This window comes from Ponticoccus sp. (in: a-proteobacteria), assembly GCF_048381735.1.
Genome location: NZ_JBLXGL010000009.1, coordinates 109,915 through 166,942, shown reverse-complemented (window position 1 = coordinate 166,942; position 57,028 = coordinate 109,915). Strand labels below are relative to the sequence as shown.

The 57,028-nt window shown below is 67.4% G+C and carries 50 protein-coding genes and 3 pseudogenes (2 of these 53 running past the window's edge); 29 read left to right on the top strand and 24 right to left on the bottom strand.

What is annotated here, in order from left to right:
* Both ACN5KJ_RS15615 and ACN5KJ_RS15610 read right to left on the bottom strand, forming a co-directional pair.
* Positions 1-149: the beginning of a helix-turn-helix domain-containing protein gene (locus ACN5KJ_RS15615; RefSeq protein WP_418594919.1), read on the bottom strand. The gene continues 799 nt to the left of window position 1, outside the view; only the first 149 of its 948 coding nucleotides appear in the window; it begins with the start codon at positions 147-149; its stop codon lies off the left edge, out of view.
* A gap of 42 nt (positions 150-191) precedes the next feature.
* Positions 192-346 (bottom strand): annotated as a pseudogene (locus tag ACN5KJ_RS15610) (IS3 family transposase); the annotation flags it as partial.
* A gap of 179 nt (positions 347-525) precedes the next feature.
* Here ACN5KJ_RS15610 and ACN5KJ_RS15605 point away from each other — a divergent pair.
* From ACN5KJ_RS15605 to ACN5KJ_RS15565, 9 genes and pseudogenes are all read left to right on the top strand, one after another.
* A pseudogene (locus ACN5KJ_RS15605) lies at positions 526-762 on the top strand (transposase); the annotation flags it as partial.
* Positions 763-1,619: 857 nt separating this feature from the next.
* On the top strand, positions 1,620-2,735 hold the full coding sequence (locus ACN5KJ_RS15600; protein WP_418594918.1) for a metallophosphoesterase: 1,116 nt from the start codon (positions 1,620-1,622) through the stop codon (positions 2,733-2,735).
* On the top strand, positions 2,732-2,998 hold the full coding sequence (locus tag ACN5KJ_RS15595) for a hypothetical protein (protein WP_418594917.1): 267 nt from the start codon (positions 2,732-2,734) through the stop codon (positions 2,996-2,998). The genes ACN5KJ_RS15600 and ACN5KJ_RS15595 overlap by 4 nt, the downstream gene beginning before the upstream one ends.
* A 41-nt stretch (positions 2,999-3,039) precedes the next feature.
* Entirely contained in the window at positions 3,040-3,297 is a 258-nt protein-coding gene (locus ACN5KJ_RS15590; protein WP_347166917.1) for a hypothetical protein, read from the top strand.
* Positions 3,294-4,625, top strand: coding sequence for a TniQ family protein (locus ACN5KJ_RS15585; RefSeq protein ID WP_418594916.1), 1,332 nt, complete (start codon positions 3,294-3,296; stop codon positions 4,623-4,625). Before ACN5KJ_RS15590 ends, ACN5KJ_RS15585 begins: the two co-directional genes overlap by 4 nt.
* Positions 4,626-4,748: 123 nt before the next feature.
* Positions 4,749-5,168, top strand: coding sequence for a hypothetical protein (locus tag ACN5KJ_RS15580; RefSeq protein WP_418594915.1), 420 nt, complete (start codon positions 4,749-4,751; stop codon positions 5,166-5,168).
* Positions 5,165-5,518, top strand: coding sequence for a hypothetical protein (locus tag ACN5KJ_RS15575; RefSeq protein WP_347166920.1), 354 nt, complete (start codon positions 5,165-5,167; stop codon positions 5,516-5,518). Before ACN5KJ_RS15580 ends, ACN5KJ_RS15575 begins: the two co-directional genes overlap by 4 nt.
* Before the next feature lie 232 nt (positions 5,519-5,750).
* Positions 5,751-6,125: a hypothetical protein gene (locus tag ACN5KJ_RS15570; RefSeq protein ID WP_347166921.1), complete on the top strand. Its 375-nt coding sequence runs from the start codon at positions 5,751-5,753 to the stop codon at positions 6,123-6,125.
* 388 nt (positions 6,126-6,513) lie between these two features.
* Positions 6,514-7,293, top strand: a complete 780-nt coding sequence (locus tag ACN5KJ_RS15565; protein WP_418594914.1) for a hypothetical protein — start codon at positions 6,514-6,516, stop codon at positions 7,291-7,293.
* A 207-nt stretch (positions 7,294-7,500) separates the two neighbouring features.
* Here ACN5KJ_RS15565 and ACN5KJ_RS15560 read toward each other — a convergent pair whose 3' ends face one another.
* Positions 7,501-7,680 carry a hypothetical protein gene (locus tag ACN5KJ_RS15560; protein ID WP_418594913.1) on the bottom strand — a complete coding sequence of 60 codons (180 nt, stop codon included), beginning with the start codon at positions 7,678-7,680 and terminating at the stop codon, positions 7,501-7,503.
* 99 nt (positions 7,681-7,779) lie between these two features.
* Between ACN5KJ_RS15560 and ACN5KJ_RS15555 the strand changes: the two genes are divergently transcribed.
* Complete coding sequence (locus ACN5KJ_RS15555; RefSeq protein ID WP_418594912.1) at positions 7,780-8,046, top strand: hypothetical protein; 267 nt, start codon at positions 7,780-7,782, stop codon at positions 8,044-8,046.
* A 234-nt stretch (positions 8,047-8,280) separates the two neighbouring features.
* Here the strand turns inward: ACN5KJ_RS15555 and ACN5KJ_RS15550 are convergent.
* Together ACN5KJ_RS15550 and ACN5KJ_RS15545 are read right to left on the bottom strand one after the other, a co-directional pair.
* Positions 8,281-9,665, bottom strand: a pseudogene (locus ACN5KJ_RS15550) (transposase).
* 783 nt (positions 9,666-10,448) lie between these two features.
* A complete protein-coding gene (locus tag ACN5KJ_RS15545) occupies positions 10,449-12,740 on the bottom strand; it encodes an adenosylcobalamin-dependent ribonucleoside-diphosphate reductase (protein ID WP_418594911.1) in 2,292 nt (763 codons plus the stop codon).
* 407 nt (positions 12,741-13,147) lie between these two features.
* Here ACN5KJ_RS15545 and ACN5KJ_RS15540 point away from each other — a divergent pair, with 407 nt between their 5' ends.
* Positions 13,148-13,579 (top strand): DUF1489 family protein, encoded by a 432-nt coding sequence (locus tag ACN5KJ_RS15540; RefSeq protein WP_418594910.1) that lies wholly within the window; start codon positions 13,148-13,150, stop codon positions 13,577-13,579.
* An 83-nt stretch (positions 13,580-13,662) separates the two neighbouring features.
* Complete coding sequence (locus tag ACN5KJ_RS15535; protein WP_347166890.1) at positions 13,663-14,052, top strand: hypothetical protein; 390 nt, start codon at positions 13,663-13,665, stop codon at positions 14,050-14,052.
* 58 nt (positions 14,053-14,110) lie between these two features.
* Here ACN5KJ_RS15535 and ACN5KJ_RS15530 read toward each other — a convergent pair whose 3' ends face one another.
* Complete coding sequence (locus ACN5KJ_RS15530) at positions 14,111-14,608, bottom strand: YdcF family protein (protein WP_418594909.1); 498 nt, start codon at positions 14,606-14,608, stop codon at positions 14,111-14,113.
* A 68-nt stretch (positions 14,609-14,676) separates the two neighbouring features.
* On the opposite strand from ACN5KJ_RS15530, the gene yghU reads away from it, so the two are divergent.
* Complete coding sequence (gene yghU, locus ACN5KJ_RS15525; RefSeq protein WP_418594908.1) at positions 14,677-15,531, top strand: glutathione-dependent disulfide-bond oxidoreductase; 855 nt, start codon at positions 14,677-14,679, stop codon at positions 15,529-15,531.
* Positions 15,532-15,612: 81 nt separating this feature from the next.
* Here yghU and hisG read toward each other — a convergent pair whose 3' ends face one another.
* The 3 genes from hisG to hisS are packed head-to-tail and all read right to left on the bottom strand — an operon-like array spanning position 15,613 to position 18,853.
* Positions 15,613-16,305, bottom strand: a complete 693-nt coding sequence (hisG, locus tag ACN5KJ_RS15520) for an ATP phosphoribosyltransferase (protein ID WP_418594907.1) — start codon at positions 16,303-16,305, stop codon at positions 15,613-15,615.
* Positions 16,302-17,384 (bottom strand): ATP phosphoribosyltransferase regulatory subunit, encoded by a 1,083-nt coding sequence (locus tag ACN5KJ_RS15515; protein ID WP_418594906.1) that lies wholly within the window; start codon positions 17,382-17,384, stop codon positions 16,302-16,304. Before ACN5KJ_RS15515 ends, hisG begins: the two co-directional genes overlap by 4 nt.
* On the bottom strand, positions 17,381-18,853 hold the full coding sequence (gene hisS / locus ACN5KJ_RS15510) for a histidine--tRNA ligase (RefSeq protein WP_418594905.1): 1,473 nt from the start codon (positions 18,851-18,853) through the stop codon (positions 17,381-17,383). The genes ACN5KJ_RS15515 and hisS overlap by 4 nt, the downstream gene beginning before the upstream one ends.
* 79 nt (positions 18,854-18,932) lie before the next feature.
* On the opposite strand from hisS, the gene ACN5KJ_RS15505 reads away from it, so the two are divergent.
* Positions 18,933-19,148, top strand: coding sequence for a SlyX family protein (locus ACN5KJ_RS15505; RefSeq protein WP_347166884.1), 216 nt, complete (start codon positions 18,933-18,935; stop codon positions 19,146-19,148).
* Positions 19,149-19,216: 68 nt separating this feature from the next.
* Here ACN5KJ_RS15505 and ACN5KJ_RS15500 read toward each other — a convergent pair whose 3' ends face one another.
* Together ACN5KJ_RS15500 and dnaE are read right to left on the bottom strand one after the other, a co-directional pair.
* Entirely contained in the window at positions 19,217-19,963 is a 747-nt protein-coding gene (locus ACN5KJ_RS15500) for a hypothetical protein (RefSeq protein WP_347166883.1), read from the bottom strand.
* A 137-nt stretch (positions 19,964-20,100) separates the two neighbouring features.
* Entirely contained in the window at positions 20,101-23,601 is a 3,501-nt protein-coding gene (dnaE, locus tag ACN5KJ_RS15495; RefSeq protein ID WP_418594904.1) for a DNA polymerase III subunit alpha, read from the bottom strand.
* 198 nt (positions 23,602-23,799) lie between these two features.
* Here dnaE and ACN5KJ_RS15490 point away from each other — a divergent pair, with 198 nt between their 5' ends.
* Together ACN5KJ_RS15490 and ACN5KJ_RS15485 are read left to right on the top strand one after the other, a co-directional pair.
* Positions 23,800-24,699 (top strand): alpha/beta hydrolase, encoded by a 900-nt coding sequence (locus ACN5KJ_RS15490; RefSeq protein WP_418594903.1) that lies wholly within the window; start codon positions 23,800-23,802, stop codon positions 24,697-24,699.
* A gap of 60 nt (positions 24,700-24,759) precedes the next feature.
* Positions 24,760-25,677, top strand: coding sequence for a glutaminase (locus ACN5KJ_RS15485; RefSeq protein ID WP_347166881.1), 918 nt, complete (start codon positions 24,760-24,762; stop codon positions 25,675-25,677).
* A gap of 209 nt (positions 25,678-25,886) precedes the next feature.
* Here the strand turns inward: ACN5KJ_RS15485 and ACN5KJ_RS15480 are convergent, their stop codons facing one another.
* Entirely contained in the window at positions 25,887-27,422 is a 1,536-nt protein-coding gene (locus ACN5KJ_RS15480; RefSeq protein WP_418594902.1) for an MDR family MFS transporter, read from the bottom strand.
* A 160-nt stretch (positions 27,423-27,582) separates the two neighbouring features.
* On the opposite strand from ACN5KJ_RS15480, the gene ACN5KJ_RS15475 reads away from it, so the two are divergent.
* The 9 genes from ACN5KJ_RS15475 (at position 27,583) to ACN5KJ_RS15435 (ending at position 40,786) form a co-directional block, all read left to right on the top strand.
* Positions 27,583-28,203, top strand: coding sequence for a MarR family winged helix-turn-helix transcriptional regulator (locus ACN5KJ_RS15475; RefSeq protein WP_347166879.1), 621 nt, complete (start codon positions 27,583-27,585; stop codon positions 28,201-28,203).
* Positions 28,204-28,600: 397 nt separating this feature from the next.
* On the top strand, positions 28,601-30,001 hold the full coding sequence (gene xdhA / locus ACN5KJ_RS15470) for a xanthine dehydrogenase small subunit (RefSeq protein ID WP_418594901.1): 1,401 nt from the start codon (positions 28,601-28,603) through the stop codon (positions 29,999-30,001).
* Positions 30,002-30,290: 289 nt separating this feature from the next.
* A complete protein-coding gene (locus ACN5KJ_RS15465) occupies positions 30,291-32,753 on the top strand; it encodes a xanthine dehydrogenase molybdopterin binding subunit (protein ID WP_418594900.1) in 2,463 nt (820 codons plus the stop codon).
* Positions 32,716-33,678, top strand: coding sequence for a xanthine dehydrogenase accessory protein XdhC (gene xdhC, locus ACN5KJ_RS15460; protein WP_418594899.1), 963 nt, complete (start codon positions 32,716-32,718; stop codon positions 33,676-33,678). Before ACN5KJ_RS15465 ends, xdhC begins: the two co-directional genes overlap by 38 nt.
* A complete protein-coding gene (locus ACN5KJ_RS15455) occupies positions 33,645-35,168 on the top strand; it encodes an ABC transporter ATP-binding protein (RefSeq protein ID WP_418594898.1) in 1,524 nt (507 codons plus the stop codon). Before xdhC ends, ACN5KJ_RS15455 begins: the two co-directional genes overlap by 34 nt.
* A gap of 84 nt (positions 35,169-35,252) precedes the next feature.
* On the top strand, positions 35,253-36,338 hold the full coding sequence (locus ACN5KJ_RS15450; RefSeq protein ID WP_418594897.1) for an ABC transporter permease: 1,086 nt from the start codon (positions 35,253-35,255) through the stop codon (positions 36,336-36,338).
* 187 nt (positions 36,339-36,525) lie between these two features.
* On the top strand, positions 36,526-37,449 hold the full coding sequence (locus tag ACN5KJ_RS15445; RefSeq protein WP_418594896.1) for an ABC transporter permease: 924 nt from the start codon (positions 36,526-36,528) through the stop codon (positions 37,447-37,449).
* A 29-nt stretch (positions 37,450-37,478) separates the two neighbouring features.
* The gene (locus ACN5KJ_RS15440; RefSeq protein ID WP_418594895.1) at positions 37,479-38,555 is read left to right on the top strand and encodes a BMP family ABC transporter substrate-binding protein; all 1,077 of its coding nucleotides are present in this window, start codon (positions 37,479-37,481) and stop codon (positions 38,553-38,555) included.
* 605 nt (positions 38,556-39,160) lie between these two features.
* Entirely contained in the window at positions 39,161-40,786 is a 1,626-nt protein-coding gene (locus ACN5KJ_RS15435) for a BCCT family transporter (RefSeq protein WP_418594894.1), read from the top strand.
* A 308-nt stretch (positions 40,787-41,094) separates the two neighbouring features.
* On the opposite strand, the gene ACN5KJ_RS15430 is transcribed toward ACN5KJ_RS15435, so the two are convergent.
* Entirely contained in the window at positions 41,095-41,835 is a 741-nt protein-coding gene (locus tag ACN5KJ_RS15430) for a vWA domain-containing protein (protein WP_418594893.1), read from the bottom strand.
* Positions 41,836-42,113: 278 nt separating this feature from the next.
* On the opposite strand from ACN5KJ_RS15430, the gene pdeM reads away from it, so the two are divergent.
* Positions 42,114-42,788, top strand: a complete 675-nt coding sequence (gene pdeM / locus ACN5KJ_RS15425; RefSeq protein ID WP_418594892.1) for a ligase-associated DNA damage response endonuclease PdeM — start codon at positions 42,114-42,116, stop codon at positions 42,786-42,788.
* 38 nt (positions 42,789-42,826) lie between these two features.
* On the top strand, positions 42,827-43,258 hold the full coding sequence (locus tag ACN5KJ_RS15420; RefSeq protein WP_347166875.1) for a PaaI family thioesterase: 432 nt from the start codon (positions 42,827-42,829) through the stop codon (positions 43,256-43,258).
* Positions 43,259-43,555: 297 nt separating this feature from the next.
* Here ACN5KJ_RS15420 and ftsH read toward each other — a convergent pair whose 3' ends face one another.
* From ftsH to ACN5KJ_RS15370, 10 genes are all read right to left on the bottom strand, one after another.
* The gene (ftsH, locus tag ACN5KJ_RS15415) at positions 43,556-45,469 is read right to left on the bottom strand and encodes an ATP-dependent zinc metalloprotease FtsH (protein WP_418594891.1); all 1,914 of its coding nucleotides are present in this window, start codon (positions 45,467-45,469) and stop codon (positions 43,556-43,558) included.
* A gap of 79 nt (positions 45,470-45,548) precedes the next feature.
* Positions 45,549-46,790 (bottom strand): tRNA lysidine(34) synthetase TilS, encoded by a 1,242-nt coding sequence (gene tilS, locus ACN5KJ_RS15410; protein WP_418594890.1) that lies wholly within the window; start codon positions 46,788-46,790, stop codon positions 45,549-45,551.
* Positions 46,791-46,914: 124 nt separating this feature from the next.
* Positions 46,915-47,754 (bottom strand): tetratricopeptide repeat protein, encoded by an 840-nt coding sequence (locus tag ACN5KJ_RS15405; protein WP_418594889.1) that lies wholly within the window; start codon positions 47,752-47,754, stop codon positions 46,915-46,917.
* A gap of 4 nt (positions 47,755-47,758) precedes the next feature.
* Positions 47,759-48,286, bottom strand: coding sequence for a peptidoglycan-associated lipoprotein Pal (gene pal, locus ACN5KJ_RS15400; protein ID WP_418594888.1), 528 nt, complete (start codon positions 48,284-48,286; stop codon positions 47,759-47,761).
* Positions 48,287-48,395: 109 nt separating this feature from the next.
* The gene (gene tolB, locus ACN5KJ_RS15395; RefSeq protein WP_347166870.1) at positions 48,396-49,721 is read right to left on the bottom strand and encodes a Tol-Pal system beta propeller repeat protein TolB; all 1,326 of its coding nucleotides are present in this window, start codon (positions 49,719-49,721) and stop codon (positions 48,396-48,398) included.
* 525 nt (positions 49,722-50,246) lie between these two features.
* Positions 50,247-51,488, bottom strand: a complete 1,242-nt coding sequence (locus tag ACN5KJ_RS15390; protein ID WP_418594887.1) for a cell envelope biogenesis protein TolA — start codon at positions 51,486-51,488, stop codon at positions 50,247-50,249.
* Positions 51,489-51,496: 8 nt separating this feature from the next.
* Complete coding sequence (gene tolR / locus ACN5KJ_RS15385) at positions 51,497-51,976, bottom strand: protein TolR (protein WP_347166867.1); 480 nt, start codon at positions 51,974-51,976, stop codon at positions 51,497-51,499.
* A gap of 3 nt (positions 51,977-51,979) precedes the next feature.
* Entirely contained in the window at positions 51,980-52,675 is a 696-nt protein-coding gene (tolQ, locus tag ACN5KJ_RS15380; RefSeq protein WP_206566613.1) for a protein TolQ, read from the bottom strand.
* Between the two features lie 444 nt (positions 52,676-53,119).
* Positions 53,120-53,503, bottom strand: a complete 384-nt coding sequence (gene ybgC, locus ACN5KJ_RS15375) for a tol-pal system-associated acyl-CoA thioesterase (RefSeq protein WP_023850385.1) — start codon at positions 53,501-53,503, stop codon at positions 53,120-53,122.
* Between the two features lie 62 nt (positions 53,504-53,565).
* Positions 53,566-53,871 (bottom strand): HNH endonuclease, encoded by a 306-nt coding sequence (locus tag ACN5KJ_RS15370; RefSeq protein ID WP_418594886.1) that lies wholly within the window; start codon positions 53,869-53,871, stop codon positions 53,566-53,568.
* Between the two features lie 76 nt (positions 53,872-53,947).
* On the opposite strand from ACN5KJ_RS15370, the gene ACN5KJ_RS15365 reads away from it, so the two are divergent.
* Positions 53,948-55,270, top strand: coding sequence for a mechanosensitive ion channel family protein (locus ACN5KJ_RS15365; RefSeq protein WP_418594930.1), 1,323 nt, complete (start codon positions 53,948-53,950; stop codon positions 55,268-55,270).
* Positions 55,267-56,460: a TIGR03862 family flavoprotein gene (locus tag ACN5KJ_RS15360; protein ID WP_418594885.1), complete on the top strand. Its 1,194-nt coding sequence runs from the start codon at positions 55,267-55,269 to the stop codon at positions 56,458-56,460. The genes ACN5KJ_RS15365 and ACN5KJ_RS15360 overlap by 4 nt, the downstream gene beginning before the upstream one ends.
* A 194-nt stretch (positions 56,461-56,654) precedes the next feature.
* Here the strand turns inward: ACN5KJ_RS15360 and ACN5KJ_RS15355 are convergent, their stop codons facing one another.
* Positions 56,655-57,028 carry the final stretch of a D-amino-acid transaminase gene (locus tag ACN5KJ_RS15355; RefSeq protein ID WP_418594884.1) on the bottom strand. 490 nt of this gene lie beyond the right edge of the window, so 374 of the gene's 864 nt are visible here — the last part of the coding sequence; the start codon falls outside the window, past its right edge; it ends in the stop codon at positions 56,655-56,657.

Genomic DNA, 57,028 nt, shown 5'->3' with positions numbered 1-57,028 from the left:
GACAGGCTCCAACTTACACCGCTTCGATCCGGCGCGGGGTTCGTCTGCCACGACATCTCTACGCCGCTCAGTGTTTGGCTGACGGCCTTGCGACCTCCACCCAGACGGATTTCGACCGGGGATGACGTGCGGCGGCTAGAAGATGTCATCGTCTCGCTCTGTGGATTTGCTTCTGACCTGCCACTGAACTTTCATCTTGCTGCGACTTGAGCCCGGTTGATGTTTACGCCGATCGACGTGGGTTGAGCAATCGCCCGACGCGCGGAGCTTTCATCTCGCGCGAGCCGAGGCGGGCGATTGCGATGGGCAGGGCCCGCGCGCAGTCAGCCGATGTCTGATAGTTCAAGGGGTGTTGTCACGTTACCCGCTTATCCACGAGAAAAAGCACCGACTGAGCGAAGCGCCTGAAGAGGCGTAGGTTTTCCTTGGTATCGTCGCATTTCGCGCTTTTTCCTCAGGCTCGCCCTTCGTAAATCGAACTCCCGGCCAACTTTGCCCGGTTGGTAGCAGGCATGGAGGATTCCGATGATCACTGAACTCAAGTCGATCCCGGACATCTGGAAGCGCATGCCCAGCGAGATGCACGCTCGGCGCTCCTTGGAGGGTATCATCTGGTCGACTGGCAGGCACCGTCCGCATTGCGGCTCAGCGGCCTCCTCGACACTGCGCGGTCGGACCTGCCGGCCAGGTCTCTATCAATGCCGGGACTGCCGTCTCCAGTTCAGGGTCACCACGCGCACCCCGATGCATGGCTTCAGCTTAATACACTCGATCTGAGACATAGTTCGGTTGCCGGCTGGCAGGACGATGAACGGCCGCTTTCGCATATCCAAGGGCGCGCCATGCTGCACTGTCGTCAGGCAGGTCTCGGATGCTGAGCCTGCTTGAGCCCGTGCAAAGAGGGCGAGGCTGGGGGTGCAGCGAATGACCGGAAGGTCCGCATTGCGGACCTCGGCGCCACGGACGTTGCTAAGCGTTGCCATGAAGGTCAGGTATGGTAAAGCCGCGCTGCGGCAATGGTGATCCTAGTCAATGGCCGGTGTGGGCCGGTCCCACCTGCCTGACCTCGATGAGGTTGAGGTAGCCTCCGCCCTGGCACACCCCGCATCCTTGGCGGCGTGGCTATCCCACGGCGATCCAAGCTGCTGGTGATCGAGGATATCTCCGAATGCCGTCTGGTCACGCTTTTCACCGATGCCTGCTGAAGCCCCGTCGTAGGCCCTGGTGCTATACCGGATACGAACTGCCGAGTTGCGGCGGCCTGCAGTCTTCCTCGGTTGGATGGGCCCCAAACTAAGGTCACAACCAGGCGGGCGTGACGACCAAATGAAAGTCGTTTGCGAAAAAGAAACTTGTCGACGCCTTAAGCCCAGCGAATCCAGGGGCTTTGGGTCGCCAATGATTTTGTGAAAAACCATTTATTTCCAACTTCTTGCAATCCTTGCCGCCGCAGGGCACTTTGCCCTCGGCTGAGCGAGTCGAGCATTGCAACTCCTCGCGATCAGCCGTGACGCGGCCTGCCTTCCCTGTGGGTCAAAACTCGCTCGAATTCATCGGAGGCGATTTTGCCCGGCCCCAACCCTATCGAAATCCCGGACAATGGCGGGGCGGTCGCAGTAATGGCCGACCTCCACCTCAAGTCCTTTTTCTGGCAGGGCAGCAACCCGCTCAAGTTTCATGGCCTCGAAGATCGGCTGCTCGGGGAAAACGTCGATGCCTTGATCGTCGCGGGTGACTTGTCCGACACCTTCGGCCCGTCACTGCAGGACGCGCTCGCATATCTGAGCCGCTATGTTCCCGCCGATCGCATCTACGTCGTCCCCGGAAATCACGACTACTATTCTGGGCGGCTGGACGACGAGTACCGGCTGCGTGACCTGGTTCACGCAAGCGGGAGTTGGTTCGCGCAGAAGACCGAATTCCGCCACCGCAGCGACCGGTTTCTCTGCGCCACGCTATGGACGGACTTTGACCTACTGGGGGATCAGGCGGCTGCCAAGAACTTCGCCCGCCGATTCATGCGCGACTTCGACATGATCTCCATCGAAGCGTCTGGTCATGAGTGGCTTGACCCGAACGAGGTGCTGCCGCGCCGCATCGTCCCGATCACACCTGAGGATGTAATCGCCGTGCATCGGGAACACCGCGCTTGGCTGGAAGAACGACTGGCGACCTCACATTTCGCCGGCAATGGCAGGACCTTTGTCGTAACGCACCACGGCCCGCACCCGTCTGCCGCGGGTCCAATCGATGGCCTCACGCCAGCCTTCCACGCAGACCTGACCGAAGTCATCGAGCGGAGCGACATCGAAACCTGGTTCTTTGGTCATTCACACCGACGGCTGTCCTCCATCGTTTCTGGGACACGCATTCAGAACATCTCGATCGGCCACCCGGACGAGGATCACGGCGACGACGAGGATGACCTGGCGGAGGTCTGCTTCATTGCGGCGGCACTGAAAACGCAGTCCTCGAATGAGGTTAGGGAACTTCCGGACGACCGACAGCCACTCGAGCAGGACTTCGAGTACGCGCTTCGGTGCAGCGAAACCGGCGTTCCTGTCCTGGTGGATAAACTCACACCCGAAACGCGCGCCTTTCTGCGCCATGTGTTGAGAGCATGCGCCTGCCCTGTCGTGCGGGAAGGAGACGCGTACTACGCAACCGATGTCATCGTCGCGCTCAGCCGGGCAGCGACGCCCGAGCCTCCGGACGTAAATGGGGGCGATCAATGACCAAGGGCGCCCTTCTAGGAATTGCAGGCATGGTGATCGGCGCGAGCGCCATCATCCGATCGCTGATGATTTACGGGCAGAGCATCGGCTCTGCCGAGCCCGATCCGGAACGCGTCCGCCGTTTCATCGAAACCGCTCCTCCTCTGCCGAAGCACCTCCTTCGGGCCGACCACGAGAGCGCTGGCAGTGACGCGCAGGGCCCTTCGACGACCAAGGTCGGCCCAGAAGCATATGGTCACGATCCTCAGGGCGGAAGTCGATGACGATGCTCTCACTGGCACGAGAGAGGTCCGGATTGTTGAGCATGGATGCACTGATCTCGATCACCGGGATGCTCGTCTGCCTGTTCGGCCTCGTCCGTGTCATCGTCGCCTATTCTGGGACGACGCGGTCGGCCGCCCCTGATCCCGAAAGGGTGAAGCGCTTCATCGAAAGCGCCCCGCCAATTCAGGCTCCCCTGATCGATGACCTTATCGCCAAGAGCCCCGAGGAGATGCACGGTCGCGCGCAAGAGGCCGAGCCTGCTGAGGAAGACACAAAAGACTACGAGGCGCCGCGTTGACCACACCACTCCCCCTCGCGCCCGATCTCCAGGATCGGGAAACTGCCTTCTCCTTCGTATCGCGCCTCGCCGCGATGAACGGCGTGGATACTGCGGGCTTTTGTACCGACATGGGGCTGCCATTCACCAAGATGATTGACGGCACGCCCGATGCTCTGGCCCGTCTGGCAGATCTCAGCGCGACTGATGTCGAGGAGCTGCGGCGTTGGTCTCCGCGCTACCTTGGCAACCGGGAGCATGAGTTCCGCGGCAATCGTCTTCATGCCAAGGCCATCAAGGAAAGTACCGTCCGGGGCTGCCCTGCCTGTCTGCGGGAGGATGCGGAAGCCGCCCCAGACAGTTTTGAAGGCGACATGTACATCAGGGGCCACTGGCTCTTCCGGCCTGTGACACTCTGCCTGAAGCATCACCATCCTCTCGTTCCGCTATGGGCCGAGGCCAATGTCAGCCGGCGCTACGACGCTGCCGCTCGCTTGGCCGAGATCGCGCCCGGCGTATGGGCTGGAAAACTGGACAAGGAGCTTCGCGCCCCCAACCCGTTCGACGAATGGATCGAGGCGCGCCTTGCGGGCACCCCCACGGAGAGCTGGCTGGATCAGTTCGACCTCTACGCCGCCGCGCATTTCTGCGAGTTGCTCGGCCGCGCCATCTGGGCGGTTAGATACCCGAAGTGGAAGAAGTTCGGCCCGGAACTTGCCTGGATGTCCTTCGAGATGGGCTTCCGCTTCGCGACCCAAGGGGAAGCCACAGTCCGCGATACCCTGATGCAGCTGCAGGAGACGATTGGCGAGCCGACCGACGGCCCCAAGAAGAAGTACGGCGCGCTGTACGACAGGCTCGCCTTCGACCTCCTGGGCGAGGCCTACGCTCCCTTCCGGGAGCTTCTCCGCGACCACATCGCAAGCACCTGGCCACTAGGTCCGGGGGATGACCTCATGGGAGAGCCTGTGCTGGAGCGAAAGGTCCACTCGGTCCGCACCGCCGCGCGCGAGCTTGGCATGGATCCCCGGCGCCTGCGCAAGCTGCTGGTCGATGTCGGTCTCGTCCGGCCCGCCGAGACCGGCCGCGATGACCAGTGGGAGCTGTTCGATGTCAGGGCAGCGCAGCCACATCTCCACCGGATCAACACCCTGGTGTCCGCGAAGGACTTCCAGGAAGCATTGAGCATGTCCCGCTCGCAGTTCGAACTTTTGCGGAACGAGGGTCATTTCCCGCCCGCGATCGGCGGTGGAGATCACAAGCCACTCTGGGACGTCCGTGCCGCGCAGCTGCATCTGGAAAGCCTGCTGACCGGTGCCGAGCCGATCTACGTGAACATGCACGGCTAGGATGACATCCCGACGACTGCGCAAAGCCTCAAGGTCTCCCCCGGCACGGTCCTGAAGCTGCTCGAGGACGGCAGGGTTCAGCGGATCGGCCGGCACACCAACCGTGATGGCTACGCCAGCATCGTGGTCACGAAAGACGAGATCGAGCGCCTTCTGGATCGCCCCGAGGCCCCCGGCCTCAGTATCGACGTCTTCGCCCGCCAGTGCGGTCTGACACGCTCCGCCGCCATGCGGCTGGTGCGTGAGGGACATGTCCCCTCCACGGAAGGTCGACACCCCAAGACCAAGGCGCGGCAGCGCTTCCTGGCTCCGGGCGACCTCGCCACTTTCCATAAGCGCTTCGTGACCCTGCGCGGCCTGGCCGTCGAGCTTGGCATGCCTTGGCAAGCGCTCCGGCCCAAGCTGACGGCTGCGGGTCTCGAGCCCTTCAGCCCGGACGGGCAGGACTACGGCGCGGTTTTCGAGCGCGATGCCGCTACCGCAGCTGACCTTGCCGTCGCGAAACCGAGAAGCCATCAAAACAAGGAGAACGACGGGGAATGAAGTACCTCATCACGACATATGACCGCAATGATGTGACGGATCATGCCAACTACTGCGAAGCTCATCAAATCCCGTGCATCTATGCGCTGGTTCTGGGCGAAAAATGTACTGTCTTCGTTCACTGCGAAAAACTTACTGGCCCCCGGAGCCAGGCCATCAAAGCCCATGAGGCCGAGTTTGCAGAATTTATCGCTCATCTCCGCAACACCTACGCGGAGCCCGCTTGGATTCAGGAAACCCTGCCAATGTCGTTCTGGTATCACGACCTGCCTGCTTCAGCTGCGGAGGACGTGGCGGAAGAGACATATGAGTTCTTGAGAACGATCCTGGCTCCTTTCGACGACAAGTAGGTGACGAGCGGCTTCGCCACGCGAGGCATACCACTTGCGAGACAGACCAGGCCACTTGGCCAGCATTGCGGTCGAGCTGCAACGGGATCCCCCAAAGCCCTCGGTCACCCCGCTTCACGGCATAACGAGCGCAAACCCCGATGCAGTCTTTGCATCGGGCTTCATCCCTGGCCGGCGGTGTCACGCCCACCACATATTGCGCTCCCGACAACGAACTATGGAGAAGACGCACATGGACTATTCACCTGACGACTGGGTGATTCTGAACGTTTCGTTTGCGACGCGGGACAGAGCTTTCACTCAGCTCAGAGTGTTGGGCGGCTGGCGCGGAGGGTATCTCAGTGGGGATGCCTGGCGAATAAACTCAGGCATCCAGGCCGTTCATGCGGATGACCTCGGATACCGCTTCCTTGGTCGATCAGGTTCCGTCTATCTATGCCATCGCGGCGGATATCGTATGTCACGCATCATGGCGTCTGGCCTGGGCGAGTTGAAGCGTCAGCCGACCGTTGTCGATGCAGAGATTCTGGAAGACCGGAATTGGCTTGAACCAGGGCTCCTTGAAGCACTTTTCTCGACGGCGGCTGAGGATACAGCGGCGAAGTGACTTCGCCTCGAGACCTTCGTGAGTCAGCTAGGGACTGCATGATGCGCAGGTGTGAAACCTCAGCCGGAAGCGCCGTGGTCGGCCCAAACCGGACGCCCGCAAAAGCCCTCGATGCTGCGTTGCAGCTTCACCGAACCGGCCATTCGTGCAGCTTGCAGCATTCTCGTAGGGTAAAGGTTGGCAGAGCGGGACAAAGCTGCCGTTCGCGACCGAGTGCTGACCGACGGCAGCCAGCCCAAACAAGGCATTCGCTCAGCACTTGCTGCGTCACTCTGATAGATTACGGCGCGAGGCAACCGAGCGGCCCCTTCGCAGCCTTGATTGACGCCTTGCCTCCTGTTTCCAACATGGTTAGCTTTTTGATGTATTTCAGGAGCCTGCAGAACGAATGTGCATAGATCAAGTCGTCGGCTTAGTTAAAGACATTGTGCAGATTTTATTTTGGCTGATAGCCGCATTGATCGCTTGTTTATCCTATAGGCAGGCGAAGAAGAGTATTTTCCAGCCTGCTAAGAATGAGGTTTTCAAGGTTCAAATTGATACGCTTCAATCGTTGCTGAAGAATCTGAATTGGAAGTCGTCCATCGAAGCGTGGTACGATTCTGGCTTAGCTACTTCCGCTGAAATATCGCTCGGTAGAGAATTCAAAAGATTCGCAAAAGATCAGTTTGACGCTGACATGGCGTCAGAATCTGAGGAGAAGCTCGTTTCTGTTGGCATGATAGTGTCTCCCAGTGCCTCTGGTTTTCGGTTGATCAAGGGGCCAGCGGACCAAGCTGAAGGCGATGATGAATTTGACCACGAGGCGTTTTCTTGGGAAACCTACAGTTGGGAAACCTTCGAGGTGAGCCGAGAGTTTCAACAAGTTACTGACTTAATTGAACACGCGTTGAGTGATCCTGTCTTGCCGCTCTCAGTTATAACTAAGGTTGAATTACTGCGTGACGAACTTCATAAGTCGGCCATGCGTGCTGCTGAGGATCTGGAGCAGACTGTTAGAGAATTTCCACGGCATTACCCTTCAAAGGAAAGCCTCAAGAGCGCTGATCTAACGTGGGCGCATAACATGCGAAAAGAACGCGGCGAAGAACTGTTCAAGGCGCTTATTGAGCTTAAAAAAGCTATTCGCGAATATTTAAGATCGGACGAGCTTCTCGGCAGCAAATGATTGTTCGAGAGTGCTAGCTTTGGGCCGTCTCGGTACCTTCAGTGTGCAAGGAGCCAAGGTCTGTTATGGGCCGGAAATGTCGACAACCACGGCGTTGGCGAGCGACTTTGCAAACTCAGGTATCTGCGCATCGCCGCCGTTCGTCCACGACGCCACGAGCGACCGCTCTCCGCCTTGCTGCATTTCGTATAATGCATGGCGAATATTCTAGCCCCGCCCGGCAATGAATGCTTCTGCTTCCTCGCGGGTCTTGAAGCCAACATCGGATCGCTTGTGACAATACTCGCGGCCTTCGATGGTCACGACATCATGGATGTCGAAATAGATTAATTCCCGACCATCGGGGGTGCGGATGGACTCTTCCTGTACGATCATTCTGTTGGGCATGAGGGCTTCTCTTAAGAGCGGGTGAGGAGACAGTTCTGCATGATAGCAACGCGGGCATGTTATAGCTAGACTGATGATGGATCACCCTTGGAGGCTGAAATGAGTGGATCGAAGAGGTTGCTTGAGGAAACCCAGGCAGAACGTGCGTGGGCTGTTCAACTTCTGCTTGACGCAGGCGCGCTGGCTGAATGTGAGAATCACGGGGTTCTCACAGACGAAATGGACAGCGCCGCTTTTGAGGACGCAGTCGTGGCAGGGATGCGGAATTCTGGTGACGGCGAGGCTGAAGTTAGGCAGCATTTGCAGGATGCGCTGGCCGATTACGGCGACGAATGCCCTGGCTGCGAAAAGAACACTGCGGACTGATAGGGGAGCGCGGGGAGGGTCACTGGAACTAAGGGGGCGATCAGTTCAGTGAAATGCGGCGTTAGATGGCCATCGGCAGTCTGCTGTTGGGGCCCGCGCGACCATACGCTTCTGCGCAGAGCTGCCGTTCGTTCAAGACGCAGCGAATGATGGCTTTCCGCCCATTCCGTGGAAAAAGACCCGTTCGCCGGCGCAGAATATCGACGGCTGAACATGGCGCGAGCGCCTGTTCTGTCAGGCGTTTCTCGGTTGCTGCAGTGCAGAAAGGATCTTGGCCAGTTTGCGGAGGTTCTGGGCGGTGGCGGCGAGGAGAAATTCGTCATTTGCGCCGCACGGCCCGCGTAATCGGAGCCGGTTCAGGCCAAGGATCCGTTTGAGGTGGGCAAAGAGCATCTCGACCTTCTTCCGCAACTTCATCGAGATGGCGTATTGCTCGGTTTTGGCGATGTCGCGAGCGACCTGCCGGGCATCTTCATGTTCCTCACGGGTGATCTTGCGTGCATCCGCGTTCGGGCAGCACATCGCTTTGGATGGGCATACCTGACAGACCTCTTTCAGCGCCCGATAGCGAGCTGTTCCCTTGCCAGTCGGACCCCGGTTAGGGTCGGAATAGTTCCGGCGGAACTGCTTCAGCTCGTGCCCCTCGGGGCAGATGTATTGGTCATTCTCGGCATCCCACTCGAAGTCAGCGCGAGTCCACGTCCCATCGGTTCGTCCGGATTTGTCGAAGACGGGAATGTGCGGGGCAATCTTGCGGTCGACCAGCCAGCCCGGCATCGGCCCAGTGCCATAGGCCGTATCCGCATCAGGCGTTCGGGGTGCAGGTCGAACCTGGCCTTCACGCGCTCCAGCATGGTCCTGGTCGAACCGACCTCTGCCTGCCGGATTGACCTGGTGGCCTCCACGTCCACGATGACGCCATGGTCCGTGTCGATCAGATAGTTGTCAGAATAGCTGAAGAATGCCGGTCCCTTACGGGCCGCAGTCCACTGGCTGGCGGGGTCGGAATGGGACGTGAACTTGGGCTGCACCTCGCTTGCTGCGCCGAATGCGGCTTCGTCCAAGACGTCCAGATACTCGCGAACGGCTCGGGGCGCATCAGCGGGATCGATCCGCCTCGCGTCCCAGTCCTCCTTCGGCGTCGCGTTCTGCTTGTTGGCGTCGGCCTCGATGAGGCTAGCGTCGATGGCCATGCGCTGTCCGCTGACCAGGCCCTCTTCGATGCACCGCGCCACGGTCGCCTCGAACAGGTGGCGCAATAGCTCGCTGTCACGGAACCGGCCGTGCCGGTTCTTCGAAAAAGTCGAGTGATCCGGGACCCGGTCACTGAGGTCCAGGCGGCAGAACCAACGGTAAGCGAAATTCAGATGCACCTCTTCGCAGAGCCGCCGTTCCGACCGGATGCCGAAGCAATACCCCACCAACAGCATGCGGATCAGCAACTCCGGATCTACAGACGGACGACCCGTACGGCTGTAGAAAGCGGCGAGGTAAGCACGGATGCCGGACAGATCCACGAAACGGTCAATCGAGCGCAGAAGGTGATCTGGCGGGACATGATCCTCGAGCGAGAACTCGTAGAACAGCGCCGGTTGCGCCTCCTGCCGCGGTCCCATCATCGTCGATCCTCCCACCCATTGCGGGAATTGAATCAGCCGACGGCCCTCCGATCAAGCGCGAGTTTTTCAACAAAATACGCCCTTCGAGCAAGGTCAGTTCGCCTTCCTGCGCCGGACGTGAGCGGTGTCTATGGGCCGGTTGAAGCCATCACTCTGTTCCCAGAGCCGCGACGCTCAGTGTCTTCCTGGGTAGCGTTGTGTCAACTGGCCCAGGATGCCCTCGCGAGGCGTCAATCAGGTCTGATCTCGCGCTGGTGGCGGCCAAGAAGGACGACCAGTCTTCGGCCAGAAATTACCTTCTGACGCTTGAGGTGGATAAGGCCTCGTTCGACCGGGTCGAAGTCAACGTCTTCTCCACAGACGCGCGCAATGCTGTCGGCGTAGACATCGGTTGCCGTGATGGGCACCTGACAATTTCTCCGACGCTGATATCGGTTCAGGATCGTAGCGACAGTTTGCGTCTGCATCATAGTCTTCGTCAGAGCTTCCACCGTTTCAAAGCAACCTTGTGTTCAGGGTCTCACCATCGCGAGCGCCGCTGCGCCATGCCCAGGAGCGCATAGCGACGGCACGACGGCCCTCCGCGACTTCATATCACGAACCGCACATCCCTTTCATACGCGAAAGGCGCCGGAGCGTCTGCTCCAGCGCCTCTATCACCGTCCTTCAAAGAGCAGCCGAAGGGCACGAGGCGGTACGTTTCGCCCTTGACACCCCTTGCGCAGACTTATGCTTCCGTTTGCGCATTCATCTGCTTTCTCTGACTCTACCCCAACCTACCGCCTATTGGCATTTCGAATGGCCGCACGAGGCGCAGGTCATGCAGCCCTCGACCATCATCATCGAGAACTCGCCGCAGGAGGGGCAGGCTTTGCCGCGCGGGGCGTCGAGGCCGACGACCTGGGCCGTGGGGTCTGTCTTGAGCCCCATGCCCTCGCCCTCCAGGAAGCCGGTCTCGACCATGTGGCGTTCGATCACGCCCCCGATGGCGGCGAGGATCGAGGGGATGTATTTGCCCTTCACCCAGGCGCCGCCGCGCGGGTCGAAGACGGCCTTCAGTTCCTCGACCACGAAGCTGACATCGCCGCCGCGGCGGAAGACGGCGGAGATCATCCGGGTCAGGGCCACCGTCCAGGCGAAATGCTCCATGTTCTTCGAATTGATGAAGACCTCGAAGGGGCGGCGGCGGCCAGCGACGATAATGTCGTTGATCGTCAGGTAGATGGCATGCTCGCTGTCGGGCCATTTCAGCTTGTAGGTATTGCCCTCGAGGTGTTCCGGCCTGTCGAGGGGCTCGGACATGTAGATCACGTCGCCATGCGGGGTCTGCGGCTCGGCGTCGCTGGTGGCCACCACCTCGGGGGCCTCCTTCTTCTCTTCCGCCACGCTCAACACAGACCCGGTCACGTCGTTCGGGCGGTAGGTGGTGCAGCCTTTGCAGCCCGTTTCATAGGCCTCCATGTAGACGTCCTTGAAGGACTGGAAGTCGATGTCCTCGGGGCAGTTGATGGTCTTGGAGATCGAGCTGTCCACCCATTTCTGCGCCGCTGCCTGCATGCGCACATGCTCCAGCGGGGCCAGCGTCTGGGCGTTCACGAAGTAGTCGGGCAGCGGCGCATCCTCGCCGTGCACCGCGCGGTACATCTGCACCGCGTAATCGACCACCTCTTCCTCGGTCCGCGAGCCGTCCTTCTGCAGGACCTTGCGGGTATAGGCATAGGCAAAGACCGGCTCGATCCCCGAGGACACGTTGCCGGCATAAAGCGAGATCGTCCCCGTCGGCGCGATCGAGGTGACCAGCGCGTTGCGGATGCCGTGCTTGCGGACCGCGTCGCGCACGTCCTCGTCCATCTGCATCATATTGCCCGAGGCGAGGTATTTCTCGGCATCGAAGAGCGGGAAAGCCCCCTTCTCCTTCGCAAGCTCCACCGATGCCAGGTAGGACGCGCGCGCAATCGCCTTCAGCCAGGCCTCGGTCTGGGCGGCGGCCTCTTCAGAGCCGTAGCGCAGCCCGCACATCAGCAGCGCATCCGCCAGACCCGTCACGCCCAGCCCGATGCGGCGCTTGTTCATCGCCTCTTCGGCCTGTTGCGGCAGCGGGAAGCGCGAGGCATCGACCACGTTGTCCATCATCCGCACGGCGCAGCTTACCAGCTCGGCCATGGCGTCCTCGTCCAGACCGGCGGCCTCGGTGAAGGGCTCGCGCACCAGGCGCGCCATGTTGATCGACCCCAGAAGGCAGGCGCCGTAGGGCGGCAGGGGCTGCTCGCCGCAGGGGTTGGTGGCGGCGATGGTCTCGACGTAGTTCAGGTTGTTGGCCTGGTTGATGCGGTCGATGAAGATCACGCCCGGCTCGGCGTAATCGTAGGTCGCCTTCATGATGCGGTTCCACAGGTCGCGCGCCTGAAGCGTGTGGTAGACCTTGCCGTCGAATTGCAGATCCCACGACCCGTCGGCCTTGACCGCCTCCATGAAGGCATCGGTGACCAGAACCGACAGGTTGAACATGCGCAGGCGGGCGCTGTCGGCCTTGGCGCCGATGAAGGCCTCGATATCCGGGTGGTCGCAGCGCATGGTGGCCATCATCGCGCCGCGCCGAGAGCCTGCGGACATGATGGTGCGGCACATGGCGTCCCAGACGTCCATGAAGGACAGCGGGCCGGATGCATCGGCGGCCACCCCGTGCACGATGGCGCCCTTGGGCCGGATGGTCGAGAAATCGTAGCCGATGCCGCCGCCCTGCTGCATGGTTAGCGCGGCCTCTTTCAGCATGTCGAAGATGCCGGCCATGCTGTCGGGGATGGTGCCCATGACGAAGCAGTTGAACAGGGTGACCGCGCGGTCGGTGCCCGCGCCTGCGGTGATGCGCCCGGCGGGCAGGTAGCGGAAGTCCTCGAGCGCGCCGTAAAAGCGCGTCTCCCAGGCCGCCGGGTCAGTTTCGACCGCCGCCAGCGCCCGGGCGATCCGGCGCCAGGTATCCTCGACCGACAGGTCGATGGGCGTGCCGTCCGCGTCCTTGAGACGGTATTTCATGTCCCAGATCTGTTCTGCAATGGGGGCGGCAAAGCGGGTCATGGCTGATTCTCGTGTATTTGGAAGGACACCCAGACTAAGCCCAAAACGCAACAGGTTGAAAGGTCCGTTGGGCAGGCCACCAGATATATCGCACCCGCGCCCGCCGCAGCCATGCTGTGGCAAAAGGTCCGGGCGCCGCGCGGGAGGCTCTTCGGAACCGGCGGACGGTCGCGGCATGCGGTGGTTGAGACCGGCAGGGGATCGCGGCATGCGGCGCCCGGGACCGGGGGAAAGACGCCACGCTGGCGCCGGGCCGGAGCGCGCGGCGCGCCCACCGGGCGTCCGGCCCGGGCGCAATCCCCGGCGTCGGCTGGCCTCTGCCCCCACCTGCCCGCGCCGGGACGCCTGCATCTTGAAAGCCGCGGCGCCCTGCCTACACTATGCAGGGCCCGCAGCGGAGAATCCCATTGGCCACAGTCACCCATCTCATCAAGCTGTCCGTCGGAACGGACTCGGTCGAGACGCTGGCGGCATGGCAGGCCTCGGCCCCGGCGCGGGGCGCCGACGGGCTGCCGCGCCACGTCACCCGGATGTGGCCCCGGCGCGAGGCCGAGGTGCTGGCCGGCGGATCCATCTACTGGGTGATCAAGGGGCTGATCCAGTGCCGCCAGCGCGTGCTGGCGATGGAACGGGTCACCGGCGGCGATGGCACCGAGCGCTGCGCGCTGGTGCTGGACCCACAGCTGGTCCGCACCGCCGGCACGCAGAAGCGCCCCTTTCAGGGCTGGCGCTACCTGTCCCCCGAGGATGCGCCGCGCGATCTGCCCGAAGGCCGCGAGGCCGAAGACAGCCTGCCGCCGGAACTGGCCGGGGCGCTGGCCGAGATCGGCGTGCTCTGACCAGGCTCCGCGCACAGCGACCTATGGGCAAGTGCCGCCGCACGCACTAGATTGCTGGGGACTCATATCGTTCGGAGGTCGTCATGACCCGTATTCTTGCTGCCCTTTTCCTTGCTGTTCCCGCCCTTGCCGCCCTGCCCGCCAGCGCCCAGGATGTCGTCGCCAGCTATGCCGCCTATATCGGCGACCGCGATCTTTTCAATTCCAACGGCGAGCGGCTGACCGCCCCCGCGCAGGTCCTGCGGCAGGACAGGGCGAATTACCACCGCTTCGGCATCGCGCAGGCCGGGGACGAATGGGACCCGCTCTTCGGCTCCGCCGACAACCGCGCGGCCATGGAAAGCATGGTGAATGCCGGCTCCATCGAGCCCGGCGCGGCACAGATCCTGATGAGCGGCGGCGCCATGGTCCTGGTGCAGATCTTCGGCTCGGGCGGCGTCGGAACCTCTGTGCAGGTCAGCGTCGCCCGCTGAGGGCCGCCGTTTTCCGTCGCGGAAAACGGCCCGAAATCCGTCGCGGATTTCGCATCGCTCAGCCGCGACCCCGGCCCTGCACGGCATAGCCCAGGTAGGCGCCGCCCTCGCGCAGCCAAAGCCAGGCGCGGCGCGCCGTCACCGGGCCGGGCACGCGCGGCCAGGCGCCCGTTGCATCCAACCCCATCCGCCGCGCCACCAGCCGCGCCCGCGGCAGGTGATAGCGATCCGTGACGATGACGATCCGGCCCGCGCCCGCCGCCGTCAGAAGCGGCCGCGCGTAGAGCAGGTTCTGCTCTGTCGTAGTCGAACGCGCCTCGACCAGAACCGCCGCGGCGGGCACCCCCAGCCCGACGCAGATCGCCCGGATGACCTCGGCCTCTGACGGACCGTGGCGCCCGGTGCCGCCACAGCCCACGACCAGCCGCACCCGGCCCTCCAGCCACAGCCGCGCGGCCTCTTCGGCGCGGCGCCGCAGCGTCGGCGAGGCCACGCCCCCCGGCCACACCGCCGCCCCCAGCACCACCGCCACGGGCCGCTCGTCCGCATCCGTCATCCCGCTCCCTCTGGTTTTCGCGCTCAAAGCCTATACCTTGCGGCCAAACCCTCGCAAAGGACAGCCACATGACCCAAGCATATACTCCGCCCCGCGTCTGGACCTGGGAGAAAGCCAACGGCGGCGAGTGGGCCTCTCTCAACCGCCCCGTCGCGGGCGCCACCCATGACAAGGTGCTGCCGGTCGGAGACCATCCCTTCCAGCTCTACAGCCTTGCCACACCCAACGGCCAGAAGGTCACGATCCTGCTCGAGGAACTGCTGGCCGCGGGCCATGCCGCCGAATACGACGCATGGCTCATCCGCATCGGCGAGGGCGACCAGTTCGGCTCTGGCTTCGTCGAGGTCAATCCGAACTCCAAGATCCCGGCGATGATGGACCGCTCTGGCGCGACCCCGGTGCGAGTCTTCGAATCCGGCGCCATCCTGATGCACCTGGCAGAGAAGTTCGGCGCCTTCCTCGGCGACCCGGCAAAGCGGCCCGAGATGCTGTCCTGGCTGTTCTGGCAGATGGGCAGCGCGCCCTATCTGGGCGGCGGGTTCGGCCATTTCTACGCCTATGCGCCCTACAAGATGGAATACCCCATCGACCGCTTCGCCATGGAGGTCAAACGCCAGCTCGACGTGCTGGACCGGCACCTTGCCGAGAATCGCTTCATGACCGGCGACGACTACACCATCGCCGATATCGCGATCTGGCCGTGGTACGGGCGCACGGTGCATGGCGAAAGCTACGACGCCGGAGAATTCCTTGACGTCGGCATCTACAAGAACGTGATCCGCTGGGCCGACGAGATCCTCGCACGCCCCGCCGTGCAGCGCGGACGGATGGTCAACAAGACCTCCGGCGACCCGGCGCAGCAACTGCACGAACGCCATGACGCGGGCGATTTCGACACCAAGACGCAGGACAAGATCGGCTGAACCCCGCGGTCCCGTCCGAGGCCGGGCGGGACCAAATCCTGTCGACAGGATTTTCGAATTCCTTCGAAGGAATTTCCCCCGTCAGAGACCCAGCCGCTCCACGAGGCTGCGCAGCGTGTCGCGCTGCCGCTGCTCCAACGACGCCACCCTGGACCGGAACAATGTTGCCTGAGAGCGCAGAACCGGCTCCTCGCAGAGGATCTTCAGGTGGTTCGCCCGCAGGGTCTCGCCGGTCGAGGTGATGTCGGCGATGGCCTCGGCGGTGAGGTTCTTCACCGTGCCTTCCGTGGCGCCCTGGCTGTCCACCAGCTGGTAATCCGCCACGCCGCCCTGATGCAGGTAGGCCCGCACCAGCCGGTGGTATTTCGTCGCCACCCGCATCCGGAACCCGTGCCGCGCCCGGAAAGCCGCCGCCGCCGCGTCCAGATCGTCCAGCGTGTCGACGTCCACCCAGCACTGCGGCACCGCCACGATCAGGTCGGCATGGCCAAAGCCCAGCTCCGCAAGCGGCTCGACCTTCTGGTCCCATTGCACCAGCTTCTCCTGCACCAGGTCGGTGCCGGTGACGCCAAGGTGGATGCGGCCAGAGGCCAGTTCCCGCGGGATCTCCCCCGCCGACAGCAGGACCAGTTCGACGCCCTCGATGCCCTCGACGGCGCCGGAATACTCGCGGTCCGATCCGGTGCGCGCCAGCCCGATGCCGCGCGCCCCGAACCAGTCGAAGGTCTTCTCCATCAGCCGCCCCTTGGACGGCACCCCCAGCTTGACGGTCATGCGCCGCCCTCCAGTTCCAGAAGCAGGCCTGCGCGGATCACCCCGCCGACGGCGGGGATCGCGCGGCCCTGCCCCAGTTGCCGGGTCAGGGCGTCGTAACGCCCGCCGCCCGCCACCACCGGCCAGCCGGGCTGCCCGGGGGCAACGAAGCCGAAGACGAACCCGTCGTAATACTCCATCGACGACCGCCCGTAGCTGGCCTCGAAATGCAGCCTGTCCACTGCCACCCCGCGCGCCGACAGCGCCGCGATCCGGTCCGCGAACCGGTCCACCGCCTCGGCGATGGCGGGCAGGTCCACGGCGATGTCGCGCAGATGCTCCAGCGCGTGCGGGCAGGTTTCCGAGACCTTCAGAAGCCCTTCGAGCAGCGCAACCTCTTCGCGGGACAGGGGCGGCTGGGCTGCATCCTCGCGCAGCGCCGCGATGCGGTCAGAGATTTCGGCACCGTCGCGCAGGCCGATCAGCGGCTCCGCCCGGGCCATGGGATCGTCTTCCGCCAGCAGCGCGGCCCGCGAGGCGGGCACCGGCGCACGCCCCGAGAATCGGTCGAGCAGCGCCCGGAACCGCCGGGGCCGCCAGATGTGGCGCATCAGCGCCGCGCGCCGGTTGTCCGTGGTCCGCAGCCCCGCCACCGCCGCCGTCAGGATGCCGATGTCGCCGGTGACAGGCCGCAGCGCGTAAGGAGCCAGGATCTCGGCGAAGCGGGCAAAGACCTCGGCATCCGCCGCCGCCGGATCGGCGCGGTCGAAGACCTCGAAGCCGACCTGGTGGTATTCCGAGGCGCGCTCAGGGTGATCTTCCTGCCGCCGAAAGACCTCGCCCGCGTAGGTGTAGCGCGCCGGTTCGGCGCCGTCGCGCATATGCGCCTCGACCACCGGCACGGTGAAGTCGGGCCGCAGCATGACCTCGCCCTGCACCGGGTCCGTCGTGACATAGGCGCGGGTGCGGATGTCCTCGCCGTAGAGGTCAAGCAGCGTGCCCGCCGGTTGCAGGATCGCGCAGTCCACCGGCTGCGCGCCCGCCGCCTCGAAGCGCTGCCGCAGGGCCAGCGCCCGGGCTTTTTCAGCGGCCAGCGTCATGAATACAGGTCCAGGATCTCGCGGACCTTCGCCACCAGATCGGCGCGCGGCACCTCGTATTGGCTGGGCCGGTCCTTCCATTCTTCCAGCGTGGCATTCTCGGCCATCTTCGCGCCGAGGATCAGGTCCTTGATCTGCACCACGCCGCGGTCCTTCTCGTCGCCGCCCTCGATCACTGCCACGGGGCTTTGCCGCTTGTCCGCGTATTTCAGCTGGTTGCCGAAGTTCTTCGGGTTGCCGAGGTAGACCTCGGCCCGGATGCCCGCCTGGCGCAGGTCGGCGACCATGGCCTGGTAATCGGCCATGCGGTCGCGGTCCATCACGGTGACCACGACGGGCCCCTGCTCGGTCGAGGTCAGGCGGCCCTTCTCGCGCAGTGCCGCCAGCAGCCGGTCGACGCCGATGGAGACGCCGGTCGCGGGCACCGCCTGCCCGGTGAAGCGCTTGACGAGGTCGTCATAACGCCCGCCGCCCGCGACCGAGCCGAACTGCCGCTTGCGGCCCTTCTCGTCGAGGATCTCGAAGGTCAGCTCGGCCTCGAAGACCGGCCCTGTGTAATAGCCGAGGCCGCGCACGACCGAGGGGTCGATGACGATGCGGTCGGGGCCGTAGCCCTGCGCGGCGAGCAGGTCGGCGATCTGCTGCAACTCGGTCACACCCTCGGCGCCCACCGCGCTTTCGCCGACGGCGCCGCGCAGGTTCTCCAGCGTCGCGGCATTGTCGGCGCCCTTCGAGGTCAGGAAGGTGATCACCGGCTCGGCCTGTTCCTCGCTCAGCCCGACCCCGTCGATATAGGCGCCCGAGGCATCCAGCCGCCCCTTGCCGAGCAGCTCGCGCACCCCGGCCTCGCCGACCTTGTCGAACTTGTCGATGGTGCGCAGCACGTCCGCCGCCTGCGCCGCGTCGCTGACGCCCATGGCCTCGAGCACGCCGTTCAGAACCTTCCGGTTGTTGACCCGGATCAGGTAGTCGCCGCGTGGGATCCCCACCTTCTCCAGCGTATCGGCCAGCATGGCGCAGATCTCGGCATCCGCCGCCACCGTCGCCGCGCCCACCGTATCGGCGTCGCACTGGTAGAATTGGCGGTAGCGCCCCGGCCCGGGCTTCTCATTGCGCCAGACCGGCCCCATGGCGTAGCGCCGGTAGGGCAGCGGCAGGTCGTTGCGGTGCTGCGCGTAGACGCGGGCCAGGGGCGCCGTCAGATCGTAGCGCAGCGCCATCCAGGTGTCGTCCTCGTCCTGCCAGGCAAAGACGCCCTCGTTCGGGCGGTCGACGTCGGGCAGGAACTTCCCCAGCGCCTCGACCGTCTCGACCCCCGAGCTTTCCAGCGCGTCAAAGCCGTAATGGCGGTAGACCCCGGCGATGGTCGCCAGCATCTCGGCGCGCTCGGTAACCTCGGCGCCGAAATAGTCACGGAAGCCCTTCGGCGTCTGGGCCTTGGGGCGCGGGGCTTTCTTGTCTTTGGCCATGGGGGCAATCCACCTTGGAAATCCGTCGCGCTTCCTCTACCCAAAGGGCCACGCAGGGGCAAGGCAAGCGGAGGCACCCATGACCGACAAGGCAGACCGGACAACCGTGATCGAGGAACGCCTTGCCGAGCTGATGCACACGGTCGAGGACCTCTCCGCCACCGTCGCCCGGCAGGACCGCGAGATCGACCGCCTGACCGCCCGGGTCGAGCGGCTGATGCGGCGCGAGGCGGAACGCGAGGCCGAAGGCTCGGGCGGCGTGGTGCTGGGCGACGAACGGCCGCCCCACTACTGACGGCCGGCGGCGGGCGAAATTGCGTCGACGCAATTTTCAAATTCCGTAGACGGAATTTCCCCCCCGCCTCAGCCCTTGATATCCGTGGCCGCGACGGCGCCGTCGTGCAGCAGGATCGTCTTCCACGCGGCATTGTCGCCGAACCGCTCGTAGACGCTGAGGAAGACCGTGTCCTTCTCCAGCGCCGACATCCGCCGTCCGCAGGGCTGGCCGCGCGAGACGCGGCAGACACGGTTCTTGACCGCCTCGTAGGCCGTGTCGGTGGTCGACACCGGCAGGTCCGCGCCCGCCGGGCCGTAGCGGATCACCTCGTAGTCCGACGGCGCCGCAAAAAGCACCAGCGCCGCGCTGAACTGACGCGGGCAGCCGTCCGAGAAACCGGTCAGGTAGAAGGTGCGCAGCCCCGTACCGCCCGGCGCGGTATCATAGAGGGTGTAACCGCGCCCGCCCTTCGGCCAGCCGTCGACGCGCGCGCCCAGCTTGCCCTCGGGCGCATCGCAGGTCCGGGCGATCTCGCCGTAGGGCAAGGCGGTGCCGAAAGAGACCTGCCGGTAATCCGGGTCGCCCGGCTTCGGCGCCGCGCCGCCAGAGCGCGCCGCATCCGCCCGCCCGCGCAGGAAGCCCATCAGCCCGCCCTGCGGTTTCGCCGCCGGATCGGGCGCAGGCGCCGCCGCCCCGCTGCCGGCCAGCGCGTCGGACTGCCCCTGCCCCTCGGCCAGTTCGACATCCTGAAGACGCGGCACGTCACGCATCGGATCGCCGCCACAGGCGGACAGAACAAGCACGCAGCACAGCGCCATCGCATGACGAACCATAGGGGTCTCCCAACCAGATTGCCGCCTGTTTATCCGCATCGGGCCCGACGCGTCCACCGCATCATCCGCACGGGGCCGCAAACCGGTGCCGGACCGCCTGTCCGGGCGGCCCCTGGCGCGGCTTCGCCGTGGTTGGCCTAGAAATCCTCGACCGCCATCACGCCCTCCAGCGATTTCACCGCGCCCTTGACCTCGGGCGAGACCGGGAACTGGTCAGCGAGGTCCAGCTCCACCTCTCCGGGCAGGCCGCGATCCGTCAGGCACAGATGGATCGGCCCGCGCGGCGCCTTGGGGTTCTGCTCGGCGGCCCAGGACAGCACCTTGGCGATCTGGCCGAAGGCGGTTTCGGTCTCGACGAAGATCCGCAGGCCGGATGCCCCCGCCCCCGCCGTCAGCGTGTCGGCGGGCGTGACCGAGCGGCCCAAGAGTTTCAGCTGGTCGCTTTCCATCGTGGCCTCGACCGTCACGACGACCTTCGAGCCGGTCTCGAGGTATTCGCGCGATTTCTCCAGCGTCTCGGAGAAGAGCGTCACCTCGTAGGCGCCGGTCGGGTCCGAGAGCTGCGCAAAGGCAAAGCGGTTGCCACGCGCCGACTTGCGTTCCTGACGGCCCGCGACGACACCCGCCAGCTTGGCCACGAAGGGGCCGCGTTCGGCCTTGGCGGTCACCTCATCCAGCGTCATCACCTGCTGGCGCTTCAGCGCGGGCATGTAATCGTCCAGCGGGTGGCCCGACAGGTAGAACCCCACGGCGCGGAATTCCTCGGCCAGCCGCTCGGCGGGCAGCCAGTCGCTGACCGGCGACATGCGCGGCTCGGGCAGGTCGTCGCCCGCCTCGCCAAACAGCGAGACCTGCGCCGAGGCCTTCTGTTCGTGGATCGCCGAGGAATACATCACCAGCGCATCCAGCGAATCGAAGACCCGGCGGCGGTTGCCGTCCAGCACGTCGAAGGCCCCGGCCCGCGCCATCATCTCCAGCGGGCGCTTGCCGATCTTCTTCAGATCGACCCGGCGGGCAAAGTCAAAAAGCGTCGCGAAGGGGCGTTCCCCCCTCCCCTCGACCACCAGCCGCATGGCGTCGAGGCCGACGTTCTTCAGCGCCCCCAGCGCATAAACCAGCTCGCCGTCCTTGACGTCGAAAGAGGCCTGAGAGCGGTTCACGCAGGGCGGCACATAGGGCAGCGACAGGCCCTTGCGGACCTCTTCGAAATAGATCGCCAGCTTGTCCGTCAGGTGGATATCGCAGTTCATGACGCCCGCCATGAACTCCACCGGGTGGTTCGCCTTCAGCCATGCGGTCTGGTAGCTGACAACCGCGTAGGCCGCCGCGTGGGACTTGTTGAAACCGTAGTTGGCGAATTTCTCCAGAAGGTCGAAGACCTCCTTGGCCTTCTTCTCGTCCACCCCGTTGGCCATGGCGCCCTTGGTGAACTTGGGGCGTTCGGCGTCCATCGCCTCTTTGATCTTCTTGCCCATCGCGCGGCGCAAGAGGTCGGCGCCGCCCAGCGAGTAGCCCGCCATGACCTGCGCGATCTGCATCACCTGTTCCTGATAGACGATGATGCCCTGCGTCTCGGCAAGGATGTGGTCGATGGAGGGGTGGACCGAGGTGATCTCGCGCAGGCCGTTCTTGACCTCGCAATAGACCGGGATGTTCTCCATCGGGCCGGGACGATACAGCGCCACCAGCGCCACGATATCCTCGATGCAGGTGGGCTTCATGCGCTTGAGCGCATCCATCATGCCCGAGCTTTCCACCTGGAACACGGCGACGGTCTTGGCGCTGGCGTAAAGCTTGTAGGTCGGCTCGTCGTCCAGCGGGATCAGGTTCATCTGGTTCTCGCCGCCCTCCGCCGGTTGGTACAGCTCGGTGCCGTCGGCGGCGACATGCAGGGGACGGCCGGATTTCAGGATCAGGTCCAGCGCGTTCTGAATGACGGTCAGGGTCTTCAGGCCGAGGAAGTCGAACTTCACCAGACCCGCCTGTTCCACCCATTTCATGTTGAACTGGGTGGCGGGCATGTCCGAACGCGGATCGCGATAAAGCGGCACCAGCTCGTCCGTGGGTCGGTCGGCGATGACCACACCCGCCGCGTGGGTGCCCGCGCTGCGCAAGAGCCCCTCGACCTGCATGCCGTATTTCAGCAGACGGTCCACGACTTCCTCGTTGCGGGCCTCTTCGGCAAGGCGCGGCTCGTCCCGCAGCGCCTGTTCGATGCTGACGGGTTTGACGCCCTCGACCGGGATCATCTTGGACAGGCGGTCGACCTGCCCGTAGGGCATCTGCAAGACGCGGCCCATATCGCGCACGGCGGCCTTGGACAGCAGCGCGCCGAAGGTGATGATCTGCCCCACCCGGTCGTGGCCGTATTTGTCCTGCACGTAGCGGATCGTCTCTTCGCGCCGGTCCATGCAGAAGTCGATGTCGAAGTCGGGCATCGAGACCCGTTCCGGGTTCAGGAAGCGCTCGAAGAGCAGCGAGTAGCGCAGCGGGTCGAGGTCGGTGATGGTCAGCGCATAGGCCACCAAAGACCCGGCGCCCGAGCCCCGCCCCGGCCCGACGGGGATATTGTTGTCCTTCGACCACTGGATGAAGTCGGCCACGATCAGGAAGTAGCCGGGAAAGCCCATGCCCTCGATGATGCCCAGCTCGAAATCCAGCCGCTTCTGGTATTCCTCGACGCTGACCGCGTGCGGGATCACCGCAAGCCGCGCCTGAAGGCCGTCATTGGCCATGCGGCGCAGTTCTGCCACCTCGTCGTCGGCGAACTTCGGCAGGATCGGGTCGCGGCGATAGGCCATGAAGGCGCAGCGGCGGGCGATCTCGACGGTATTCTCCAGCGCCTCGGGGAGGTCGGCGAACAGCACCGCCATTTCCTGCGGGGTCTTCAGGTAGTGCTGCGGGGTCAGGCGGCGGCGCGGTTCCTGCTGGTCGACATAGGCGCCCTCGGCGATGCAGATCATCGCATCGTGGGCCTCGTACATGTCGGACTTGGGGAAATAGACGTCATTGGTGGCGACCAGCGGCAGGCCCATTTCATAGGCCATCTCGATATGGCCGCGTTCGGTCATCCGCTCGGCTTCCGTCGGCTGCCCGTCCTCGCCGGGGTGACGCTGGAGCTCCACGTAAAGCCGGTCGCCGAAGATCGCCTCCAGCCGCATCATCAGGGTCTGGGCGGCGGCCCGGGTGGACTGCCGCAGCAGGCGCCCCACCGGGCCGTCGGGACCGCCGGACAGGCAGATCACGTCCTCGGAGTGCCGTTCCAGTTCGTCCAGCGTGATATGCGCCAGTTCGGTGTCGCGGCGCATGTAGAGGCACGAGTTGAGCTTCATCAGATGCTCGTAGCCGCGTTCGGTCTGGGCCAGCAGGACCACCGAGGCGGGCGGCTTCACCCGTTCGCCCGGCTGCGGGTCGATGTAGCGCAGGTCCATCTGGCAGCCGATGATCGGCTGCACGCCCGCCCCCGACGCCCCGACCGAGAATTCCAGCGCGGCAAAGAGGTTGTTGGTGTCGGTGACGGCCACCGCCGGCATTTCCATCGCCTGGCAGAGGCCGGGCAGCTTCTTCAGGCGGATGGCGCCTTCGAGCAAAGAGTATTCGGTGTGGGTGCGGAGATGAATGAATCGAGGATCGGCCATGGGGCGCAATCATAGGCCCCCGCCCCGGCGTGGAAAAGCGCGACCTGCGGGCAAGCGGCCCGGTTGCGGCGGGATTGTTCGCCGCCCCGGGACAACTCGCCTAATTGCCGCCGCAATCAACCCTCACGATAACCGGGGAATCTAAACTAAACTGATCAAACCGAGCCGCCGGTATCGTGGCGCAACCGGAAAAACACCATGTCGCAAAGCGAAGTTGCCAGACGCTTCAACCTCGCCAAACGGACCCGGACGCCCGAGGTCACGGATCCGGCAGGCGTTCCGCCGCCGTCATGGCGCCGACGATTGCTGCCGCTGGCGACGCGGCTTGCGCCCGAAACCGCGGCCCGCGTCCTCGCCCGCCGCTACCTGCGGCCCAACGTCGCCCTGCTTGGCGACCCGGACGCCGTGGCGCGCTGGGGCACGGTGGTCCGGCCCGTGCCGGGACTGACCCTGCTGCGCCGCCCCGCCGCCGCCGGCCCCAAAGCGCCGCGCGTCCTGATCGCGCCCGGCCTCAACGGCCACTTCCGCCAGTTCACCCGCCTTGCCGGGGTCCTCGGGGACGCCGGGCTCACCGTGGATTTTCTGGTCCTGCCGGGCCATGGCCACCCCGGAGAGGATCTTTGCGGCCTCAACCAAATCGTCTCTGCCCTTGAAGCCGCAACGCAGCAGGACCGCTATCATGGCATCGTGGCGCACTGCGTTTCCGCCAATGCCGCGCTGCTCGTCCCCGCGACCAGCGACCCCCTGCCACGTCTGGCACTGGTCTCGGCGCCGCTGGACCTGCCGCGCCTGATCCGGCTGGGCGGCACGCAATACGGGCTGACGGGCCATTGCCTCGATCGCTTCTGCCACCATGTCAGCGCCCTGGGCGCGCCATGGCCGACGGACAGCCCGTGGCAGCCCGGGGCCCTGGCGCGGGAGGACAGCCTCCTGATGGTGCACGGGCGACACGACGACGCCGCCCCACCGGAGGACCTTGCACAGATGGCCGAGGTCGCTCCCCGGACCCGGATCGCCCTGTTCGAGAACGGCGGCCACAACTCGATCCTCACCATGCACGCCCCCTGCACGCAACTGGCGGACTTCATGCGCCCCTGAGACCGACCGGGCGGCCATCCTCGCTTTGACAGGACGGCAGTTCCGGGTATGCCTTCGGTCATGACAGACACGCTTGCCGCCTTCCTCGACACGCTGGATGCCGACATTCGGGCGCGCGCCGACTGGGGCGCGGTCGCCGACTACATCCCGGAACTGGCGCGGGTCGATCCGGCGCAATTCGCGATCTCGGTGGCGCTGGCGGACGGGCGCGTGCTGAGCGCCGGACAATCCGACACCCGGTTCTCGATCCAGTCGATTTCCAAGGTCTTCTCGCTGGCCTGCGTGCTGGCGCGCATCGGCGAGGGGCTGTGGCGGCGCGTGGGGCGCGAACCTTCCGGCGATCGCTTCGATTCCATCCTGCTGCTGGAGCAGGAACAGGGGCGCCCGCGCAACCCCTTCATCAATGCAGGCGCGCTGGTGACGACGGACGAGCTGCTGGCGGGCCGGGCCCCGCGCGAGGCGCTGTCCGAGATCATCGGCTTCGTGAGAGAGAGCGCCGGGGACGACGACATCCACATCGACCGCGCCGTGGCGGCCTCGGAGAAGGCCACCGGCTATCGCAACGTGGCGCTGGCCAATTACCTCAAGAGCTACGGCAACCTGGTCAACGCGCCGGATCTGGTGCTGGGCACCTATTTCCACCAGTGCGCCATCGAGATGACAACCCGGCAGCTTGCGCTTGCCGGGCGCGGGATCGCCGGGCTGCCGGGGGCGCCCTTCCTGCTCAGCGGCGTCAAGAGACGGCGAATCGCGGCGCTGATGATGACCTGCGGGCATTACGACGGCTCTGGCGACTTCGCCTTTCGCACCGGCCTGCCGGGCAAGTCCGGTGTCGGCGGCGGCATCCTGATCGCGGTGCCGGGGCGGGCCTCTGTCGCGATCTGGTCGCCCGGCCTGAACGCCTGGGGCAACTCCAAATGCGGGACCGAGGCGGCGGAACGGCTGGCGCGCTTCACCGGCTGGTCGGTCTTCGGCTAGGGCTGCGCCACGGGATCGCCCGCGCCGGGGGCGCGGCACCGCAGCGCGCCTTCGGCCAGAACCCCGGCCGCCGGGTCTCTCGGCCCCGTGGCACACCAAAGCGCCCCCGTTGCCCCCCGGCCATCACCGGCGCCAGGCCGCCGCCATAAAAAAGGCCGGCTCCCGTTTGGAGGAAGGAGCCGGCCAGCCGCGTGTCAGGGACGGGAGAGTCAGGCCCCTGACAACGGAAGTTCACGCAGCTGCGTCGACATCAGGCAGGCCAGCAGCGCCGCCAGAGCCGCGATCCAGAAGACCGGGTGCAGCGCCTCCGAAAAGCCCTCCATCACGCGCAGCTGCGCCTCGGGCGGCAGGGCGCGCAGGGTCTCGGCGCCGATCGAGCGCAGGCCGCCCGCCTCCGCGCCGGGCATATGGCCCGACAGGTTGCGCGCCAGCCCGGCGGAGAAGACCGCGCCGAAGGCGGCGGTGCCGATAGAGCCGCCGATCAGCCGGAACATGTTGGCCGAGGCGGTACCCACGCCCATCATCGAGCCCGGGATGGCGTTCTGGATCGCCGCCACGCCGACCGAGAAGACCGGGCCAAGGCCCAGCCCGACCAGCACCAGAGCGACGGCGATGAACCACAGCGGGCTCTCCGCAGAAAGGTTGGACAGCGACACCAGCGCCACCGCCAGCAGCCCGGTCGAAAGCGTCGGCATCAGCTTGTAGCGCCCGGTCCTCGACATCACCCGGCCCGCCATGGTCGAGGCGAAGATCAGCCCGCCCATCATCGGCACCAGGAAGAGACCCGAGTTCGTCGGCGACACCCCCTTCACCACCTGAAGGAACAGCGGCAGGAAGGTGATGGTGCCGAACATGCCCATGCCGACGAGGAAACCCACCGCGTTCACCACCAGGAAGGTGTTGTTGCGGAACAGGCTGAGCGGCAGGATCGGCTCTTCGGCGCGGCCTTCGACCAGCACGAAGCCCGCCAGCGCCAGCGCGCCCAGCACCGCCAGCGCACCGACCTGCAGAGAGGCCCATCCGGCACCCTCTCCGACGGCGTTGGGCAGCAGCACCACGCTTGCCAGCATGGTCGCCAGAAGGGCGGCCCCGGCGTAGTCGACCCGGCGCTCCTGCCGTTCCGTGCGGCGCGGCAGGGCGACGAGGATGACAACAAAGGCCAGCGCACCGACGGGCAGGTTGACGAAGAAGATCCAGTGCCAGTGCCAGTTCTGCACGATGAAACCGCCCAGGAGCGGCCCGATCACGGTGGACACGCCGAAGGCCGCCCCAAGCACACCCTGCGCCATGCCGCGCTGGCGCGGCGGCAGAAGGTCCCCGACCGTGGCCATGGCGGTCACGATCAGCGTGCCCGCGCCGAAACCCTGCACAAGCCGCCCGGCGATCACCTGCCCCATGCTGGCGGCGGTCCCGGCGATCACCGCGCCAAGGACGAAGACCGCGATCCCCGATTGCAGCACCAGCTTGCGCCCGTACATGTCGCCCAGCTTGCCCGCCATCGGCGACGCGATGGTCGAGGCCAGAAGATAGGCGGTGATGACCCAGGTGATGTGATCCATGCCGCCCAGATCCGCGACCATGACCGGCATTGCGGTCGAGACGATGGTCTGCCCCAGCGAGGCGAAAAGCAGCGTCGCGGCGACGGCGGCAAGGACAAGGCGCACGGTGGCCCGGTCGGGCGGCTCGACATAGGCGGCGGAGGTCGGTGCATCGCCGGAGGCGGCGGCGGGGTCGGTGGCGGTCATGAAACGGCGTCTCTTCAGGCATGAACCCGGACATCCGCAGCTTTCGGTGCCTGACATAGGTGCGTGACAAAAAGGCACGGATTGCCGCAGAATGGGGATGGGCCTAAATATGTGACCCAGTCAATTACATGTCAAGCGCACGCAATTAAAAGGAGGCTCCATGGCCGAACGGGACAAGCGTCTGAAAGAGGAACTCGCACAGGCCGGGATCAGTGAGGATTCCAGCCAGGCGGCTCTGGACATTGACGCTGTGCTGCAGGTCTGGCGCCGCAAGGTCTTCAAACGAGAGCTCGGCCACCGCGCCCTTGCCGAACTCGGCCTGCCGGTCGACCTGCCGCAGCTCGACGTGCTCATGGCGGTCCGGGCGCCCGAGAACGAGTTTCGCGACGAGGAGACCGGCGAGACCATGGTCTCCACGGTCGCCCAGCGCTTGAACATCGACCCCTCGCGGGCCAGCCGCATGACATCGGACCTGATCGCGCGCGGCCTGCTGCGCCGGGCGGTCAGCCAGGCGGACGCGCGCCGCACCGTTCTGGAACTGACGGACAGGGGCGAGCGGGTCGTCGAGGCGGTGCGGACCTACAAGTTCCTGACCATGGGCAGCTACCTGCAGGGCTGGACGGCGGAAGAGATCCGCACCTTCCTGCCGCTGCTCGAACGCTTCAGCGCCTGGTCCGAAACGGCGGCCCACCCCTCCGAGGAGGTCGCCGACGAGATCGCCAAGCTGCGCGAGTCGATCGCCGACCTTGGCATGCCCGACCGCGACGAAACAGCGGGCTGACAGGCGGGCAAACCGGGCACCGGAGCGGCGATGGCCCGTCCCGGTGCCCACGAGACAAGGCGCGCGCTCCCCGGTGCGCCCCCGCAACCCGGGGGCGGCAGGCCCCGCCGCGCAAGCAGGCGGCGCACCAGACCCTCTCCCCCCACGGACCGCCTGACAGGGGCCCTGCCCCGAAGCGCCAAACCCGCACGGGCAGGGTTTTCCAGGCCCGGCACCGCAAGCCTGCGCAAGGGGCAAAGCGCCTCCAAGCGATGAGAAACGCGGCAGAAAACCCTTGCCAAGGCCATTTGCCCCCGCCTAGCCTGACCGCGTCAGGGTCACACGTGCGCTTTCTACGCCGCATCGAAGGCGCACACCCCCGGATGGGGCAAAACCGGTAAGGCGGCGGGTTTTCGACATGGACATCACCTTTCTTCTGAACGGAGAGAGCGTGCACCTCGCCGATGTGGCCCCGACGGTCACGCTTCTGGACTGGCTGCGCGAAACCCGCGGGCTGACCGGCACCAAGGAAGGCTGCAACGAAGGCGATTGCGGCGCCTGCACGGTCATGGTCACCGAAGCGGGCAAGGCGCGCGCGCTCAACGCCTGCATCCTCTTCCTGCCCCAGCTGCACGGCAAGGCGATCCGCACGGTCGAGGGGATCTCGGGCCCCGGGGGGCAGCTTCACCCGGTCCAGCAGGCCATGATCGAGCACCACGGCTCGCAATGCGGTTTCTGCACGCCGGGCTTCATCGCGTCGATGGCCACGGCCCATCTCAATGGCGACACCGGCCACGACGACGCGCTGGCGGGCAACCTCTGCCGCTGCACCGGCTACGCCCCCATCGTGCGCGCCGCAAAGGCCGCCGAGAGCGCGCCCATCCCCGACTGGCTGCAACCGGACCTGGATTTCTTCTGTCCGGAAGTATCCCGGGGGAGCGCAGCGGGGGCAGAGCCCCCGGCCCCTCTCCATGCCCCCGAATCCGCCGATGACCTCGCCCGGCTCTACGCCGCCAACCCCACTGCCACTCTGGTGGCGGGCGCCACCGATGTCGGCCTCTGGGTGACCAAGCAGCTGCGCCAGCTCGACCAGGTGATCTTCCTCAACCGCTGCCGCGACCTGCAGGGGATCGAGGAACGCGACGGCGTGCTGACCATCGGCGCGGGTGTGACCATGGACCGGGTGCTGGACCTGATGCGCCGCCACCATCCCTCCTATGCGGAGATGATCCGCCGCTACGGCTCGGCGCAGGTCCGGGCGGCGGCGACCATCGGCGGCAACATCGCCAATGGCTCACCCATCGGGGACAACCCGCCGGCGCTGATCGCGCTCGACGCCACGCTGCACCTGCGCCACGGCGACACCCGGCGCGACCTCGCCATCGAGGATTTCTTCCTGTCCTACGGCCAGCAGGACCGTGCCCCCGGAGAGTTCGTCGAGGCCGTCTCGCTGCCCGCCTCGGCGCCCCGGCTGAAGGTCTACAAGCTGTCGAAACGCTTCGATCAGGACATCTCGGCGGTCTGCGGCGCCTTCAACGTCACTGTCGAGGACGACCGCGTCACCGGCGCCCGCATCGCCTTCGGCGGCATGGCGGGCGTGCCGAAACGCGCCGCGGCGGTGGAGGCCGCCCTGACCGGCCAGCCCTGGACCATGGAGACCGTCGAGGCCACCCGCGATGCCTGGGCGCAGGATTTCGAGCCGCTCTCGGACATGCGCGCCAGCGCGGCCTACCGGCGGGAGACCGCCCGCAACATGCTGACGCGCTACTTCCTCGCCGACCACGGCGGCGCGCAATCGGTGCTGGAGGTGACCGCATGAGCCCGCAGCCGCAACAACTCCCCAGGCGCAGGACAACGCCTGCCATGGCGCATCAGACCCCTCCCCCATGCGCAAGACCCGCCGGGATGCGCACGAAAGGCTCCTCCGTGTCACTCACCACAGGTCCGGCCCGTACCCGGCCCGCCGCCCGCGCCGCCGCCCCTGTCGCGGGACGGCCCCCCGCCGCGGCCCCCAGGCGCCCGGCTGACGTGAAGCGCGCGGAAGGGGTTTCCCGCCTATGTGCCACGGGTCCGGCCCGCGCCCGGGCCGCCCTCCCGGAGGCCCTGGCATGAGCGTCGCCAAACCCCTTCCCCACGACGCCGCCCGCCTGCATGTGACCGGCAGGGCGCGCTACGTCGACGACATCCCGACGCCCGCGAACTGCCTGCACCTCGCCTTTGGCCTCTCCCCCATCGCGGCGGGGCGGATCACCAGCCTCGACCTCGAGGCGGTGCGCGCGGCCCCCGGCGTCGTGAAGGTCTGGACCCGCGCCGACCTGCCGTCGGACTGCGACTGCTCACCCTCGAACCACGACGAGCCGCTGTTGTCCGGGGGCAGCCTGCACTACCTCGGCCAGCCGGTCTTCCTTGTCGCGGCAAGCTCGCATCTCGCCGCCCGCCGCGCCGCCCGCCTGGCGAAGATCGAGACCGCCGCCCGCGACGCGACCCTGACCATCGAAGAGGCGCTGGAGGCCGACAGCCGCTTCGAAGCCGGTCCGGTGATCTGGCAGCGCGGCGATGCGGACGGCGCCATCGCCGAGGCCCCGCACAATCTGTCTGGCAGCCTCGACATGGGCGGGCAGGAACATTTCTACCTCGAAGGCCAGGCCGCGCTGGCCTTCCCGCAGGAAGACGGCGGCATGCTGGTGCATGCCTCGACCCAGCACCCGACCGAAATCCAGCACAAGGTCGCCCACGCGCTGCACCTGAACATGCACGACGTCCGGGTGGAAACCCGCCGCATGGGCGGCGGCTTCGGCGGCAAGGAAAGCCAGGGCAACGCGCTGGCCATCGCCTGCGCGGTGGTGGCGGCCGAGACCGGGCGGCCCGCGAAGATGCGCTACGACCGGGACGACGATTTCACCATCACCGGCAAGCGCCACGATTTCCGCATCGACTACGCGGTCGGCTTCGACGACGAGGGCCGCATCGCCGGGGTCGAATTCGTGCAATACACCCGCTGCGGCTGGGCACAGGATCTGTCCCTTCCGGTGGCGGACCGCGCCATGTTGCACGCGGACAACGCCTATTGGCTGCCCGCCTGCCGGATCGAAAGCCACCGGCTGAAGACCAACACCCAGAGCGCCACCGCCTATCGCGGCTTCGGCGGCCCGCAGGGCATGCTGGGGATCGAACGGGTGATGGACCATATCGCCCACGCGCTTGGACGCGATCCGCTGGCGGTGCGGCGGGTGAACTACTACGGCGGGGCTGAGGCGGATCTGCAGAGGGGGGCTCTGCCCCCCGCTCCTGCGGAGCCCCCCCGGGATATTTCCGGACAGAAGAATGAGAAGGAGGGTTCCGCGGCGGAGGGCGAAGCGCCTGCGGGCGCGGACCTGGCCTCGCGCGGGGGGCCGGAGGGGCCGGAGGATCGCGGCGGGCCGGTGGCCTCCGGGACTGTGCAGACCACGCCCTACGGGCAGCCGGTCGAGGATTTCATCCTGCACGAGATGACCGGGGCGCTGGTCGCGTCCTGCGGCTACGCGGCGCGGCGCGAGGCGGTGGCCGCGTGGAATGCCGCGAACCCGGTGCTGAAGCGCGGCATCGCGCTGACGCCGGTGAAGTTCGGGATCTCCTTCACGCTGACGCATCTCAACCAGGCCGGGGCGCTGGTGCATGTCTACCAGGACGGCTCCATCGCGATGAACCATGGCGGCACCGAGATGGGACAGGGGCTGTTCCAGAAGGTTGCGCAGGTGGCGGCAAGCCGCTTTGGCGTGCCCCTGGAGGCGGTGCGGATCACCGCCACGGACACCGCCAAGGTGCCCAATACCTCGGCCACGGCGGCCTCTTCGGGGTCGGACCTGAACGGCGCGGCGGTGGCCCTGGCCTGCGACGCGATCGTGGGCCGGATGGCGGCCTATCTGGCGGAGCTGCACCAGTGTTCCGTCGACACGGTGGCCTTCGACGGCGGCCGCGTCGTGGTCGGCGGGCGGGAGATGAGCTTCGCCGAGGCTGCCGCGCTATGTTACCAGGGCCGGGTGAGCCTGTCGGCGACCGGTTTCTACAAGACGCCGAAGATCCAGTGGGACCGGCAGCGCGGACAGGGGCGGCCCTTTTACTACTTCGCCTACGGGGTGTCCTGCACCGAGGTCGTCTTGGACACGTTGACCGGCGAGAACCGCATCCTGCGCAGCGACATCCTGCACGACTGCGGCGCCTCGCTGAACCCGGCGCTGGATCGCGGCCAGATCGAGGGCGGCTACGTGCAGGGCGCGGGCTGGCTGACCACCGAGGAACTGGTCTGGGACGACAAGGGCGCCCTGCGGACGCATGCGCCCTCGACCTACAAGATCCCCGCCTGTTCCGACCGCCCGCCGGTCTTCAACGTGGCGCTCTGGGACGGCCAGAACCGCGAGCCGACGGTTTACCGGTCCAAGGCGGTGGGAGAGCCGCCCTTCATGCACGGCATCTCGGCCTTCCTCGCCCTGTCGGACGCGGTGGCGGCCTGCGGGTCCGCCTACCCGGATCTCGAGGCGCCCGCCACGGCGGAGCATGTGCTGGAAGCGATCCGGCGGGCGCGCGGTGTTTGACCTTCAGGGCCTGCGACGGGCGGTGGCCGCCCATGGCCGGGTCGCCCGCGTCGTGGTGGCCGAGGTGGCCGGGTCATCGCCGCGCGAGGTCGGTGCGGCCATGCTGGTCTGGGTGGGCGGGCAGTCCGGCACCATCGGCGGCGGCGCGCTGGAGTATCAAGCGGCGCAGGCGGCCCTGACGCGGCAGGGGCTGACACGGCATCCGCTGGGGCCGGGGCTGGGCCAGTGCTGCGGCGGGGCGGTGACGCTGCTGACGGAACACTACGATGCCGCCGCGGTGGCGGCGCTGGACGAGACCGTGATCGCGCGCGGTCCCGGCGACAGGCCACTGGCGGTGCAGCGCCTGATCGACCGGGCGCGCGCGCGCGGAGAGGCCCCGGCGCCGCAGCTGCTGCAGGGCTGGATGGTGGAGCCGGTGCGGCACCCCACGCTGCCGGTCTGGGTCTGGGGGGCGGGCCACGTGGGCCGCGCCGTGGTCGATGTGCTGGCGCCCCTGCCCGACCTCGCCGTCACCTGGCTGGACACCGGGCCGGAGCGCTTCCCCGAAACGGTCGCCGAGGGCGTGACCGTCCTGCCGGTGGCAGAGCCGGTGCGCGCCGTCGCGATGGCGCCCCGGAGCGCCGCGCACCTGATCCTGACCTACAGCCACGCGCTGGACCTCGACCTGTGCCACGCGCTCTTGCGGCACGGCTTCGGCTTTGCCGGGCTGATCGGGTCGGACACCAAGAAAGCGCGCTTTTCCCGACGCTTGCAGTCTTTGGGCCACACATCTGCCGAAATCGCGCGCATCTGCTGCCCGATCGGGCAGAAAGCTCTGGGGAAGCATCCGCAGGCCATTGCCATCGGGGTCGCCGCGCAAATAGTTTCGTTGCAAACGAGGGACAGAACAGAGTGGCCGATACACTCCTCAGCATCCGGGGCCTGACCAAGGCCTACCCCGGCGTCGTGGCCAACGACGCCGTGTCCTTCGACATCGGCAAGGGCGAGATTCACGCCCTGCTGGGCGAGAACGGCGCGGGCAAGTCGACGCTGGTCAAGATGATCTTCGGCCTGGTGATGCCGGACCGGGGCGAGATGACATGGGACGGGGCGGATTTCGCGCCCTCCAAGCCCTCGGACGCGCGGCGGACAGGCGTGGCCATGGTGTTCCAGCACTTCTCGCTTTTCGACGCGCTGGACGTGGCCGAGAACGTGGCGCTGGGGATGGAAGCCCCGCCCCCCATGACGCAGCTGGCGCGACAGATCCGAGAGGTCTCGGAGACCTACGGCCTGCCGCTGGATCCCTCGCGGACCGTCGGCACGCTTTCGGCGGGCGAGCGGCAGCGGGTCGAGATCATCCGCTGCCTGCTGCAGAACCCGCGCCTGCTGATCATGGACGAGCCGACGAGCGTGCTGACCCCGCAGGAGGTCGAGATCCTCTTCGAGACGCTGAACACCCTGCGCGCCGAGGGGACCTCGATCCTCTATATCTCGCACAAGCTGGAAGAGATCCGGGCGCTTTGCGACACGGCGACGATCCTGCGGCTGGGCAAGAAGGTCGACACCTGCATCCCGCGCGAGACCACGGCGCGGGAAATGGCCGAGATGATGGTGGGCAGCAGTTTTGCCACCCCCGAGGCGCGCGGCGTCGAGAAGGGCGCGGTGCTGCTGGCGGTGCGCGGCTTGTCGCTGCCCGCGCCGGGGGCTTTCGGGACGCCCTTGCGGGAGATTTCGTTCGAGGTGCGCGCGGGCGAGGTGCTGGGCCTTGGCGGCGTGGCCGGGAACGGGCAGGACGAATTGCTGGCGGCGCTGTCGGGAGAGCGGCTGGCGCCCGCGGGCTCGGTCTGCCTGAAGGGCGCGGACATCAGCCGACAGGGGCCGGTGGCGCGGCGGGCGGCGGGGCTCTTGTCGGCGCCGGAAGAGCGGCTGGGCCATGCGGCGGCCCCCGACATGAGCCTGCTGGAGAACGGCGTGCTGACGGCGGCACGGCGCAGGGGCCTGCTGAGCCGGGGCTTCATCTCCTGGGGCAAGGCCAAGGGCTTTGCCGAAGAGGTGATCCAGCGCTTCGACGTGCGCACGCCCGGCGTGCACACGGCGGCGCGGGCACTTTCGGGCGGCAACCTGCAGAAATACGTGGTGGGTCGCGAGATCCTGCAGGCCCCCGAGGTGCTGGTGATCAACCAGCCGACATGGGGTGTGGACGCGGCGGCGGCGGCCTTCATCCGGCAGCAGATCCTGGATCTGGCGGCCAAGGGCAGCGCGGTCGTGGTGATCAGTCAGGACCTCGACGAGCTGATGGAGGTCTCGGACCGCTTCGGCGCCCTGAACGAGGGGCGGCTGTCGGCGCTGCGCCCGGTGGCGGAGCTGAATATGGAACAGATCGGCCTGATGATGGGCGGCGCCCACGACATGGAGGTGGCCCATGTGGAGGCCTGAACGCGTGATGCAGGCGCCGGTTTCTTCGAAAGAAACCGGGTCGGAATTTTTGGAAAATTCCGCGCGCGTGGCGAGGGCCGTGGCATGATCCGGCTGGAGAAGCGCCCGCAGCCCTCGCGGCTCTGGACCGTGCTGACGCCGGTGGTGGCGGTGCTGCTGACCATGGTTGTCGGCGGCATCCTCTTCTGGTTCCTTGGGGCGCAACCGGTCGAGGCGATCCGCACGATCTTCTGGGACCCGCTCTTTCACCCGCAGTTCGCCAGCTATTCCCGCCCGCAACTGCTGGTGAAGGCCGCGCCGCTGATCCTGATCGCCATCGGCCTGTCGATCGGCTTTCGCGCGGGCATCTGGAACATCGGCGCCGAGGGCCAGTACATCATCGGTGCGATCTGCGGCGCCGGGGCCGGGCTGGCGCTCTACCCCTCCGAGAGCCCGCTGATCTTCCCGCTGATGGTGCTCTGCGGCGCATTGGGCGGCTGGGCCTGGGCGATGATCCCGGCCCTGCTCAAGACCCGCTTCGGCACCAACGAGATCCTGGTCTCGCTGATGCTGGTCTACGTGGCGCAAAACGTGCTGGTCTCCGTCTCGACCGGCTTGCTGAGGAACCCCGAGGGCATGGGCTTTCCCGGATCGCGGAACTTCAAGCAATGGCCCGCGGTCCACAACGCCGAGCTTGTGTCGAACACCGGCCTGCACTGGGGTGTCGTGGCGGCGCTGATCGCGGTGATCGCGGCGCAGGTGATGATGACCCGCCACATCCAGGGCTTCAATATCCGCCTGAGCGGAGAGGCGCCGCGCGCCGCGCGCTTCGCCGGGGTGAACCCGGCTCGGATCGTGTTCCTCTGCCTTGGCCTTGCCGGTGCGCTGGCGGGCATGGCGGGGCTTTTCGAGGTGACCGGCCCGGCGGGACAGCTGACCGACAGCTTCAACGCGGGCTACGGGTTCACCGCGATCATCGTGGCCTTCCTCGGGCGGCTGAACCCGGTGGGCATCCTGCTGGCGGGCTTTCTGATGGCGCTGACCTACATCGGCGGCGAGCTGGCGCAGCTGATGCTGAGCCTGCCCGGCGCGGCGATCCAGCTGTTCCAGGGGATGCTGCTGTTCTTCCTGCTGGCCATGGATGTCTTCACCAACTACCGGCTGCGCTTTGGCGCGGGGGTGGCGGCGTGATGCGGTTGGCAGGTGTTGGCGCGTGTTGCGCGGGCCGGAACGAGGGGCTGCGCTGCGCGCGTTCAGCGTCGCCTCACCCCTCGCGCTCCCCGGGATATTTCCGGACAGAAGAAGCAGGGGCCGCGCGCTGTCTTGGGCGAGGCGGGTCGTTTGCCGACACCCCCGGCAACAACGGAGGGTTTTCCTGATGGATTTCGGTTCGATCAACCCGGTGCTGCTGGTCGCCTCGATCATGATCTCGGCCACGCCGATCCTGCTGGCGGCTATTGGCGAGATGGTGGTCGAGAAGTCCGGCGTGCTGAACCTTGGCGTCGAGGGCATGATGATCACCGGCGCCGTGGTGGGGTTTGCGGTGGGGGTGAGCTTTGCCTCTCCGGCGCTGGGATTCGTGGCGGCGGCGGCGGGAGGCGCGGCGCTGAGCCTTGTCTTTGCCGTGCTGACGCAGGTGCTGCTGTCGAACCAGGTGGCCACGGGGCTGGGGCTGACACTGGCCGGGCTGGGCCTGTCGAGCCTGATCGGCAAGCCCTACGAGGGGATCAAGTCCCCCACCCTGCCGAAGCTGGATATCCCTGTGCTCTCGGAGCTGCCCGTGCTGGGGCGCATGCTGTTTTCCCATGACGCCATGGTCTACCTGTCGCTGCTGCTGGTCGTGGCGGTCTGGGCCTTCCTGAAATACACCCGCGCCGGGCTGATCCTGCGCGCGGTGGGCGAGAGCCACGGTTCCGCCCATGCGCTGGGTTACAAGGTCGTGCGCATCCGCGTCGCCGCCATCCTCTTCGGCGGCGCCTGCGCGGGGCTGGGCGGCGCCTACCTGTCGCTTGTGCGCGTGCCGCAATGGACCGAGGGCATGACCGCGGGCGCGGGATGGATCGCGCTGGCCATCGTCGTCTTCGCCTCGTGGCGGGCGGGGCGGGTGGCTCTGGGGGCCTACCTCTTCGGCGGCATCACCGTGCTGCAGCTGAACCTGCAGGCGGCGGGGGCCGAGGTGCCCGTCGCGCTCTTGTCAGCCTCGCCCTACCTGATCACCATCATCGTGCTTGTCATCATCTCGGCACGCGGCGCGCATGGCGCGCCCGCCTCGCTGGGCCGATCTTTCCACGCCTCGTCCTGAGGCCAACCCTGAACCAACGGGAGACCACCATGCTTCGCAGAACCCTTCTTGCCTCCGCCGCGGCCGTGCTGACGCTGGGCAGCGCCGCGCTGGCGCAGGACGATCCGCTGACCGCGGGCTTCATCTACATCGGACCGCCGGGAGACGGCGGCTGGACCTACGAGCACGATCAGGCCCGCCAGAAGATGGAGGCCCATTTCGAGGGCAAGGTGAAGACCGTCTACCAGGAGAACGTGCCGGAAAGCGCCGACGCCGAGGGCGCGATCACCCGCATGGCGCTGTCCGGCGCCGACATCATCTTCACCACCTCCTTCGGCTACATGGACCCGACCATCGCCGTGGCCGAGAAATTCCCGGACGTGAAGTTCGAGCACGCCACCGGCTACAAGCGCGCCGACAACGTCTCGACCTATTCGGCGCGCTTCTACGAGGGCCGCGCGATCCAGGGCCATATCGCGGGCAAGATGACCAAGACCAACAAGATCGGCTACATCGCCTCGGTGCCGATCCCCGAGGTCGTGCGCGGCATCAACTCTGCCTATCTGCACGCCAAGAAGGTGAACCCGGACGTCGAGTTCTCGATCATCTGGCTGTATACGTGGTTCGATCCGGCGAAAGAGGCCGATGCCGCCCGCGCGCTGATCGAGAACGGCGCCGACGTGGTGCTGCAGCACACCGACTCGACCGCGCCGCAGGCCGCCGCGCAGGAAGCCGGGAACGTCATCACCTTCGGCCAGGCCTCGGACATGGCGGATTACGCGCCGATGCCGCGCGTCTCGTCGATCATCGACAACTGGACGCCCTATTACATCGAGCGCGTGCAGGCGGTCATGGACGGCACATGGGAGTCGAAGGACACCTGGGACGGGGTCTCGACCGGCATGGTCGGAATCGGCGAGATCACCGACGCGGTGCCCGCCGAGGTCAAGGAAGAGGCGCTGGCCATGAAGGCGGCGCTGGCGTCGGGCGAGTACCACCCCTTCACCGGCCCGATCAACAAGGCCGACGGCACGCCATGGCTGGCCGAGGGTGAGACGGCCAGCGACGGCGACCTTGCGGGCATGCTGTTCTTCGTCGAGGGCCTCGACGCGGAAGTGCCGCAGTAAGCACAGGGCCGATACGGTTCGACCTGACGCCCCCGAAGGAGACTTCGGGGGCGTTTTCCTTTCCGCTTTGGATGAAGACTCACCGCTCGGGTTGAGATGCGCTCCCGACGGAAACCCCGGGGGCGTTTGCACTGCACGCTGAGAACGACAGCTTTCCCGGACCGGTGAGCCGCGCCATCGCAGGGCCGTGGTCCGGCGACCCTTCGGTTCAGGAAGGCAGTTTATCCCGGCAATGTCCCTACGAGTTCAGATAGGTCGCGCCAACATCCGCCAAATCGCCGGGCCGTCGCACCGTAGCTGCGCCGTTGCCAGTGGCCCGCCTTTGGCGGCACGGATGGCCCGTCATGTCGAAGACATGCCCCCGGCATGATGGCGCGGCGGCTTCGCCTTGGGTCCGCGCCGGGTGGTTGATCGCATTGTTGCAAGATTTGAGCCGTGCAGGACACCCCTTTAAGGAAAGGGCCAGAGGCATCCCCGAATACAAGCCTATCCCTGACAGCCTGCGCTCCCTCCGCAAACTTAACCTTTGTTAAACAAATCAGGAACCGCGCACTCTCCCCTGCGTTGTGTCGGAAAAGTGAGTTTCAAAACGGGGGACAGAATTCTTGGAACAGCTTGCACGAAGGCTCGGTCTGCGCACCGATCCGATCATCTTCTTTACATCCGCCGGTTTCACCCTTGTCTTCGTCCTTGCCCTGGTGATCGCCCCCGAGGCCATCGGCCAGGCCTTCGCCGCCGGTCGCGCCTGGATCGTCACCAACCTTGGCTGGTTCTTCATCCTTGGCGTCAACGTCTGGCTGGGCTTCCTGATCTGGGCCGCCGCCTCGCGCCATGGCCATATCCGGCTTGGCCCCAAGGGCTCGCGCCCCGAGTTCAGCAACCTGTCGTGGTTCACCATGCTCTTTGCCGGCGGCATCGGCACGGTGCTGATGTTCTGGGGCGTGGCAGAGCCGATCTCGCATTTCTCGGCGCCGCCGATACAGGGGGTAGAGCCCTACACGGAACAGGCCGCGCGCGATGCCATGTCCATCGCGATCTACCACCTTGGCCTGCACACCTGGACGATCTTCACGCTGCCCGGGCTGGCCTTCGCCTATTTCATCAACCGCTACGAACTGCCGGTGCGCGTGTCCTCGGTCTTTTATCCGCTGCTGCGCGAGGGCATCCACGGCCCCATCGGCAAGGCCATCGACGTGGCGGCCATCCTCGGCACGCTCTTCGGGGTCGCGGTCTCGCTGGGCCTCGGCTCCAGCCAGATCGCCGCGGGCCTGAACGAACTGTTCGGAACCGGTGACGGCCCTGCCGTGCAGGTGACGATCCTCGCGGTCCTGACGGGCGTGGCGGTCTGTTCCATCGTCGTGGGGCTGGACAAGGGTGTGAAGGTGCTGTCGAACCTCAATATCGGCATGGCCGTGGCGCTGATGGTCTTTGTGCTGGTCTGCGGCTCGACCCTGTTCCTGCTGCGCGGCATCGTAGAGACCTTCGGGCTGTACTTCGGCAACCTGCCGCGTCTGGCCTTCTGGAACGACATGCTGGCCAACAACAACCCGAACACCGAAACATGGGGCTGGCAGGGTGGCTGGACGGTCTTCTACTGGGCCTGGACGGTGACCTGGTCGCCCTTCATCGGCCTTTTCGTGGCGCGGATATCGCGCGGGCGGACGATCCGCGAATTCGTCTTCGGCGTGCTCATGGCGCCCTCGGCCTTCACCCTGATCTGGTTCGCCATCTTCGGCTGGCAGGCGATGGAATTCGACGGCCTCGGCCTTGCCGCCCGCGCCGCCATGGGAGAGGAGGCCGGCCAGATAAGCGCGGCGGTGGCGGAGAGCGTGCCGCTGGCGATGTTCGCCTTCTTCGAGCACTTCCCCTTCACCACCTTCATCCAGGGCTTCGCGGTGGTGATCGTGGCGATCTTCTTTGCCACCTCTTCGGACTCGGCCAGCCTTGTGGTCGACATGCTCTGCACCGGCGCGCCGGAACCCGGCCCGGTGGGGCAGCGGGTCTTCTGGGGCGCGACAGAGGGGCTGGTCGCCGCCATGCTGATCGTGCTGGCGGGCGATGCGGGGCTGGACGCCCTGCAACAGGTGATCACCGTGGTCGGGCTGCCGATCTTCGTCCTGGTCTGCATGATGATCCCCTCGCTGATCCGGGGCTTTGCCATGGAAGAGATCGACCACATCACCATCGGCACCCGGCCAGAGCTGGAAGAGTTCCACCCGGACAACGCCTGACACAGGGGGGGCGCCCTGCCCCGCCATCCGGCGCCGCTGTTTCCCCAGCGGCGTCTGCGGTTGCTGCGGCGCTCCGCGACCGCCCGACCCGGTCACCTGTGCCGCTGGAAAGAGCATCTCTTCGTCTGTGCACGGGGCGACGCGGGACCGGGTCGGCCCGCTGCGCCCGCAGGGCGAAAACCTCCACGGGACTGGCCGGGTTCGTGCCGGTAAAGGCCTGGACAACACCGGGCCCCGGCAACCCCGACGCGACCGGGTGCCAGAAAACCCGCAGCCCGCCTCGCCACGGCCCGCCCCGGTCCTTCCAATCAGGGGCCGGTCGTCAGCCTCGCCAGCCTGCGCGCCCTGTCGGAAGCCTGCCCGAAGACATTGCACCCCAACGTCACCCGCAGGGCGCCGACCAGTTCGTCCACCGTCTCGGCCCCCACGTAGCGGCCGCCGGTGCGGTCGGCGAGGCAGCGCGCCACCGTCGCGTCCCCAGAGGCCTCTGTCCGGCCCGGGTCCGGCCAATCGTCGCGCACCTTGAAGCCGATCACATGCACTGTCAGCCCCGGCGCCGTCGCGGCCAGCTCTGCCGCCAGCTGGCAGGGCTGGCCGCCGCAGGTTTCCTTGCCGTCCGTCACCAGCACCACTGCGCCGCTGTTCCCGGGCGCGCCCAGCACCTCGGCGGCCCGCTTCACCGCATCGGTCAGGGATGTCCCGCCCGCGGGCCGCAGCGCCTGCACATCGGCCAGCAGCCGCGGCGCCGCCTGCCATTGCGGGGCAAAGCGCAGGTCGATGTTCCGGCAGGTGCGATCCCCGGCAGGGCCATAGATCACCAGCCCCAGCCGGCGCGCCGCCGCGATCTCGGGGATCACCCGGTTCAGGGCCGTGCGCGCCTCGGAGATGCGCGGCACGCCGATCCCGGTAGAGCCGATCTCGGCCATGGAGCCGGAGCCGTCGAAGACGATCATCGCGTCCTCGGTGCAGCTTTGCCCCGCGCCGGTGGGCGCCGGGGCCAGAGCCAGCGCCGCCGCCAGCACGGGCGCAAGGGGGTCATAGAGGCGCATGGGCCGTCCTCCCTGCCCAACAGCCTGCCCGGTTGCGGGCCACCTGTCCAGTTCCCGGCCCGCAGCCACCCGCCGGGGCGGAACCGGCACAGCAGGGGCGCATGGCCCATCCTGTGGCAGAACCACGCCGAGGGTCGGACGATCCCGCTGCCCCAGTCGCACGGCCCTGCCCGGGGGCCGACGCGCCCGCCCCCGGACAGGGGCAGGATCCTGCCCCGCCGCAGGCACCCGACCACGCGCCCCTTGATGCCCGCGCATGTCCGGGGCAAAGACAAAGGATGAACATCCACGAATTTACCTTCCGCGGCGTCTCGCTGCACGCCCTGCCCTCCGGCGCCCTGCACTGGCCCGAGGAAGGGCTGCTGGTGGTCTCGGACCTGCACCTTGGCAAGTCCGCCCGGCTGTCGGCGGTGGGCGGCGCGCAATTGCCGCCCTACGACACGCAGGAAACCCTGTCGCGGCTGGAGCAGGATCTGGCCGCCACCCGCGCCCGGTCGGTGATCTGCCTCGGCGACAGCTTCGACGCGCCCGGGATCGATGCCTGCCTGCCCGAGCCTGAGGCCCTGTGGATCACCCGCCTGCAAGCCGGGCGCGACTGGACCTGGATCGAGGGCAACCACGACCCCGGCCCGGTGGCCCTGGGGGGCACGCACCGGGCCGAACATCGTCTGGGTCCGCTGGTCTTTCGCCACATCGCCAGCCCCGGGGCAGAGGGCGAGGTCTCTGGCCATTACCACCCCAAGGCCCGGATCGTGGTGCGCGGGCGGGCGCTGACCCATCCCTGCTTTCTCTGCGATGCCCGGCGGCTGATCCTGCCCGCCTATGGCGCCTATACCGGCGGGCTCTCCTGCGACCGCGCGCCGCTGGCCACGCTGATGGGCCCCGAGGCCTGCGCGATCCTTCTGGCACGGCGCCCCGTGGCGATCCCGATGCCGCGCGCCGCCGCAGGGTAACGCTTGCCGCCCGGCGCGCGCCCGGCAATGCTGGGGCCATGCAGACCGACCTGGAAACCCGCATCCGCGACAGCTTTGCCCGGCAGGGGCTGATGACGACACTGGGCGCGACGGTTGTCTCGGTCGGACACGGGACGGTGGAGATCCGCGTGCCGGTGACCGCCGCCGCCAGCCAGCAGCAGGGCTACGCGCATGGCGCGGTGGCCTTCGCCATCGGCGACAGTGCCGCAGGTTATGCCGCCGTCACGGTGCTGGCCCCGGGCGACGACGTGGTGACCTCAGACATGACGATCCACTACCTGGCCCCCGGCACCGGAGAGGCGCTGGTCGCCCGCGGTCAGGTCGTGAAGCCCGGTCGCCGGATGCTGGTGACGCAGGCCGATGTCTACGCGGTGACCGAAGGGGCAGAGCGCCACATCGCGCGGCTGACCGGCACGATGGTGCGCATCCCGGCCCCCGAGCCCCGGTAGCGCGCCAACAGGAGCCGTGGTGCCCGGCGCGATCCAGTCACCCGGCCCCAAGGCGGGGCTGCCCGCCGCCGCCGCGCCCGGCCAAGGGGCCCCGGCGGATCAGTCCCCGGGATTGTTGCGCCCCGTCGCCCTGTCCGATCCCCTTCCGCATTCCGCGCATTCCCGGCGCAGGGGCCGGAAGGGTCCAGTGCCCGGGGCATCGCCTCAGCGCAGGCCCGCGACGCGCCGCCCGCACCCCGGAAACGAAAAGACCCGGCGGCCTCGCGGGCGCCGGGTCTCTGGCTGTTGTCGGTGCCGTCAGGCCGAGGGTTCCGGCTCCATATCGCCGGCGGGCTTGGCCTTGGGCTTGGTCTTCGGGATGGCCGTGATGCTGGGCTTTTCGTCCTCGACACCAGAGCCGTGATCGTCGTCGCCGGAATGCGGCGGTTCGCCCCGCACCACGCGCTGGATCTCTTCGCCGGTCAGCGTCTCGTACTCCAGCAGGCCCTTGGCCAGGCGCTCCCACTCTTCCCTGCGGTCGGTCAGGATCTGATAGGCGCGGTCGTAGGCTTCGGAAATCAGGCGCCTCACCTCTTCCTCGATCAGGCGCTTGGTCTCGGCCGAGACCGACAGGCCCGCCGTATTGCCGGAATAGCCCTCTGCCGCCTCGCGGTAGTCGATATTGCCGACCTTGTCGGACATGCCCCATTGCAGCACCATCGCGCGCGCCAGAGCCGAAGCCTGCTGGATGTCGCCCGCCGGGCCGTTGGACACGTTCTCTTCGCCGTATTTCATGATCTCGGCGGCCTTGCCCGCCATGGTCATGGCCATCTTTTCCTCGCACTCGGACTTGTGCCAGTTCAGACGGTCGATTTCCGGCAGGCTGACCACCATCCCCAGCGCGCCGCCGCGCGGAATGATCGTGGCCTTGTAGACCGGATCGCACTGCGGCAGCGTCAGGCCGACGATGGCGTGACCGGCCTCGTGGTAGGCGGTCTTTTCCTTCTGCTCGTCGGTCAGGACCATGCTGCGGCGCTCGGCCCCCATCATGACCTTGTCCTTGGCGTTCTCGAAATCGACCATGGTGACGAAGCGGCGACCGACGCGGGCGGCCATAAGCGCCGCCTCGTTCACGAGGTTCGCAAGGTCGGCGCCCGAGAAACCGGGCGTGCCGCGCGCGATAATGCGCAGGTCGACGTCGGGGCCAAGCGGGGTCTTGCGCGCATGCACGCCAAGGATCTTCTCGCGGCCCTTGATGTCGGGGTTAGGCACTGTGACCTGCCGGTCGAAGCGGCCCGGACGCAGCAGCGCCGGGTCCAGAACGTCGCGGCGGTTGGTGGCGGCGACGATGATCACACCCTCGTTGGCCTCGAAACCGTCCATCTCGACCAGAAGCTGGTTCAGCGTCTGCTCGCGCTCGTCGTTGCCACCGCCGTAGCCCTGGCCACGGGCGCGGCCCACGGCGTCGATCTCGTCGATGAAGACGATGCAGGGCGCGTTCTTCTTGGCCTGCTCGAACATGTCGCGCACGCGGCTGGCGCCGACGCCAACGAACATTTCCACGAAGTCGGAACCCGAGATGGTGAAGAAGGGCACACCGGCCTCGCCCGCGATGGCGCGCGCAAGCAGCGTCTTACCGGTGCCCGGAGGGCCCACCAGCAGCGCGCCCTTGGGGATCTTGCCGCCGAGGCGGCTGAACTTCTGCGGGTTGCGCAGGAATTCGACGATCTCTTCCAGCTCTTCCTTGGCCTCGTCGATGCCCGCCACGTCGTCGAAGGTCACGCGGCCGTGCTTTTCGGTCAGCAGCTTGGCCTTGGACTTGCCAAAGCCCATGGCCCCGCCTTTGCCGCCGCCCTGCATCCGGTTCATGAAGTAGATCCAGACGCCGATCAGCAGCAGGAAGGGCAGAAGCGACAGGATGAAGGCCTGAAAGCCCGACTGCTGCTGCGCCTCGGCCTTCACCGGCACCTCGTTGTTCAGCAGAAGCGTGGTGATCTCGGCGTCTTCCGGCTTGATCGTCACGAACTCCTGGCCCTCGGTGGTGCGATAGCGCACCTGCTCACCGTCGATGGTGACCTGCCCGACCTGGTTGCTTTCGACCGCCCGGACGAATTCCGAATAGCTGATCTCGCGGCTTTGCAGCGTGTTGCCGCCACCGGAAAAGAGGTTGAACAGCGCCAGGATCAGAAGAAACAGAACGACCCAGAAGGCGATATTACGCGCGTTGCCCAAGAGGGGACTCCTTTGCAGACCGAAGAGGCGGCCCGGTCAGGCGCCTTTGGGGTGTAACATAGCGATTGGCGACAGGGGTTCAATGCGTCATGAGGAACTGGGTAAAGCCCGGCGCGATCCAGCGCGGCCCCGCCGCCGGATCGGGCCGACCGTCGCGCCAGACCACGGGCAACACGCGGGCGATCCGGTGCGGAAGCGGTGCACGCTCTGCCGGGTCCAGCGCCCGCCAGCCCGCATCGCCCAGGGCGCGGAGCGCGCCGCCCGCCTCCGGCGCCTGCCAGCGCCCGTCCCACAACCCGCCGACAGCGCCAAGACCGCAAATCGCGGCATGCTCGCGGAAGATCGCCACACGCCCGCCCAGATGCGCCACCTCGCAGCCGTGCAGCGTGCCGCCGCCACCGCTCAGGACCCGGTCCAGCAGGGCATCCAGCGGCGCGGCCCTCGGCGCGTAGTCGCGCCCGGCCACCCAGCGCAACATCCGCGCCAGCAGGCGCCGCCGCGTCGCAGGGGCAACCCCTGCGGCCCAGCCGGGCGCCAGCGACAGCCAGCCGGGATGCTCTGCGCCACCCGCCTCCCAGGCGCGCAGCACATCCGCCTGCAGAACGTCGCGATCCGCCCGCAGCCGCTCGGCGGCGCCCGCAAGCGCGTCCCGGTCCAGCCCCTCCGCCTCCAGCAGGGCGAGCAGCCGCCGCATCCGCGCCCGGTCGAACCGGGGATCGGCGTTCGAGGGATCGTCGACGAAGGGCACCTTCAGAACCGTCGCGTGATGCCGCAATGCCGCCCGCGACATGCCAAGGCAGGGCCGGACCAGAACCATGCCGGCCGCAGCCCCCCCCGCCTCCGCGGGCACCGAAGGCTGCAGGGGCAGCGCGCGCAGCGGCGCCATGGCGGCCAGCCCGTCGCCCCCGGCCCCGCGCGCCAGCCGCATCAGGAAACTCTCGGCCACATCGTCACGGCTATGGGCCAGCAGGACATGGCGCGCAGACCCCCGCCAGGCGTCGATCAGCGCCAGGCGCCCGCGCCGAGCCGCGTCCATCTTGTTGCCGCGCCCCTCCCAGGACCAGCACAACACGACATGCTCATGCCCCAACAGGGCGCATTCCGCCGCCACCATCCGGGCTTCTTCGGCGCTTTCCGCCCGCAGGCCGTGATCCACCGTAACGACCCGCAGCCGCACACCCCAGACCCGTGCCCACTCATGCGCCAGCGCCAGCATCGCCATGCTGTCGGCCCCGCCGGACACCGCCAGCACGAGTTCCTCGGGAAAATCCGGCCCCAGCAGGGTGCCCATCTCCTCCGCGAACCGCCGTTGCAGGCTCACGCGCCGCCCCCCGCTTCTTCTTTGCAAAAATACTCTCGGGGGGAGGCGCACAGCGCCGGGGGGCAGAGCCCCCATCGCGCGCGCAGCGCGCGCCGGTCGGATCGGCACAGCCGATCCGAAACCGTCAGGAGCATCCCAGTTCGGCCATGCTCGACTGGGCGCGGCCAACGTAGTCGGTGCCGGGATAGCGGCCCGCGACCTCGCCCAGCGTCACGCAGGCCTCGGGAACAGACCCCAGCGCCGCAAGGGACACGCCAAGGCGCCACAGCGCCTCGGGCGCGGCATCGGCATCGGGGAAGCTCGTATAGGCGGAGAGGTAGCGCCGGGCGGCCTCGCGGGTGTCGCCCTGCCCCTCCAGCGCCCGCCCCTCACCGACCAGCGCCGCCGCTTCCAGCGGGCTGCCGGGGTAGTTCTCGCGGAACCGTTGGAACAGGGTCGCGGCGCCGGCGTGATCGCCCAGCGACAGCGCCTCGTCGGCCGCCTTGAAATCCGTCTCCTCGCCAACCGCGAGCTGGCCCGAGAACCCGGCAGAGGGTTCCGAAGAGGGCACAGGCGCCGGTGCGGGCGTGGCCGCCGCACCCTCTGCCGTGGCACCGCCGCCCAGCAGCGGCGTGTCCCCCAGCGAACCGATGTCACAATCGGGCTCCAGCTCGCACAGGCGGAAATCCAGGTCGCCGATCCGGTTGGAGCCGTCAGAGACGACCTGCCCGATCCGGAACTCCAGCTGTTCGACCTTCGAGGTCATCCTTTGCAGCTCGGCCTCGATGGCGTTCAGCCGGTCCAGCGCAGAGCCCCCCAGCGGCGCGATCGCGCCCCCGGTGGTCGATTGCTCGCGGTTGAGCTTCTGCAACTCAACCTTCAGGACGGCGATGTCCTGCTTGATGTCGGCAAGGGTCTGGGCATCCTGCGCCGCCGCTGGCAGCGCCAGCGACAGCACGAATCCTGCGGCAGCGATCAGGCGCATCGGCTCAGCCCGTCAGGCCGCCGGCGGCCAGCACGGTCACCGAGCGGCGGTTCTTGGCATAGCAGGCTTCGGCGGAACAGATTTCGAGCGGGCGCTCCTTGCCGTAGCTCACGAACTTCAACCGGTTCGGGGCGACACCCTTGGACACCAGGTAATCCAGCACCGCATTGGCGCGGCGCGCGCCCAGTGCGATGTTGTACTCGCGGGTGCCCTGCTCGTCGGCATGGCCTTCGATCACGGCCATGTAGTCGGAATTCGTCAGCAGCCACTGCGCCTGCCCGTCCAGCACCGTCTGCGCCTGCGGGGACAGCGTCGACTGGTCGATCCCGAACAGGACGCGGTCGCCCACGCGCTGCTGGAAATAGGCGGTCGAGGTCGGATCGTCGGCACTGCCGGGCAGATAGCCGCCGTTCAGGCCCGCCCCCGCACCGGCACCGGCACCGTTCTGGCCAGAGCCGAAACGGTCAGCATTGGTGCAGGCCGTCACCGCGAGGCCGGCCACCAGAAGGAGGGCTTTGGTAAGATGTTTCATCGCACTGTCCTGCTCTTTTCGTTGCCGCAACGGTAGCACGGCCAACGGATTGTGTGAATCGTCTATCGTCAAGATGTGGGATGGGTCCCTGCCCCACCCCACCAGATCGTCACTGCAACGGTCCCCAGCTGGGGTCCGAAGCCCCGGCGGGCGTCCGCACCCGCTGCAGGTTCCGGCCCGAGATATCGACCGTGTACAGCGCCGAGGCGCCCTGCGCGCCCTGGGTTTCGCGGGCGAACATGATGACGCGCCCGTTGGGCGACCATGTCGGGCCCTCGTCGAGGAAAGAGGCCGTCAGCAGGCGCTCCTCGCTGCCGTCCACCTTCATCACGCCGATGTGGAAGCGCCCGGCGTTCTGCTTGGTAAAGGCGATGCGGTCGCCGCGCGGCGACCAGACCGGCGTGCCGTAGCGGCCATCGCCGAACGAGATCCGCTGCGCCTCGCCACCGGCGGCGGGCATCACATACAGCTGCTGCCGCCCCGACCGGTCGCTTTCAAAGACGATCTGGCTGCCATCGGGCGAGAAGCTGGGCGCCGTCTCGATCGAGGGGGCCGAGGTCAGCTGCCGCGTCGCACCGCTGGCCACGTCCATCGCGTAGATATCCGTGTTCGACCCGGTCGTCAGCGAGTAGACGATCTGCTGCCCGTTCGGCGAGAAGCGCGGCGCGAAGGTCATCTCGCCGCTACCCGCCTGCAGGATCCGACTGTTCACCGCGCCCACGTCGACGATGTGGATCCGCGGGAAACCACTGGCGTAAGAGGTATAGAGAACCCGGCTGCCATCGGGCGAGAAGCGCGGCGCCAGCACCAGCGCCGAGGCATCGGTCAGGTACTGCACATTCGCGCCGTCGTAATCCATCACGCCAAGGCGCTTCTGGCGGTCGTCCTTCGGCCCGGTCTCGGAGACGAAGACCACGCGGCTGTCGAAGTAGGGCTGTTCGCCGGTCAGGCGGCTGTAGACCTGATCCGCGACCTTATGCGCCAGACGCCGCACGCCCGAGGTGTCAGAGGCGAACTGCATGCCCTGCCCCAGCTCGGTGCCCGCGAAGACATCCCAGACCCGGAACTTGACCACGACCCGGCCCGCGCCGTCCGCCGTCACCGCGCCGGTGATCAGCGCCTGCGCGTTGACCGCCTTCCAGTCGGCGAACTGGATCGGCGCGCCAAAGCTGCTGACCCGGCTGATATGCGCGTCGCGCGGAACCTCGCGGAACAGGCCCGTTCCGATCAGGTCCGAGGCGATCACATTGGTGATCTCGTCGGCATAGGGCTGCGCCGCCGGGGTTTCCGCCACGAAGGACGGCACCGCGAAGGGCATTGGTTCGATCACGCCCTCGGTGATCTCGATGCGCAGCGGACCGCCCTGCGCCGCAGCGATGGCGGGCAAGACAAGGGCTGCAAGGGCAAACAACAGGGAGGCGAGCGCTGCTCTCATCTCGGATCCCTCCTTAAGGGACTGCTCTGATCGGCTTGGGGCGGGTCTGTCGCCCGCTGCCGGGTTAACATAGCCCGGAAAGCGCCGCCGCAAAACCGCGTTTCGGGGGGAAGTCGGCGGGGAATCGCGCAGATTTTCACGCAAGGTTGCAGTTGAAACGGTGCGCGACGGGGCCAGGGTCATCGGCCCCCCGCCGCCATCGGGTCGAAGCGCCGCGCGATCATGCGCCACGCCTCGCCATCGGTCCGGGGCAGCGGGTAGCCATGCCCCATGCAGCGCAGCAGGATCCGGGCCGCCGCGACAGCACGCCCCGCGCCCGAGACCGCTTCCGGCCTGCCTGCCCCCGGCCATCCGGGGTCCCGTGGATGCCCCTGGGGGTGGTGCCTTCCGCCGCAGGGCTGCCCGGCACCAGCCGCCAGCAGGCCCGCAGCCGGCAGCGGATGGCGGGCAACGCCCGTCGCCGCGAGACGGCCGCCTGTGCCGAGGCCGGGACAGCCAGAAGGGCAAGACCGGCGGCCATCGCCTTCACCGCAGCCTCATCTGTTCGGGGTTGAAGGTGATCTCGATCTCTTTCCAGTGCGCGTATTTGTCCGAGGGCAGCGGGTAGCCGTCCTTCTGGCAGCGCAGGACCGCGCGGCGCGCCGCCTGAAAGGCCGTCTCCACCGCCGCGCCGGAGCCGCCCGAGTTGCCGACCATGCGGATGCTGCTGGCGTTCACGGTGCCGTCGGGCTCCATGTCCATGGCAACCGTCACCGTGACATCCGCCGCTTCCGAGCCGACGTCGACGATCCAGCAGGCCTTGACCGCGACGATCAGGTCCTGCTGCTCGGCGGTGGTCAGCGCAGGGCCGACCGGCGCGTCGGCGGGTGCGCCCCCGCCCGCGAGGGCCTCTGCCAGCGCATCCGCAAGCGCGTCGTCGGTCGAGGGCGACGGCGCGCGCTCCGGCTCGGGCGTCTCCGAGGGCTGGGCCGCGGGGGCCGGGTCAGGCTGCGACTGTGCCGCCTCGGCCACGCGGTCGGGACGGGTGCGGGGCCGCATCGAGGCGGTGGGCGCACGCGAGCCGGACGGATCGTCGGCCTCTTCGGTGACGATCTCGGTGGTGGTCTCGGGCGGGGCCTCGGCCTCGGCGGGCTCTTCGACCACATCGGGGCTTTGCGCGTCGGGGTCGGCGGCGGGCTGCACGTCCTCGGCGATGACCGCGTCGGGTTCCGGTTCCGGCGTCGGCTCTGTCGAGACGCGCGGCGCCGGGCGCGGCTGCGGACGGCGCGAGTTATCCGGCGCCAGCACCTGCGGCTCGGGGTTCGGCACAAGGGCGGGCGGCGCAGGCACCGGATCGGGCTGCGGCTGCGGTTGCGGCTGGGGTTCCGGCTCTGGCGCGGGCGCCGGTTCCGGTTCGGGCTGCGGTTCGGGTTCCGGGGCCGGCTGCGGCTCTGGCTCGGGGGCGGGCTGCGGCTCTGGCTGCGGTTCCGGCATGGGTTCGGGCTCCGGGGCCGGTTCAGGCTCTGGCTCCGGCAGGGGTTCCGGCTCTGGCTCGGGCGCGGGTTCGGGCTGCGGTTCCGGCTCGGGTTCCGGCGAGGGCACAAGAGAGGGCACTTCCGCCGGTGGCGCTTCTGGCGCCTGCGTCAGTGCGGCGAAATCGGCCTCGGACAGCACCGTCACATCGGCCACCGACAGCTCTGGCGGAGGCGCGGAAAAGAGGTCGCCCAGCATCAGCCACGCGAACACAAGGGCGTGCGCCCCAAGAGATATGCCGAACTCGCGTTGCACCCTGGCCCTCAGTCGCTGCCCGGCTCGTCAAGCGCCGGGCCGCCCACGTCGGTCACGAGGCCGATGGAGGAAAAGCCGCCCGCGTTCAGCGCGCCCATGATCTGGGCGACCTGCTCATAGGGCACGGCGCCGTCGGCGCGCAGGTAGACACGGTCGTCAGAGCGTTCCGCCGCGATGGCGCGCAACCGGCCCACCAGCTCGTCGCGGCCCACCTCGGTCGACTGGATCAGCACGAGGCCGTCCGCCGACAGGGTCACGGTCAGCGGCTCTTCGGTCTCTGACGGCAGCGCCTGCGCGGCGGTCTTGGGCAGTTCCACCGGCACGCCCACGGTCAGCAGCGGCGCCGCCACCATGAAGATGATGAGCAGCACCAGCATCACGTCCACGAAGGGGGTGACGTTGATCTCGGACATGGGCTGAGCGCCGCCGCCGCGCCGTCCGCGCCTGCGCCGCTTGCCCCCGCCGCCTTTCATGACGCCCGCTCCCATGGGTCAGGCGTCCAGCTGGCGCGAGAGGATGGTCGAGAATTCGTCGGCGAAGGCCTCGTAGTTGCCGACGATGCGGTCGCTGTCGGCGGAGAACTTGTTGTAGAAGATCACCGCCGGAATCGCCGCGAGCAGGCCCAGACCGGTGGCCAGCAGCGCCTCGGCGATGCCCGGCGCCACGACCACCAGCGAGGTGTTCTGCTGCTCGGCGATCTGGATGAACGAGTGCATGATGCCGAAGACCGTGCCGAAGAGGCCGATGAAGGGCGCGGTGGAGCCCACCGTCGCCAGCACCGGAAGGCCGCGCTGCAGCGTGTCCGCCTCTTTCTGGATCGCCACGTCCATGCTGCGGTCGATGCGGCTTTGGGCATTGGCGATCAGCCCGCCGTCCTCGCGGTGGCTGCGGCGCCATTCCATCATGCCCGCCACGAAGACCCGTTCCGACCGGCCCTTGGGTTCCGGCCCCAGCTGGTCGAAGAGCTCGTCCAGCGGCTCTCCGCTCCAGAAGGCGCGGTCGAACTTGGCGGCCTCGCGGCGCGCCTGACGATAGCTGACGAACTTCTCGAAGATGATCGCCCAGGCCCAGACAGAGGCCACGGTCAGCATCAGCATGACGAGTTTGACGGTCAGGGTGGCGCGCGCAAAGAGTCCCCACAAGGAGAAATCGATGGCCTGCGCCGCCGCAAGCGTTTCTGCTTCCATAGAACCTGCTCTTTTCCTGTCGGCCCCTGTTTCGGGGCTCTGATTACCGCGCATTGTAGCGGAATGGCAGGGCCCTGACCACAGATTTGCGTGATCGCCCCGAGAGCCCTGCCGCCTGAGCGATTCCTTGCCGCAGGCCGCAGGCCCTCGCCCGCCGCCCCCGGCCCGCGCGCCGGCAGGCCACACCGGGCGGCGAGACAGCCAGGGCAAGCCCGGCACGCGCGGCGCCCGCCGGAGACCAGCGACCGGCCGGTCACCCTGCCCGCCCATACAGTCGGGTTTCGCCTGCCTGCGGCAGGCGACCGGCCGGGGAGGCTCTGCCTCCCCGGACCCCTCCGAGGTATTTGAAGACCAAAGAAGTCAGGCCTGCTGCCCGCCCGTTGCCCGGGGCCTTGCGGGACAGCTCAGGCCCGCCCCCCCTGGGATTGGGACCGGCACGGGGTTTCAGTGCACGCGATTGCGCAGGACCGCGGGCAGGCGCGCCGGGTGGCCGTCGAGCGTGGCGCAGACCGCCGTCACATCGGCGCGGAAGATCACCTCTTCGCCGCGCAGGACCTCCTGTGCCATGATCAGCCGCACGCCGGTCATCGCCTTGACGGTCGTGCGCACCTGAAGCCGGTCGTCGTATTTCGCCGGAAGCAGGTAATCGCATTCGATCCGGCGCACGACGAAGACGATGCCCTCTTCGCGCATGGCGTTCTGGTCGAGCCCCTGGTCCTTCACCCATTCGGACCGGGCGCGTTCGATGAACTTCAGGTAGTTGGCGTGGTAGACGATCCCCGCCATGTCGGTGTCTTCGTAGTAGACCGTCACCGGAAAGATGTGCATGCGGGACCCCCTTGCCGTCGGGCCGGACCCTAGGCGGCCCCCGTCTTCGGCGCAAGACGCGCTCAGCGCCCCCGGCGCTTGCGCCGCCCGCCCGCGCTGCGGCTGTGGAACCCCGGCGGCCGCTGCGCCACCCAGGCGAGGAACCCGGCCAGCGCCGGATGGGCGCGCAGCGCCGCGACCGTGTTCAGGTCGCGCGCCAGCTCGGCCTCGGTGAAGCGGGCGTGGATCTCGTTGTGGCAGATCTGGTGCAACAGCACGACCGGGCCGCCCTTGCCGCCCTTCAGGCGCGGCGTCAGGTGATGCAGGCTTTGCTTCGCCCCGGGCGGAATCGGGCGCAGGCACAGCGGGCAGATCGGATCGCGGGACATGGCGGCGGCTCTTGTGCAACGAGGGGGCTTTGGGCAGAAGAGTGGTCGCAGAGCGCGGGGGATCAAGGCCTTGGACATCGACCTGACCACTTTGCCGGAGCCGGTCCGGCAGGCCGCCGACTGGGCCCGGCAGGGCTGGGAGATCGCCCGCCAGTGGCTGCTGTCGCCCGCCGCCTGGTCGCAATTCGCGCTGCTGCTGACGGCCTTCGTGCTGGCCTGGCTGGTGACGCGGCGCCTGCGCCCCGCCCTGAACCGCGCCCTGACCCCCGAGGACGAACGCAGCGGCCTGCTGGCCAGCCTGCGCCTGTTCCTGCTGATCTTCGTGCCGCTGCTGCTGCCGGTCCTTGCCTACCTGCTGACCGCCGTCGGCGAGGGGCTGACCCGGGCGCTGTTCGGGTCCGGCGCGGTGATCGCCTTCGGCAAGCGCCTGTTCCTCTTCCTTGCCGCCCGCATCCTCGTGCGCGAGATCGTCACCGATCCCTTCCTGAAGCTGATCGGACGGATGATCCTGCTGCCGGTCATGGCGCTGTATGCGCTGGGGATCCTGGAGCCGGCGACGCAGTTCCTGAGCGACACCACCATCGCCCTTGGCAACATCCGCTTCAGCGCGCTGTCGGTGGTGCGCGGGCTGATCGCCGGGTCGGTCCTGTTCTGGCTGGGCCGCTGGTCGAACGACCAGACCGGCGGCTATATCGAACGGCAGGAGATGCGCCCCGCGACCCGGCAACTGGCCGCCAAGGCGGCAGAGGTGACGATCTACGGCATCGCCTTCCTGCTGCTGATGAACATCATCGGCGTGCCGCTGGCCTCGCTTGCGGTTATGGGCGGCGCCATCGGCGTGGGTCTGGGCTTCGGGCTGCAGAAGATCGCCTCGAACTATATCTCGGGGGTGATCCTGCTGCTGGAAGGTCAGGCCACGCTCGGCGATTTCGTCGAGCTGGACAGCGGCGTCTCCGGCACCATCGTCCGGACCACCGCCCGCGCCATGATCCTGGAGACCTTCGACGGGCGCTGGGTGGTCGTGCCGAACGAGGATTTCATCACCACGCGCGTGGTCAACTATTCCGACCAGGGCTCGTCGAACCGCTTCGAGGTGCCCTTTTCGGTCAGCTACGACACCGACATCAACCGCGTCCCGGCGATCATCGAAGAGGCGGTGGCCAGGCACCCGGCGGTTCTGGACAGGCCCAGCCCGCCGGATTGCGAGCTGCGCGGCTTTGGCGACTCGGGTGTGGATTTCGCGGTGGAGTTCTGGTGCAACGGCCATGACGACGGGCCGAACAAGTTCACCTCGGACGTGGGCTTCCTGATCTGGAACGCGCTCAAGGCGCATGACATCGAGATCCCCTATCCGCATCGCGTCGTGGAGCTGCGCCAGACCGCGCCGGGGGCCGCGTGACCCGGGTCGATGCGCTGGTGATCGGGGGCGGCCCGGCGGGACTGATGGCCGCCGACGCCCTGCTGTCCGAGGGGCGGAGCGTGCTTCTGGCCGAGGCCAAGCCCTCGGTGGCGCGCAAGTTCCTGATGGCCGGGAAGTCCGGGCTGAACCTGACCAAGGACGAGGCTTCCGAGGCCTTCCACAGCGCCTACGGCGGGTCGGAAGCGCCGCTGCGCGCCGCCCTGACGGCGTTCGGCCCCGGCCCGGTGCAGCACTGGGCCGAGGGGCTTGGACAGCCGGTCTTCACCGGCTCTTCGGGGCGGGTCTTTCCCCGCGCCATGAAGGCCTCGCCGCTGTTGCGGGCCTGGCTGCGGCGGTTGGACGCGATGGGGCTGGAGCTGCGCACCCGCTGGCGCTGGCAGGGCTGGGACGGCGCGGTCGCGCTGTTCGAAACGCCCGAGGGGGCGCAGCGCGTAACGGCGGGCGCCACCGTGCTGGCCCTGGGCGGCGCCAGCTGGGCGCGGCTGGGATCGGACGGCGCATGGGCGCCGGTGCTGGGCGCGCAGGGGGTCGGACTGGCGCCTTTCGCGCCCTCGAACGCCGGGGTTCTGGTGGACTGGTCCAGCCACATGACCCGGCACTTCGGCGCGCCGGTGAAGAACGCGCTGTTCCGGGCCGGGGCCATGGCGAACCGGGGCGAAGCGGTGATCTCGGTGCGCGGACTGGAGGGCGGCGGGATCTATCCGCTGACCCCCGCCCTGCGCGAGGGGCATGGCTTGACGGTGGACCTGTTGCCGGACCTCTCGACCGGGGCGCTGGCCGCCCGCCTGTCGGCCCGCCCGCGTGGCAAGCAAAGCCTGACCTCCTGGCTGCGCAAGACGCTGAAGCTGCCGCCCGCCACGCTGGCGCTGCTGCAGGACTGCGCCCGCCCGCTGCCGGTGGCGCCCGAGGCCCTGGGCGCTGTGCTGAAGGCCCTGCCGGTGCCGGTTGCGGGGCTGCGCCCGATGGACGAGGCGATCTCGACCGCCGGGGGGGTGCGCTTCGAGGCCCTGACGCCCGACCTGATGCTGACGGCGCGGCCCGGCTGTTTCTGCGCGGGCGAGATGCTGGACTGGGAGGCCCCCACCGGGGGCTACCTTTTGACCGCCTGCCTTGCCACGGGCCGACAGGCCGGGCGCGCGGCCGCCGACTGGCTGAAGCGGGTGCCCTAGGGCGCGCTGGCCGATGGCGGCGACCGGGCCGGGGGCCTTGCCCCCGCTCGCGGCGCTCGCTCCCCCAAGGTATTGGAAGACCAGAGAAGAGCGGGCGCGGAAGCGGTGGCCGGACCGCCGGCGCCGGATCAGAGCCTTGCCGGGGCCGCGTGATCCCCTGTCCGGGACAGGCGCGGCCTGTGGTCAGCCTGTGGTCAGATTGCCGCCTTGCGGCTTTCCTCGAGGTAGATCTCGCGCAGGCGCAGGGCCTTCGGGCCCGGCTTGCCATCTCCCAGCGTGACGCCGTCGATCTCGACCACGGGCATCACGAAGGTCGAGGCGGAGGTGATGAAGGCCTCATCCCCCTGCTGCGCCTCTTCGATGGTGAAATTGCGCTCTTCGACGGTCATCTGCGCCTCGCGGGCAAAGCGCAGGACGGCGGCCCGGGTGATGCCGTGCAGGATATCGCTGGACAGCGCGCGGGTCACGATGGTGTTGCCCTTGATGAAATAGGCGTTGTTGCTGGTGCCCTCGGTCACATAGCCGTCCTCGACCAGCCAGGCATCGTCGACGCCCGCCTTCTTCGCCA

Coding starts and splice junctions, on each gene's coding strand:
- pdeM (WP_418594892.1), top strand. CDS start 42,114: ATGAACATCCACGAATTTACCTTCCGCGGCGTCTCGCTGCACGCCCTG.
- xdhA (WP_418594901.1), top strand. CDS start 28,601: ATGGACATCACCTTTCTTCTGAACGGAGAGAGCGTGCACCTCGCCGAT.
- dnaE (WP_418594904.1), bottom strand. CDS start 23,601: ATGGCCGATCCTCGATTCATTCATCTCCGCACCCACACCGAATACTCT.
- tolQ (WP_206566613.1), bottom strand. CDS start 52,675: ATGGAAGCAGAAACGCTTGCGGCGGCGCAGGCCATCGATTTCTCCTTG.
- ACN5KJ_RS15570 (WP_347166921.1), top strand. CDS start 5,751: ATGGACTATTCACCTGACGACTGGGTGATTCTGAACGTTTCGTTTGCG.
- ACN5KJ_RS15600 (WP_418594918.1), top strand. CDS start 1,620: ATGGCCGACCTCCACCTCAAGTCCTTTTTCTGGCAGGGCAGCAACCCG.
- ACN5KJ_RS15445 (WP_418594896.1), top strand. CDS start 36,526: ATGGATTTCGGTTCGATCAACCCGGTGCTGCTGGTCGCCTCGATCATG.
- ACN5KJ_RS15555 (WP_418594912.1), top strand. CDS start 7,780: ATGAGTGGATCGAAGAGGTTGCTTGAGGAAACCCAGGCAGAACGTGCG.
- ACN5KJ_RS15450 (WP_418594897.1), top strand. CDS start 35,253: ATGATCCGGCTGGAGAAGCGCCCGCAGCCCTCGCGGCTCTGGACCGTG.
- hisG (WP_418594907.1), bottom strand. CDS start 16,305: ATGACCGTCAAGCTGGGGGTGCCGTCCAAGGGGCGGCTGATGGAGAAG.
- ACN5KJ_RS15490 (WP_418594903.1), top strand. CDS start 23,800: ATGTCGCAAAGCGAAGTTGCCAGACGCTTCAACCTCGCCAAACGGACC.
- xdhC (WP_418594899.1), top strand. CDS start 32,716: ATGTGCTGGAAGCGATCCGGCGGGCGCGCGGTGTTTGACCTTCAGGGC.
- ACN5KJ_RS15485 (WP_347166881.1), top strand. CDS start 24,760: ATGACAGACACGCTTGCCGCCTTCCTCGACACGCTGGATGCCGACATT.
- pal (WP_418594888.1), bottom strand. CDS start 48,286: ATGAAACATCTTACCAAAGCCCTCCTTCTGGTGGCCGGCCTCGCGGTG.
- ACN5KJ_RS15560 (WP_418594913.1), bottom strand. CDS start 7,680: ATGCCCAACAGAATGATCGTACAGGAAGAGTCCATCCGCACCCCCGAT.
- ACN5KJ_RS15430 (WP_418594893.1), bottom strand. CDS start 41,835: ATGCGCCTCTATGACCCCCTTGCGCCCGTGCTGGCGGCGGCGCTGGCT.
- ACN5KJ_RS15480 (WP_418594902.1), bottom strand. CDS start 27,422: ATGACCGCCACCGACCCCGCCGCCGCCTCCGGCGATGCACCGACCTCC.
- ACN5KJ_RS15420 (WP_347166875.1), top strand. CDS start 42,827: ATGCAGACCGACCTGGAAACCCGCATCCGCGACAGCTTTGCCCGGCAG.
- ACN5KJ_RS15505 (WP_347166884.1), top strand. CDS start 18,933: ATGACCGACAAGGCAGACCGGACAACCGTGATCGAGGAACGCCTTGCC.
- tolR (WP_347166867.1), bottom strand. CDS start 51,976: ATGGGAGCGGGCGTCATGAAAGGCGGCGGGGGCAAGCGGCGCAGGCGC.
- ACN5KJ_RS15515 (WP_418594906.1), bottom strand. CDS start 17,384: ATGACGCTGGCCGCTGAAAAAGCCCGGGCGCTGGCCCTGCGGCAGCGC.
- ACN5KJ_RS15440 (WP_418594895.1), top strand. CDS start 37,479: ATGCTTCGCAGAACCCTTCTTGCCTCCGCCGCGGCCGTGCTGACGCTG.
- ACN5KJ_RS15370 (WP_418594886.1), bottom strand. CDS start 53,871: ATGTCCCGCGATCCGATCTGCCCGCTGTGCCTGCGCCCGATTCCGCCC.
- ACN5KJ_RS15595 (WP_418594917.1), top strand. CDS start 2,732: ATGACCAAGGGCGCCCTTCTAGGAATTGCAGGCATGGTGATCGGCGCG.
- tolB (WP_347166870.1), bottom strand. CDS start 49,721: ATGAGAGCAGCGCTCGCCTCCCTGTTGTTTGCCCTTGCAGCCCTTGTC.
- ACN5KJ_RS15465 (WP_418594900.1), top strand. CDS start 30,291: ATGAGCGTCGCCAAACCCCTTCCCCACGACGCCGCCCGCCTGCATGTG.
- hisS (WP_418594905.1), bottom strand. CDS start 18,853: ATGGCCAAAGACAAGAAAGCCCCGCGCCCCAAGGCCCAGACGCCGAAG.
- ACN5KJ_RS15500 (WP_347166883.1), bottom strand. CDS start 19,963: ATGGTTCGTCATGCGATGGCGCTGTGCTGCGTGCTTGTTCTGTCCGCC.
- ACN5KJ_RS15475 (WP_347166879.1), top strand. CDS start 27,583: ATGGCCGAACGGGACAAGCGTCTGAAAGAGGAACTCGCACAGGCCGGG.
- yghU (WP_418594908.1), top strand. CDS start 14,677: ATGACCCAAGCATATACTCCGCCCCGCGTCTGGACCTGGGAGAAAGCC.
- ACN5KJ_RS15575 (WP_347166920.1), top strand. CDS start 5,165: ATGAAGTACCTCATCACGACATATGACCGCAATGATGTGACGGATCAT.
- ybgC (WP_023850385.1), bottom strand. CDS start 53,503: ATGCACATCTTTCCGGTGACGGTCTACTACGAAGACACCGACATGGCG.
- ACN5KJ_RS15545 (WP_418594911.1), bottom strand. CDS start 12,740: ATGACCCGCTTTGCCGCCCCCATTGCAGAACAGATCTGGGACATGAAA.
- ACN5KJ_RS15535 (WP_347166890.1), top strand. CDS start 13,663: ATGACCCGTATTCTTGCTGCCCTTTTCCTTGCTGTTCCCGCCCTTGCC.
- ACN5KJ_RS15565 (WP_418594914.1), top strand. CDS start 6,514: ATGTGCATAGATCAAGTCGTCGGCTTAGTTAAAGACATTGTGCAGATT.
- ACN5KJ_RS15405 (WP_418594889.1), bottom strand. CDS start 47,754: ATGCGCCTGATCGCTGCCGCAGGATTCGTGCTGTCGCTGGCGCTGCCA.
- ACN5KJ_RS15590 (WP_347166917.1), top strand. CDS start 3,040: ATGGATGCACTGATCTCGATCACCGGGATGCTCGTCTGCCTGTTCGGC.
- ACN5KJ_RS15530 (WP_418594909.1), bottom strand. CDS start 14,608: ATGACGGATGCGGACGAGCGGCCCGTGGCGGTGGTGCTGGGGGCGGCG.